The sequence below is a fragment of the Vibrio sp. D431a genome (assembly GCF_030248655.1).
Lineage (GTDB): Bacteria > Pseudomonadota > Gammaproteobacteria > Enterobacterales > Vibrionaceae > Vibrio > Vibrio alginolyticus.
Genome location: NZ_JAHGAP010000002.1, coordinates 1 through 55,467, shown reverse-complemented (window position 1 = coordinate 55,467; position 55,467 = coordinate 1). Strand labels below are relative to the sequence as shown.

57 protein-coding genes, 1 pseudogene and 1 riboswitch are annotated in these 55,467 nt (G+C 46.5%); of the genes and pseudogenes, 23 read left to right on the top strand and 35 right to left on the bottom strand.

Annotated elements, in window-relative coordinates:
- The first annotated feature begins 409 nt into the window (after positions 1-409).
- The gene (locus tag KJB35_RS02535) at positions 410-1,750 is read left to right on the top strand and encodes an MATE family efflux transporter (protein WP_005374400.1); all 1,341 of its coding nucleotides are present in this window, start codon (positions 410-412) and stop codon (positions 1,748-1,750) included.
- A gap of 97 nt (positions 1,751-1,847) precedes the next feature.
- Here the strand turns inward: KJB35_RS02535 and KJB35_RS02530 are convergent, their stop codons facing one another.
- The 3 genes from KJB35_RS02530 to KJB35_RS02520 all read right to left on the bottom strand — a co-directional run bounded on the left by KJB35_RS02530 (position 1,848) and on the right by KJB35_RS02520 (position 5,116).
- Complete coding sequence (locus tag KJB35_RS02530; protein WP_213907512.1) at positions 1,848-3,527, bottom strand: pseudouridine synthase; 1,680 nt, start codon at positions 3,525-3,527, stop codon at positions 1,848-1,850.
- A 117-nt stretch (positions 3,528-3,644) separates the two neighbouring features.
- On the bottom strand, positions 3,645-4,265 hold the full coding sequence (locus tag KJB35_RS02525) for a DsbA family protein (protein ID WP_017633828.1): 621 nt from the start codon (positions 4,263-4,265) through the stop codon (positions 3,645-3,647).
- Positions 4,259-5,116: an MBL fold metallo-hydrolase gene (locus KJB35_RS02520; RefSeq protein WP_169628496.1), complete on the bottom strand. Its 858-nt coding sequence runs from the start codon at positions 5,114-5,116 to the stop codon at positions 4,259-4,261. The genes KJB35_RS02525 and KJB35_RS02520 overlap by 7 nt, the downstream gene beginning before the upstream one ends.
- Positions 5,117-5,242: 126 nt before the next feature.
- Between KJB35_RS02520 and KJB35_RS02515 the strand changes: the two genes are divergently transcribed.
- Both KJB35_RS02515 and KJB35_RS02510 read left to right on the top strand, forming a co-directional pair.
- Positions 5,243-6,130: a LysR family transcriptional regulator gene (locus KJB35_RS02515; protein WP_213907511.1), complete on the top strand. Its 888-nt coding sequence runs from the start codon at positions 5,243-5,245 to the stop codon at positions 6,128-6,130.
- Positions 6,131-6,224: 94 nt separating this feature from the next.
- Positions 6,225-7,028, top strand: a complete 804-nt coding sequence (locus tag KJB35_RS02510; protein ID WP_213907510.1) for an HAD family hydrolase — start codon at positions 6,225-6,227, stop codon at positions 7,026-7,028.
- A 95-nt stretch (positions 7,029-7,123) separates the two neighbouring features.
- Here KJB35_RS02510 and KJB35_RS02505 read toward each other — a convergent pair whose 3' ends face one another.
- The 5 genes from KJB35_RS02505 to KJB35_RS02485 form a co-directional block, all read right to left on the bottom strand.
- A complete protein-coding gene (locus KJB35_RS02505) occupies positions 7,124-7,528 on the bottom strand; it encodes a hypothetical protein (protein WP_044129611.1) in 405 nt (134 codons plus the stop codon).
- Between the two features lie 9 nt (positions 7,529-7,537).
- Entirely contained in the window at positions 7,538-8,635 is a 1,098-nt protein-coding gene (locus tag KJB35_RS02500) for a GGDEF domain-containing protein (RefSeq protein WP_053303994.1), read from the bottom strand.
- A gap of 5 nt (positions 8,636-8,640) precedes the next feature.
- A complete protein-coding gene (locus KJB35_RS02495) occupies positions 8,641-9,096 on the bottom strand; it encodes an oxidoreductase (protein ID WP_158173505.1) in 456 nt (151 codons plus the stop codon).
- A gap of 444 nt (positions 9,097-9,540) precedes the next feature.
- On the bottom strand, positions 9,541-10,380 hold the full coding sequence (gene fghA / locus KJB35_RS02490; RefSeq protein WP_005374382.1) for an S-formylglutathione hydrolase: 840 nt from the start codon (positions 10,378-10,380) through the stop codon (positions 9,541-9,543).
- Positions 10,381-10,442: 62 nt separating this feature from the next.
- Entirely contained in the window at positions 10,443-11,591 is a 1,149-nt protein-coding gene (locus tag KJB35_RS02485) for an S-(hydroxymethyl)glutathione dehydrogenase/class III alcohol dehydrogenase (protein WP_017821027.1), read from the bottom strand.
- A 293-nt stretch (positions 11,592-11,884) separates the two neighbouring features.
- On the opposite strand from KJB35_RS02485, the gene KJB35_RS02480 reads away from it, so the two are divergent.
- On the top strand, positions 11,885-12,691 hold the full coding sequence (locus tag KJB35_RS02480) for an arylamine N-acetyltransferase (RefSeq protein ID WP_053308041.1): 807 nt from the start codon (positions 11,885-11,887) through the stop codon (positions 12,689-12,691).
- Positions 12,692-12,771: 80 nt separating this feature from the next.
- On the top strand, positions 12,772-13,644 hold the full coding sequence (locus KJB35_RS02475; RefSeq protein ID WP_017633836.1) for a LysR family transcriptional regulator: 873 nt from the start codon (positions 12,772-12,774) through the stop codon (positions 13,642-13,644).
- Positions 13,645-13,743: 99 nt separating this feature from the next.
- Here KJB35_RS02475 and KJB35_RS02470 read toward each other — a convergent pair whose 3' ends face one another.
- A complete protein-coding gene (locus KJB35_RS02470) occupies positions 13,744-14,517 on the bottom strand; it encodes a siderophore-interacting protein (RefSeq protein WP_158173327.1) in 774 nt (257 codons plus the stop codon).
- A 177-nt stretch (positions 14,518-14,694) separates the two neighbouring features.
- Positions 14,695-15,279, bottom strand: a complete 585-nt coding sequence (locus tag KJB35_RS02465) for a LysE family translocator (RefSeq protein WP_053303997.1) — start codon at positions 15,277-15,279, stop codon at positions 14,695-14,697.
- Between the two features lie 114 nt (positions 15,280-15,393).
- Between KJB35_RS02465 and KJB35_RS02460 the strand changes: the two genes are divergently transcribed.
- Positions 15,394-15,834, top strand: a complete 441-nt coding sequence (locus KJB35_RS02460; protein ID WP_031780811.1) for an Lrp/AsnC family transcriptional regulator — start codon at positions 15,394-15,396, stop codon at positions 15,832-15,834.
- 214 nt (positions 15,835-16,048) lie between these two features.
- Positions 16,049-17,227, top strand: a complete 1,179-nt coding sequence (locus KJB35_RS02455; protein ID WP_005374361.1) for a lytic polysaccharide monooxygenase — start codon at positions 16,049-16,051, stop codon at positions 17,225-17,227.
- Between the two features lie 117 nt (positions 17,228-17,344).
- Here the strand turns inward: KJB35_RS02455 and KJB35_RS02450 are convergent, their stop codons facing one another.
- Genes KJB35_RS02450 through KJB35_RS02440 form a run of 3 tightly spaced genes read right to left on the bottom strand, consistent with a single transcriptional unit; the run spans position 17,345 to position 18,975 of the window.
- Positions 17,345-17,965, bottom strand: coding sequence for an HAD-IB family hydrolase (locus tag KJB35_RS02450; RefSeq protein WP_171345008.1), 621 nt, complete (start codon positions 17,963-17,965; stop codon positions 17,345-17,347).
- Between the two features lie 38 nt (positions 17,966-18,003).
- Complete coding sequence (locus KJB35_RS02445; RefSeq protein ID WP_025522087.1) at positions 18,004-18,315, bottom strand: cupin domain-containing protein; 312 nt, start codon at positions 18,313-18,315, stop codon at positions 18,004-18,006.
- Positions 18,316-18,324: 9 nt separating this feature from the next.
- Positions 18,325-18,975 carry a Qnr family pentapeptide repeat protein gene (locus KJB35_RS02440; RefSeq protein ID WP_213907508.1) on the bottom strand — a complete coding sequence of 217 codons (651 nt, stop codon included), beginning with the start codon at positions 18,973-18,975 and terminating at the stop codon, positions 18,325-18,327.
- A 496-nt stretch (positions 18,976-19,471) separates the two neighbouring features.
- Between KJB35_RS02440 and ompW the strand changes: the two genes are divergently transcribed.
- The 3 genes from ompW to KJB35_RS02425 all read left to right on the top strand — a co-directional run bounded on the left by ompW (position 19,472) and on the right by KJB35_RS02425 (position 22,840).
- Positions 19,472-20,113, top strand: coding sequence for an outer membrane protein OmpW (gene ompW, locus KJB35_RS02435; RefSeq protein ID WP_213907507.1), 642 nt, complete (start codon positions 19,472-19,474; stop codon positions 20,111-20,113).
- A gap of 214 nt (positions 20,114-20,327) precedes the next feature.
- Complete coding sequence (locus KJB35_RS02430) at positions 20,328-21,353, top strand: HlyD family secretion protein (RefSeq protein ID WP_053303998.1); 1,026 nt, start codon at positions 20,328-20,330, stop codon at positions 21,351-21,353.
- On the top strand, positions 21,350-22,840 hold the full coding sequence (locus tag KJB35_RS02425; RefSeq protein WP_005383288.1) for an MDR family MFS transporter: 1,491 nt from the start codon (positions 21,350-21,352) through the stop codon (positions 22,838-22,840). The genes KJB35_RS02430 and KJB35_RS02425 overlap by 4 nt, the downstream gene beginning before the upstream one ends.
- Positions 22,841-22,936: 96 nt before the next feature.
- Here KJB35_RS02425 and KJB35_RS02420 read toward each other — a convergent pair whose 3' ends face one another.
- Positions 22,937-23,182: a Rho-binding antiterminator gene (locus KJB35_RS02420; protein WP_005460845.1), complete on the bottom strand. Its 246-nt coding sequence runs from the start codon at positions 23,180-23,182 to the stop codon at positions 22,937-22,939.
- Positions 23,183-23,362: 180 nt separating this feature from the next.
- Between KJB35_RS02420 and KJB35_RS02415 the strand changes: the two genes are divergently transcribed.
- Positions 23,363-24,499: an MBL fold metallo-hydrolase gene (locus KJB35_RS02415; RefSeq protein ID WP_158156069.1), complete on the top strand. Its 1,137-nt coding sequence runs from the start codon at positions 23,363-23,365 to the stop codon at positions 24,497-24,499.
- 77 nt (positions 24,500-24,576) lie between these two features.
- On the opposite strand, the gene KJB35_RS02410 is transcribed toward KJB35_RS02415, so the two are convergent.
- The 5 genes from KJB35_RS02410 to KJB35_RS02390 all read right to left on the bottom strand — a co-directional run bounded on the left by KJB35_RS02410 (position 24,577) and on the right by KJB35_RS02390 (position 28,609).
- The gene (locus KJB35_RS02410; protein WP_017821017.1) at positions 24,577-25,002 is read right to left on the bottom strand and encodes a VOC family protein; all 426 of its coding nucleotides are present in this window, start codon (positions 25,000-25,002) and stop codon (positions 24,577-24,579) included.
- A gap of 174 nt (positions 25,003-25,176) precedes the next feature.
- A complete protein-coding gene (locus KJB35_RS02405; protein ID WP_005374344.1) occupies positions 25,177-25,662 on the bottom strand; it encodes a VOC family protein in 486 nt (161 codons plus the stop codon).
- Positions 25,663-25,801: 139 nt separating this feature from the next.
- The gene (locus KJB35_RS02400) at positions 25,802-26,131 is read right to left on the bottom strand and encodes a DUF4144 domain-containing protein (protein ID WP_213907506.1); all 330 of its coding nucleotides are present in this window, start codon (positions 26,129-26,131) and stop codon (positions 25,802-25,804) included.
- 24 nt (positions 26,132-26,155) lie between these two features.
- Positions 26,156-26,692 carry a DUF924 family protein gene (locus tag KJB35_RS02395; RefSeq protein ID WP_213907505.1) on the bottom strand — a complete coding sequence of 179 codons (537 nt, stop codon included), beginning with the start codon at positions 26,690-26,692 and terminating at the stop codon, positions 26,156-26,158.
- 69 nt (positions 26,693-26,761) lie between these two features.
- The gene (locus tag KJB35_RS02390) at positions 26,762-28,609 is read right to left on the bottom strand and encodes a M3 family metallopeptidase (RefSeq protein ID WP_213907504.1); all 1,848 of its coding nucleotides are present in this window, start codon (positions 28,607-28,609) and stop codon (positions 26,762-26,764) included.
- Between the two features lie 276 nt (positions 28,610-28,885).
- On the opposite strand from KJB35_RS02390, the gene KJB35_RS02385 reads away from it, so the two are divergent.
- A complete protein-coding gene (locus KJB35_RS02385) occupies positions 28,886-29,248 on the top strand; it encodes a hypothetical protein (RefSeq protein ID WP_017634365.1) in 363 nt (120 codons plus the stop codon).
- A 70-nt stretch (positions 29,249-29,318) separates the two neighbouring features.
- Here KJB35_RS02385 and KJB35_RS02380 read toward each other — a convergent pair whose 3' ends face one another.
- Positions 29,319-29,492, bottom strand: a complete 174-nt coding sequence (locus KJB35_RS02380; protein WP_005374332.1) for a hypothetical protein — start codon at positions 29,490-29,492, stop codon at positions 29,319-29,321.
- A gap of 234 nt (positions 29,493-29,726) precedes the next feature.
- Between KJB35_RS02380 and KJB35_RS02375 the strand changes: the two genes are divergently transcribed.
- The 3 genes from KJB35_RS02375 to KJB35_RS02365 all read left to right on the top strand — a co-directional run bounded on the left by KJB35_RS02375 (position 29,727) and on the right by KJB35_RS02365 (position 33,533).
- On the top strand, positions 29,727-30,869 hold the full coding sequence (locus tag KJB35_RS02375; protein WP_005374330.1) for a sugar diacid recognition domain-containing protein: 1,143 nt from the start codon (positions 29,727-29,729) through the stop codon (positions 30,867-30,869).
- Positions 30,870-31,027: 158 nt separating this feature from the next.
- Complete coding sequence (locus KJB35_RS02370; protein WP_213907503.1) at positions 31,028-32,380, top strand: GntP family permease; 1,353 nt, start codon at positions 31,028-31,030, stop codon at positions 32,378-32,380.
- Positions 32,381-32,396: 16 nt separating this feature from the next.
- Entirely contained in the window at positions 32,397-33,533 is a 1,137-nt protein-coding gene (locus KJB35_RS02365; protein WP_149191653.1) for a glycerate kinase, read from the top strand.
- A 96-nt stretch (positions 33,534-33,629) separates the two neighbouring features.
- Here KJB35_RS02365 and KJB35_RS02360 read toward each other — a convergent pair whose 3' ends face one another.
- A complete protein-coding gene (locus tag KJB35_RS02360) occupies positions 33,630-35,066 on the bottom strand; it encodes a PLP-dependent aminotransferase family protein (RefSeq protein ID WP_165439048.1) in 1,437 nt (478 codons plus the stop codon).
- Positions 35,067-35,158: 92 nt separating this feature from the next.
- On the opposite strand from KJB35_RS02360, the gene KJB35_RS02355 reads away from it, so the two are divergent.
- The 3 genes from KJB35_RS02355 (at position 35,159) to KJB35_RS02345 (ending at position 37,156) form a co-directional block, all read left to right on the top strand.
- Positions 35,159-36,058, top strand: coding sequence for a DMT family transporter (locus KJB35_RS02355; protein WP_005374320.1), 900 nt, complete (start codon positions 35,159-35,161; stop codon positions 36,056-36,058).
- A gap of 66 nt (positions 36,059-36,124) precedes the next feature.
- Positions 36,125-36,412, top strand: a complete 288-nt coding sequence (locus KJB35_RS02350) for a hypothetical protein (RefSeq protein ID WP_005374318.1) — start codon at positions 36,125-36,127, stop codon at positions 36,410-36,412.
- 216 nt (positions 36,413-36,628) lie between these two features.
- Positions 36,629-37,156 (top strand): hypothetical protein, encoded by a 528-nt coding sequence (locus tag KJB35_RS02345; protein WP_005374316.1) that lies wholly within the window; start codon positions 36,629-36,631, stop codon positions 37,154-37,156.
- Between the two features lie 37 nt (positions 37,157-37,193).
- On the opposite strand, the gene KJB35_RS02340 is transcribed toward KJB35_RS02345, so the two are convergent.
- The 5 genes from KJB35_RS02340 to KJB35_RS02320 form a co-directional block, all read right to left on the bottom strand.
- Complete coding sequence (locus KJB35_RS02340; RefSeq protein ID WP_005374314.1) at positions 37,194-37,721, bottom strand: GNAT family N-acetyltransferase; 528 nt, start codon at positions 37,719-37,721, stop codon at positions 37,194-37,196.
- 33 nt (positions 37,722-37,754) lie between these two features.
- A complete protein-coding gene (locus KJB35_RS02335) occupies positions 37,755-38,222 on the bottom strand; it encodes an HAD family hydrolase (RefSeq protein ID WP_285357584.1) in 468 nt (155 codons plus the stop codon).
- A gap of 119 nt (positions 38,223-38,341) precedes the next feature.
- A complete protein-coding gene (locus KJB35_RS02330) occupies positions 38,342-38,812 on the bottom strand; it encodes a GNAT family N-acetyltransferase (RefSeq protein WP_005374310.1) in 471 nt (156 codons plus the stop codon).
- Between the two features lies 1 nt (position 38,813).
- Positions 38,814-39,545 carry a glucose 1-dehydrogenase gene (locus KJB35_RS02325; RefSeq protein WP_005383319.1) on the bottom strand — a complete coding sequence of 244 codons (732 nt, stop codon included), beginning with the start codon at positions 39,543-39,545 and terminating at the stop codon, positions 38,814-38,816.
- 9 nt (positions 39,546-39,554) lie between these two features.
- Positions 39,555-40,070, bottom strand: a complete 516-nt coding sequence (locus KJB35_RS02320; RefSeq protein ID WP_054575246.1) for a GNAT family N-acetyltransferase — start codon at positions 40,068-40,070, stop codon at positions 39,555-39,557.
- A gap of 270 nt (positions 40,071-40,340) precedes the next feature.
- On the opposite strand from KJB35_RS02320, the gene KJB35_RS02315 reads away from it, so the two are divergent.
- Positions 40,341-41,435 carry a NapC/NirT family cytochrome c gene (locus KJB35_RS02315; RefSeq protein ID WP_053304006.1) on the top strand — a complete coding sequence of 365 codons (1,095 nt, stop codon included), beginning with the start codon at positions 40,341-40,343 and terminating at the stop codon, positions 41,433-41,435.
- A gap of 22 nt (positions 41,436-41,457) precedes the next feature.
- Positions 41,458-43,905: a trimethylamine-N-oxide reductase 2 gene (locus tag KJB35_RS02310; protein ID WP_054575245.1), complete on the top strand. Its 2,448-nt coding sequence runs from the start codon at positions 41,458-41,460 to the stop codon at positions 43,903-43,905.
- A gap of 69 nt (positions 43,906-43,974) precedes the next feature.
- On the opposite strand, the gene KJB35_RS02305 is transcribed toward KJB35_RS02310, so the two are convergent.
- The 8 genes and pseudogenes from KJB35_RS02305 to thiD all read right to left on the bottom strand — a co-directional run bounded on the left by KJB35_RS02305 (position 43,975) and on the right by thiD (position 50,481).
- Positions 43,975-44,700 (bottom strand): phosphatase PAP2 family protein, encoded by a 726-nt coding sequence (locus tag KJB35_RS02305; RefSeq protein ID WP_025768774.1) that lies wholly within the window; start codon positions 44,698-44,700, stop codon positions 43,975-43,977.
- Positions 44,701-44,882: 182 nt separating this feature from the next.
- Entirely contained in the window at positions 44,883-45,497 is a 615-nt protein-coding gene (gene thiE / locus KJB35_RS02300; RefSeq protein ID WP_054575244.1) for a thiamine phosphate synthase, read from the bottom strand.
- A 63-nt stretch (positions 45,498-45,560) separates the two neighbouring features.
- The gene (gene thiM / locus KJB35_RS02295) at positions 45,561-46,352 is read right to left on the bottom strand and encodes a hydroxyethylthiazole kinase (RefSeq protein WP_054575243.1); all 792 of its coding nucleotides are present in this window, start codon (positions 46,350-46,352) and stop codon (positions 45,561-45,563) included.
- Between the two features lie 18 nt (positions 46,353-46,370).
- Positions 46,371-47,033 (bottom strand): thiaminase II, encoded by a 663-nt coding sequence (gene tenA, locus KJB35_RS02290; RefSeq protein WP_045414963.1) that lies wholly within the window; start codon positions 47,031-47,033, stop codon positions 46,371-46,373.
- A 54-nt stretch (positions 47,034-47,087) separates the two neighbouring features.
- Positions 47,088-48,038 (bottom strand): ABC transporter substrate-binding protein, encoded by a 951-nt coding sequence (locus KJB35_RS02285; RefSeq protein ID WP_102778546.1) that lies wholly within the window; start codon positions 48,036-48,038, stop codon positions 47,088-47,090.
- Positions 48,039-48,085: 47 nt separating this feature from the next.
- A pseudogene (locus KJB35_RS02280) lies at positions 48,086-48,811 on the bottom strand (ABC transporter permease); the annotation flags it as partial.
- A 67-nt stretch (positions 48,812-48,878) separates the two neighbouring features.
- Positions 48,879-49,634 carry an ABC transporter ATP-binding protein gene (locus tag KJB35_RS02275; RefSeq protein ID WP_054575239.1) on the bottom strand — a complete coding sequence of 252 codons (756 nt, stop codon included), beginning with the start codon at positions 49,632-49,634 and terminating at the stop codon, positions 48,879-48,881.
- On the bottom strand, positions 49,624-50,481 hold the full coding sequence (thiD, locus tag KJB35_RS02270; RefSeq protein WP_005383329.1) for a bifunctional hydroxymethylpyrimidine kinase/phosphomethylpyrimidine kinase: 858 nt from the start codon (positions 50,479-50,481) through the stop codon (positions 49,624-49,626). Before thiD ends, KJB35_RS02275 begins: the two co-directional genes overlap by 11 nt.
- A 97-nt stretch (positions 50,482-50,578) precedes the next feature.
- A riboswitch (TPP riboswitch) is annotated at positions 50,579-50,686 on the bottom strand.
- 311 nt (positions 50,687-50,997) lie between these two features.
- Here thiD and KJB35_RS02265 point away from each other — a divergent pair.
- A complete protein-coding gene (locus tag KJB35_RS02265) occupies positions 50,998-52,383 on the top strand; it encodes a TldD/PmbA family protein (protein WP_054575238.1) in 1,386 nt (461 codons plus the stop codon).
- Positions 52,383-53,726 carry a TldD/PmbA family protein gene (locus KJB35_RS02260; RefSeq protein WP_285469250.1) on the top strand — a complete coding sequence of 448 codons (1,344 nt, stop codon included), beginning with the start codon at positions 52,383-52,385 and terminating at the stop codon, positions 53,724-53,726. Before KJB35_RS02265 ends, KJB35_RS02260 begins: the two co-directional genes overlap by 1 nt.
- A 78-nt stretch (positions 53,727-53,804) precedes the next feature.
- On the opposite strand, the gene trmY is transcribed toward KJB35_RS02260, so the two are convergent.
- Complete coding sequence (trmY, locus tag KJB35_RS02255) at positions 53,805-54,404, bottom strand: tRNA (pseudouridine(54)-N(1))-methyltransferase TrmY (RefSeq protein ID WP_017634347.1); 600 nt, start codon at positions 54,402-54,404, stop codon at positions 53,805-53,807.
- Positions 54,405-54,562: 158 nt separating this feature from the next.
- Between trmY and KJB35_RS02250 the strand changes: the two genes are divergently transcribed.
- Complete coding sequence (locus KJB35_RS02250) at positions 54,563-55,087, top strand: DUF3087 domain-containing protein (protein ID WP_285358850.1); 525 nt, start codon at positions 54,563-54,565, stop codon at positions 55,085-55,087.
- Positions 55,088-55,467: the final 380 nt, after the last annotated feature.

Genomic DNA, 55,467 nt, shown 5'->3' with positions numbered 1-55,467 from the left:
AGTGCAAAGCCATCAGTGTGATTTGGTGCGAGTGTTCAAAGAGGAATGGTGGCGCATGCAGGTTTTCATGACGGTTCTTCATGGCTCTATATGGTTGGACTGATAAATCAAAGTAATGTATCTAGTTAGACACATTTCTATTGATTATCCTGATTCTGTTCGGTGCTCGTTGATTGAGAGTATTGTTCACCAATCTCTGCTCTACGTATCGTCAAGGCATATGTCGTTTCGAAAATGCATTAGAAATATTTTTCCGAAACAGGGCGAAATATTGTTGTCGTTATGACCAATATGCGACTAGAATCCGCGCTAAATCACAACCTCATATCGAGCTTCGTTCGAGTCACTATTTTTAAACTGCTTCACAAATATTGTGAGGCAGTTTTTAGTTGTAGGAAAGGTTACAAGCATGCCTAAAAGCCAAAACATCAACCAACGAATGTCCATCGTGGCATTAGCTTGGCCAATTCTTGTCGAAATTTTGCTACGGACGGCTTTAGGAACCAGTGACGTGTTCATGCTGAGTGGCTACTCAGACAAAGCCGTATCCGCTGTTGGTGTGATCACGCAGATTACCTTCTTTTTAATCATCGTTTCGACGTTTGTCAGTAGCGGTACGGGGATTTTGATTGCCCAATACAATGGCGCTGGACGCGAGCAAGAGTCAGTGAGCGTTGGTGTTGCGAGTATTGCGTTGTCTGTGCTCGTCGGTGTGCTATTGAGTGTGATTGCCGTGCTTGGTGCGATGTATCTACTCCCGTATTACGGCTTGGAAGCGCAAGTCGAGCAGTACGCTCATGAATATCTGCTGATAAGCGGTGCGATGACGTTTAACGTTACGATTGGCGTTGTTTTTACAACTATTCTGCGTAGTCATGGTTATTCACGTTCCCCAATGGTGGTGAATTTGATCTCGGGTGTGTTCAACATCATTGGTAACTATATTGCGCTTTACCAGCCATTCGGTTTACCTGTGTATGGTGTGCAAGGTGTAGCAATAGCAACCGTCGTCAGCCAAGTCATCGGTACGTTAATGTTATGGTTTATTCTCGCTCGCAGTAGCATTGAACTACCAATGTCGACTATGAAACAAGTACCGGCAGAGATTTACAAAAAGATCTTAAAAATCGGCGGTATGAACGCGGGTGAAGTGCTGTCTTACAACGTGGCGCAAATCTGCATTGTGTACTTTGTGGTGCAAATGGGGACGGCATCGTTGGCGGCTTTCACTTATGCACAAAACATTGCCCGTTTCTCGTTTGCTTTCGCGTTGGCAATTGGTCAGGCAGCGCAAATTCAGACTGGTTACTACATCGGTAAAGGTTGGGTGAGCAGCATTTTAAAACGCGTACAAATCTACTTCTTAGTGGGATTTGTGGCATCAACGGCGGCAACCACACTGATTTACCTGTTTAGAGAAGAGATTCTGCGCGTATTTACCGATCAACCAGAGATACTCGCATTGGCAGGTTCGTTAGTCATGGGCTCAATTTTGCTCGAGGCCGGACGTGTGTTTAACCTGATCTTTATCGCGGGGCTCAAAGGCGCGGGTGACATCAAGTTCCCAGTGCAAATGGGGATTTTGAGTATGTGGGGACTAGGCGTGCTTTTCTCTTACATCTTTGGCATCCACTTGGGTTATGGCGTTTTAGGGGCTTGGATGGCAATCGCACTCGATGAATGGGTGCGTGGTATCATCATGGCAAGGCGTTGGCGTTCTCAGGTGTGGACCAAGTTTAAGGTGAGCTAACGGTTTTCGGTATCGCGCATCACGCTTATTCTGTTGTTAGAAACCAAAAAAGGCACTGATAGTCAGTGCCTTTTTGTTATTTAAAATCTGGAAGACGTTAGAATTCGCACTCAGCTTTGAACACCATACGCTCTTTGCTGTATGGATGATCCAGCTCTAGCATCTCAGCATGCAGGTGTAAGCGATTCGCTTTTTCGCCGTATAAACCATCACCAACCATTGGCATGTTTAACCCCATGTGATGAGCACTGTGTACACGTAGTTGGTGAGTTCGCCCGGTTTTCGGATACATGTATACCTTGCTGCGTCCATCTTTGACTTCAATCAGTTGCCAGTAGGTTTCCGCATGTTTCCCGTGTTCAAAACACACCAGTTGACGTGGGCGGTCGTCGGGGTCACCACGCATTGGCAGTGAAATTTCCCCTTCCGGCTCGTTTAATACGCCTTCGAGCAGTGCCATATAACGTTTTTGTACGCCGCGAGCCATAAACTGTTTTTGCAGACCCTTGTTCGCGCGCTTGGTTAAGGCAAACACCAAAATGCCAGAGGTCGCCATGTCGAGACGATGAATCACAAACGGCCCTTCCACATCAGGGTACATCGCTTGTAGGCGCGTATAAGCAGAGTCCTTGATAGTTTTACCAGGCACTGAAAGTAAGCCCGAGGGCTTGTTGACGACGACCATAGCGTCGTCTTGGTAGATTATCTCTAGTTCTTTGTCTTCTGCCCAATTCTCCGCCAATGGATTAGGTTCGACATCCAGCCCTTGCATCATATGGCCCAAAATCGGCTGACATTTGCTGTTGCACGATGGGTAGAATTTTTTGTGTTGGCGAACTTCAGACTTTGGCGACACACCCCACCAAAATTCTGCCAGCGCCAGCGGTTTGAATTCGTGTTTAAACGCGTATTGAAGCAGTTTTGGCGCAGCACATTCCCCTGCACCTGCTGGTGGGACTGGGTTTGTGGTGTCCGCAAAAATGTCCACCAAGTCGCGTGCTTCGCCATGGTTGTTTAGAAAGCGGTATTGTTTATGCAGTTTGTGCTGCAAAGCGTTGGAGAGTGTCTTGCGCTGCTCTTTCAGATGAGCAAGTTGCTGCTCTAACTCGGCCAATCGCGCTTCTTTGATTGCAAGCTTTTCATCCCACGCTTGCTTTAAGTATTTGAGAACGTTTTTCTCGGCGACACTTTGTTTACCCAACTCATCCAACAAGATTTTGAGGTCATCGGCATTGAGCGTTTGCTCGCCCTGTTGGCGCTGTCGCTTGCGTGCTGCTCGGCCATCAATCATCACTTGGCGCTGTGTTTGCTCCTCTTGCTGATAAGCGGCTCGGTCGGCTTGGATTTGCGCTTTAAGATCCGCTAATTCCGGATTCGCGGCACAGGTTTTGTACTCCGCACTGGCGGCGTTGATGGCATCCGTTTCTGCGCGGAAGAAGCCTTCATCGGTCAGCATGTCGTACACAGGAGGGACAAATCCTGGAATCAAGTTTTGGTCAGCAATTTTGCCAGAAAACGCACTTAAAAAGCCGAGATCGCCTTGAGGGCTTTCTACTAGTAATACGCCAAACATTTTGCCTCGCCCCGTTTCTTCATTAACCAAACCAAAATCGTGTTCGAAGTCGGTTTGCGCTAATAAGTGCTGTTGCAATTGCTTTGCGGCCATAACGCAAAGAGGATGCGGCGTGTAGTAGAACGGAAACGTAAACTGCGTTGGCAATTCATAGCCAGAAATATCAGCAGTAAAACGAGTAAAACAATGTTCAGGCGAGTGCATGGTGGGTATCCGCGAGAGTAAAAAATCGAGCGAGGATTGTACCTGTTTGAGTCAGGATTGCCATGTCGGTGTTGGCACTCGCTCTTGGATTAAGAACAAGAGCGAGTGGGGAAGAGCTTATCGCAGTTTTTGTAATGCAAGCTTCCACTGTGCCGGTTTGTCGTAGTAGGCCGAGTGCGGCAAGGTCAAGTACTCGCCATTTACTTCTGCAATCAGGGTTGGATAACCACCAACGTGTAACTGTCGCATCAATTGTCGGCTAGAGCGAATTCTCTCATCTAGTTCGGCTTCGCTTAACGCCATGTTTTGCTCCCACGCATCACTTGCTAAACCTAGCGATTCTGCAATGGCTTTGAGCGTCGATGCTTCATTCACTTTTAACCCGAGCTGATAATGCGCAGATTGGATGGCCTTTAGCATGTGCCATGGATTCAGCCCCATTTTTTCCGCACTCAAGATCGCTTGTGTTGGTAGATAAGAATCAAGAACAAACGCATCTTCGCTTTTCACGCGTTGCAGATATGCTTCACCAAACGTCGCTCCGGTTTCGGTTGCAATACGAGCGTCACTGTTGATGATGTGCTGACGAAATTCAGGTTCAATCGCGCGTTTCTCAATCATACCGCCGGGATGAAGCTCTACCTTAAATTGAGAGGTGTCCATCAAGGCTTCGATGAGTGGTGATGCCCCGTAGCACCAACCACACATGGGATCGAAGAAGTAATGCACGGTTACCATGACATTTCACCAGTATGCACTTTCGCACCGATTTCTAGCGCGATTGGCAATTGAGCTTCTGGGTATTTCGCAGACATGGTGTCAATGAGTTGAACGCTGTTATTGCTGTGTTTTTTCGCTTGCTGAAAATCCTGCAAGTATTGTTGCGAGTAGCGAATGGTGTCTGCGTTCAGCTTTGTGCCTGCTTTCATGTGACCAGGAATGACCACTTGAGGTTTAAGCGCAAGCATCTCGCTAAGTTGCTGCTCCCAAGCATTGATGGCGGTCTGGTCAGCGGCATCTGCCATCCACAAATGTACGTTTGAGTACACGGCTACGTTACCTAGAATCGCTTTGTTATCTGGAATCCATAGGTAAGGGCGGTGTGCTGATGTGCCATGGTTACCACGAATTTCAATCTTATGACCTTCTAGCTCCAATGATGCTTTATCGTACGCGACAGGGATCACTGGTTTTACCGGTGCGTTTGCGCCAAGCTTTGGTCCCCAGTACGCCAGCTTTCCAGCCAATTTCTCTTTAATAATTTTTTGAACCGCAGGCGTTGTGATGATCTGCGCATCAGGGAACTGTTGGTGTAAGGCCTCTGCGCCAAAGTAGTAGTCTGGGTCCGCTTGGCTGATAAAAATGGTTTTAAGCGTTTTGCCTGAGTCCAGCACTTTAGCGGCAATGCGCATCGCGTCAGCTTTGGTGAAGCCAGTGTCGATAACCATGGCGTCAGTCTCACCGTATACCAAGGTTGAGTTTACGTGGAAGCTGTTACCGTCGGCGTTGTAAACCTCAAGAGTAAGGGGAGAGGCTAGGACAGGGCTTGCCATTAAAATGGATGCAGCAATCAAAGTTAATTTTTTCATAATAAGCTCCTAAAGAATTTGGGGCCAAGCGACCATGGCTTGGGAACGGGAGCTATATTAGGAAATTGATACGCTCGGAAAAATACACAATAATGTGCATCACTATTTCTTATTTCGATCAAATGTATGGATAGAGTAACGGCAGCAAAAGTGTTTGTGGATGTGGTGTATTCTGGCAGTTTTACCGCGACCGCAGAGCGGTTAGACATGTCTCGGCCAATGGTGACTCGTTATGTAGAGGCGATGGAGAACTGGCTGCAAACTCGTTTGTTACACCGCACCACGCGCAAGGTGTCCCTCACCACCGCAGGGGAGCGCAGCTTGCCTCAGATTGAGCGCTGGTTAAAACAGGCCGATACATTAACGTCGAACATTGCCGCTGATGGTGAGCTGTCCGGAAAAATCCGTCTTGCGTCTAGTACTTCATTTGGATTCTCACAGTTGATCCCCGTAGTAAACAGTTTTATGCAAAAGCACCCCAAAGTGCATATCGACATAGATCTGCAAGATTCAGTGAGTGATCTAACCGAACAACGTATCGATCTGGCGATCCGAATTGCGTCAGATCCCGATCCTTCTTTGATTGGTAAGCCGATTGTGGTGTGCGAATCGGTGTTGGTAGCATCACCGCAATATTTACAAACTCACCACGCGATCGCGCATCCGCGAGATTTATCTTCACACGACTGTTTGGGATACAAAAACTTTGAGCGTCACGTGTGGCATTTGTCTCAGGGCGACCAGTTCGAATCGGTGGGAATTGAGTGTCGCCTAACCAGCAATGAGGCCACGGCGTTATTGCATGGCGCTTTACAAGGCATGGGTATTTCGATGTTGCCAACTTACTTGAGCAATATCTATCTCAAATCGGGTCAGCTTGAGTCGGTGTTGCCGGATTGGAAGCCAAATGATCTCAACATTTACGCGCTGTATTCATCACGTAAACACTTGTCTCCTGCGGTGAGAGCTTTCATCGATCACAGTGAAGATTACTTTAAACAGCACCCTTGGTGAATGCGAAAAGCGTCGTCATCCCGACTTGAGATTCATACAAGATCCTGTACCTTACATGGATATATTTTCGCAGCATCATTTAGAGTTTTCGTTAATGTCACAAGTTCGCATCAAATTTATTGCTTCCGATATGGATGGCACATTGCTTGACCAATACGGTCGTTTGGATCCGGAGTTTTTCGATCTGTTTTTGCAACTGGAAGAGCAAGGTATTTTGTTTTCCGCTGCGTCTGGTCGTCAGTATTACAGTCTGCGAGACACGTTCGCGCCAATCAAAGACAGACTGTTGTATGTGGCTGAAAACGGCACCTTAGTGATGTACCAAGACAAAGAGCTCTACAGTTGTACCATTCCTAAAGCGGAAGTGTTGGAGATTGTGAAAGCGGCTCGTGAAATTGACGGGGCGAACATCGTATTGTGTGGCAAGCGCTCGGCGTACATCGAAACGCATGATCAGCAATCGCTGGAAGAATTTCAAAAGTACTACCACCGCTGTGAATATGTGCCGGATTTGCTTGAGGTCGAAGACGAGTTTATTAAGGTAGCAATTTGTCACTTTGACGGTTCGGAAGAGCTCCTGTTCCCGACCATGAACGCAAAGTTGGGCGCAACGCATAAAGTCGTGGTGAGTGCAAAAATCTGGCTGGATGTGATGAATGCCGAGGCCTCTAAAGGTGCGGCCATTCAGCATCTTCAAGAGACGATGAATTTTACTCCGGCAGAAACTATGACGTTTGGTGACTACCTCAATGACCTCGAAATGCTGCAAGTCAGTGAGCATTCGTACGCGGTTGCCAACGCGCACGAAGAGATTAAGAAAATTGCTCGTTATTCTGCGCCAAGCAACCAAGAGGCTGGGGTACTCAAAGTGATTAAAGAGAAAGTGTTAGCGAAGTAACGCTCATTTTTTCGATGTTATTTTCTTCTTCACGTAAAAAGCCCCGCATACACTGCGGGGCTTTGTTTTTTTGGGGGGGAGTAATGTTCCCGTTTTTAGCGTACGTACTTGGCGGTTGCGCTGACTAAAAAGTGTTGCAATTTCCCGTCTGATTTTGGCACCCACAAGTCGTTATGATAATGGTAAATACGGCCATTGACGGTCACAGACAAGGTATTATCACCCGTTTGCTCCATGCGAATAAACTGATCCGAAGTGACCAAAAACGGCTCTTGCTCTTCAATGCTCTGGCCCGTTGCCAATACGAAGTAGCCGAATCGGTTGCCAGCATCCGGATCGGTTGAGTAGATTCGATGCCCAACTAGGCTATAGTCGTCGTTGAGTGCCTGCTCAAGCGTTTTTTGCCCGATGGTTTCGTGCGATGGAATAAATACCCAAGCCAACACACCTGCCGCAATGACTGCCAGTAGAAGCAGTACTTGCATGAACTTTCTCATCATATATACCGTTTAACGTTGAAATTTCATTTTGTACATGCGCTTATCCGCTATGCTGATAAGAAAGTCAACATTGTCACTGTCTTTAGGGTATTGCGCTAAGCCCATGCTCGTTGAAAGTGTTGAGACTTTATCGGAGTTTAATATTTGTGCATCAAAGACGGTATTTATCTGCTCACGTACGTTCTCTTCATTGAGATGTTCACCTTCAAGTATAACCGCGAACTCATCTCCTCCCATGCGATAAACAGTAAAATCATTGAGTGTCATAGAATTAAGCCGCCTAGCGATTTCCCGCAGTACAGTGTCGCCAACTTGGTGTCCGTGTGTGTCGTTGACTTCTTTAAAACCATTTAAATCTAGAATCCAGAGAGAAAAGGGCCTTTTTTCTTGAGTAAATTTGTTTAGGGTAATGAATAGTGCATTGCGGTTCCCTAGGTTCGTCAAAGGGTCGCTTAGCGCCAATTTTCTATGAAAATGGGATTCACGATAAAAGAAATAAGTTAGAGAGATAATCGACAAAACGAACGTCGCAAACAGCATATATTGTGCTTGCATTAAGCGCTGGGTTTGACCTTTTTGTGCTTCATAAGCTTTACTACTTAGACGGAAGTTTTGATTAACGAAGTCTATTAAGCCTAAATATAGTGTTTGAGTTGAACGATAAAATGCAGCAGCAGCTTGGCTATCACCTGTTCTAGCTTCTACTAGTTGTTTTTCTAGCTCTTTGAACTCTTCAAAAAGGTTAATGAAGTAAAGGTGCATGTTGTTCCGAGAAAAGAACTTATTGGCTTTCGTGCTACTGGTCAATAAGTCAAAGCGACTCCACGCTAACTCGTATTGAAGCTCTGCACCGTCAATATTCAATACGTTTTCATCTAACCGTCTGGCCTCGCCGACAAGTTCTGATAGTTCTTTGGAGAGTTGGAATAAAAACCAAGTCGCTTGTTTTTGTTCGTTATTAAAATTTTGTGAGAGTGAACGTGTTTGCTGTAAAAGCACGACATTCGCGAGAAGCAAAGAAACGGCAAACACCACCAGCAGCATTTTGCTGGTGGTAGAATATTGCAATATTCTTTGTTTCTTAGAATAGGGTTCTGATAACTTCATTCTTATTATTTTTCTTTTATTTCATTTACTTGCCATACCATTTGCGCATGATATTTATTGTAGTTTAGCTCTGGATAGAGATTGAGTGGATATATCACCCAGAAAGGGCCTTTATTCCTGACTTTTATGTAATTCTGATCTTGTTGATAAGCCAGTATTGGTTGATATCGAAGAATATCTTGTCGGGACAATGTCGAGTGGTAGTCGTTTAAGCTGCTGATATCAACCTGCTCTGGTACCTTTCCGTAGACGTGTGTAAGAAGCGTGCTGAGTTTAACGCCTAAAAACTCTGACGAGGCAGGAAGCCAAGGCAATGTCATCGTGTAGCTAGTGGCAGGTAAAGCTTGGATCTCTTCCAGTTCCAGTATGACACTAGGCTGCTGGCTACTACTAAATACGATCGTATTTGCAGACAAGAATGGCGCAACAAAAAACAGACCTAGCGCGACTATCTTTTTCATCATATGCCCTTTTGAGTTTTATTCTTTTTTCTTAGCTAGGACAAAGGTGCTAGCGGTAATTTATTTATAATTATAGAGCCAACCGGATGAGATTTTATAATACGTTATGTTTCAAAAATAACTGTCGGTTTACGTCACGTCAAGGTTATTAAGTTGCTTCTTAATTAAAAGCTCAGAGTATTGGGATGATGGTAGAGTTTCGTAATGATTTCGCGGTATTTAATTGGTTTTTAGTGCAGCTTTGTTTCATTTTTAATAAAGATACTGTGTCGGAAATGAGAATTTAATAAGGCGAGAAATGGACGTCGAATTTGTTCTTAAGTTACATTATTTTACATATTTAAATCATCGATATTCAGATATGTATTTGTTAGTACGTAAAGAAAATAAAGTCACCTAGTTTTGGTGACTTTATTTTTTATTTCATGAGCTTACTTAAATTAACTATGCAAACAAATATTTTGCATGGAAGTTGAGGTGCTCTTCAATAAAGCTTGAGATGAAGTAATAGCTATGGTCATAGCCTGGTTGCATTCTCAAGGTTAGGTTTGAATCGTGTATTTTTGCCGCAGCAATCAGCGCTTCCGGTCTAAGCTGCTCATTTAAGAAACCATCAGCATCACCTTGATCAACCAAAATTGGTAATGGTGATTGTTGTTGTTTTAGAAGTTCACTTGCATCGTATTGCTTCCAGCTTTCAAGCTCCTTGCCTAAGTAAGCAGTAAAGGCTTTTTGTCCCCAAGGGCATTGCATTGGGTTACTGATTGGACTGAACGCTGAAATAGAACGGTACTGTTCTGAATTTTTCAGACCAATGGTGAGCGCTCCGTGGCCGCCCATGCTGTGACCCGAAATCGACTTCACGTCAGAGACAGGGAAGTTACTTTCGATGATCGCAGGTAACTCCTCGGTCACATAGTCGTACATGCAGTAATGCAGTGACCAAGGTGCTTGCGTCGCATTAAGGTAAAAGCCAGCTCCTTTTCCTAGGTCATAGCTTTCGTCGTCAGCGATACCTTCGCCTCTCGGACTTGTGTCTGGTGCAATGATCGCAATGCCAAGCTCGGCCGCCATACGAAATGCGCCCGCTTTCTGCATAAAGTTCTCATCGGTACACGTTAAACCAGAGAGCCAGTATAGCGCGGGTACGGGATTTGATTTCGTTGCGTTAGGTGGCAAGAATATCGCGAAGCGCATGGTGCAGTTTAGGGCATTGGATTCGTGTGTATATTGCTTGTGCCAACCGCCAAACACTTTGGCTTGGCTTACATTTTCAATGGTCATGAATAAACTCTCTAATTAGCAGAAGGAATTCAGGCTCCCCAAAAGGAGAGCCTGAGGCAGCATTATTGATCCATATGGATAACTGTTCGGATGCTCTTACCTTCATGCATCAGATCAAACGCTTTGTTGACGTCTGCTAATCCCATTGTGTGGGTAATGAACTCCTGTAAGCCGAATTCTCCAGCCATGTAACGGTTTACGATTTCTGGAAGCTCAGAGCGACCTTTAACGCCACCGAAAGCGCTGCCACGCCATACACGACCAGTTACCAGTTGGAATGGACGAGTTGAGATCTCTTGACCTGCACCAGCAACACCAATGATGACTGACTCACCCCAACCTTTGTGACAGCACTCAAGTGCTTGGCGCATCACGTTTACGTTACCGATACATTCGAATGAGTAGTCAACACCACCGTCTGTCATTTCAACAATCACTTCTTGAATTGGCTTGTCGAATTTTTGTGGGTTGATGCAATCAGTTGCACCAAGTTGTTTCGCTAGGTCGAATTTGCTTTCGTTGATGTCTACACCGATGATGCGGCTGGCACCAGCCATGCGAGCACCGATGATTGCAGAAAGACCGATACCGCCTAGACCAAAGATTGCCACGGTGTCGCCTTTTTCAACTTTAGCTGTGTTTAATACCGCACCCATACCAGTGGTTACGCCACAACCTAGAAGACAAACTTCTTCAAGTGGTGCTTCTTTGTTTACTTTCGCTAGTGAGATTTCTGGAAGAACCGTGTACTCAGAGAAAGTAGAACACCCCATGTAGTGGAAGATAGTTTCGCCGTTGATAGAGAATCGGCTTGTGCCATCTGGCATTAGGCCTTTACCTTGCGTTTCACGAACGGCCTGACATAGGTTCGTTTTGCCAGATTTACAGAACTTACACTCACCACATTCAGCAGTGTAAAGTGGGATAACGTGGTCGCCAACTTCAACGCTTGTTACGCCTTCGCCAACCATTTCAACGATACCGCCACCTTCGTGACCAAGGATTGAAGGGAAGATACCTTCTGGATCGTCACCTGATAGTGTGAATGCGTCAGTGTGACAAACACCAGTTGCTACGATGCGTACTAGCACTTCGCCGGCTTTTGGAAGTTGTACATCCACTTCTTCCATTTTAAGCGGCTCACCTGCAGCCCAAGCGACCATTGCTTTTGATTTTATGTGAGTTTGACCAGGTTTGATTTCAAGCGACATTGGATGTTTCCTTTATATTTTCAGTATATGGAGTGACGTAATAAGCGTAGTTAAGGTTTGCTTACCGCGCTTCGTCGTTTTGTTGGTGCTCATTTTAGGTGTTTCAGTAAAAATGATAATCCGTCCATTTTGAAAATGATTTTTACATATGCGTAATAATGATAAGGTGAGCGTGTAAAAAGAGTGCGATGCCTCCTTAAAGCGGAAGGGAAATGGAAAAGGTGATTGACCTGAAGTTAGATAGAGGGGCTAAAGTAGAAAACTGTCAAACCATCAGCTAAGTAAGAGTGATTATGAATAAGACGGATCTGAGTGCCTATTTAACCAAGCTAGGCTTGCCTAGTGAATTGCCCGCCGATTTGGAGTCATTGCACAGAGTTCACGTGGCGCAGCATCGTTGCCTGCCGTTTGAGAATTTTGACATCGCATTGCAGCGAGGCGTCTCTGTTGAGATTGAAGATATTATTCAAAAAACCGTGTACCACTCTCGCGGTGGTTACTGCTTTGAATTAAATGGTTTAATGCTTGATGTGCTCAACACTCTTGGGTTTGAAGCGCGAAGTTTGCTAGGGCGTGTACATGTGTCTGGTACACCAACAGGTCGTAGTCATCAAATCACGTTAGTGACGTTAGAGGAACAAACATGGATTGTCGATGTGGGTTTTGGCTCCAATACCCCTCGAGCGCCATTGCCATTTATCCTTGACCAAGTGATTCAGACGGATTTACAAACCTTCCGTTTTGTCAAAGATGCTCAGTTTGGTTATTTCCTCCAAGTGCTTTCAACCGATGGAACAGACGTGTGGAACAATCTATACAGCTTTGACCTAGAGTTCGTGTGTGCTGGTGACATTGCATGTAGCAACTTCTTTACCTCGACTTCGCCTAATTCACGTTTTACTAGCGCAAGAGTCGCTGCTAGAGCGACAGAAAGTGGGTTGGTGACGCTGCTTAACTACACACTCAGATGCACCAATCATGAAGCGCTAACAGAAATAGAGCTAGAGCCAGGTCAAACCTACCTGGATGCGTTGAAAGAATATTTTGGCATTGAGCTTGATGCGCAATACGACGATCTTCGTCCGTTACCTGACGCGTAAAGTTTTCCAGTTTTCAAAGCGTAGCGCGACGAGAACAATGTAATCACTATTTGTCTAGAAGAGGTCGACAGGAATACAGCATGGCGAATTGGGAAGGAGTCAGCGAGTTTGTTGCCGTAGCGGAAACTAACAGCTTTACAGCTGCCGCGGCTAAACTGAAAACGTCAGTGGCACAAATCAGTCGCCGCGTATCGGCACTTGAAGAGCGTCTTGCGGTTAAGTTACTGCATCGCACGACGCGAAAAGTTTCTCTGTCTGAAGCTGGACAGCTTTATTATCAGCAGTGCAAACACTTGGTCGAAGGGCTAGAACTAGCTGAGCTTGCTGTAACGCAAATGCAAACCGAACCGCGAGGTTTGCTGCGTGTGACAGCGCCTGTGACCTATGGGGAAATGAACCTCGCACCGCTCTTGCATCAGTTTTTGGAGAAGTACCCGCGTGTGGATCTCGATTTAGTTCTGACCAATCAAAAACTGGATTTGATAGAGCAAGGGGTAGACGTGGCGATTCGTCTTGGCCGCCTGCAAGATTCCAGCATGATCGCAAAGCGTCTTTCGTCGCGTCAAAATTACGTGTGTGCTAGCCCTATGTATTTGGAGCGATTTGGCGAGCCTCACACATTATCCGAACTGGCTCGACATCAGTGCCTAGTTGGTTCGGTCGATTATTGGCATTTTAAGGAAAATAAACGCGATAAGTCTTTGCGCGTATCGGGGAGAATTAAATGCAATAGTGGTTTTGCGCTAATGGGCGCCGCCAAACGTGGTTTGGGTTTAGTGCAGTTGCCGGACTATTACGTTCAAGAAGCTCTAGATAACGGTGAGCTAGTCGAGGTGCTGACCGATTACCGAGACGACCGTGAAGGCATTTGGGCACTGTATCCACAAAGCCGAAATTTATCGCCCAAAGTGAGGTTGTTGATCGACTTTTTAGCGCAGGAACTAGCGGATTAGAGTTTTCATGAACTTTAATACAACTGAAGTTGCTAAAACGCCCGGTGATGCCGGGCGTTTTTATTAGGATGAGAGCTGGAATCGAAAAGACATGAATCACTATTGGTTGGATTCCGCGTCTTCACGTTTAATCACTTTGTGTCCATCTTCAGACACGCCTTTTTTCCAATAGCTGCTGATGTAGATATTCTCGCGATCGACTTCTTTTTCGTTGCGGAAATATTGGCGCAGCGCGCGCATTGAATCGAACTCACACGCACACCATACCGAAGCGTTACCATCTAACCACTCGAGTTCGCGAACGCTATCAGCCAAGGCTTGCCCTTCGGTTAACCAAATCAACTCCACGCCTGCTGGCGCGTGTAGGGGTTGGATGTCGTTTGGAGACATCACGCTGATCACAGCGTAGCCTTTGGCCTCTTCTGGCAACGTGCGAATTTTCGCAGAAAGCGCTGGAAGTGCCGTCATATCGGCAGCCATGAAGAACCAATCCGCCTCAGTATTTAAGTTGGAAATGCTACCCGGCCCCACGATGTTGATCGTGTCGCCTTTTTGCGCGGCCATTGCCCAACGTGCGGCAAATCCGCATTGCAGATCTTGCGTTACGTGTCGGACGAAATCCACTTCGATTGAACTGGTTTCTGGATGAAAGCGTCGAATTGTATAGGTGCGCATGATTGGTCGGTCGTCTTCTGACAGGATGCTCAGATCCGCGCCGCCCATATCGTTAAACAGTAATTTGATGTAACTGCCTTCGCAGTCACGAGGAAAGTGGCTCAGCGCCTCACCTTGCAAGGTAATGCGCTGCATGTTTGGAGTGATGGTTTCTGTGTCTGTGACAACAAGCGTTTTAGGTTGAGGCTTCTTTTTCATTGTTACTTTACTCGATAATTATTCTCTTTCTCATTTAAAGATTATCAAGTTCCCTAACAAGAAGGTAGCGTCTTTAAACAAATTTACACTGTGAATTAACGCCAAAGCCTCAAGCAAAATGCAGTATCTGTCCTTTCCCAATTACGTAAAGTGAGTCGTTTTTAACCATAAATGGACTTATATCATTGGAATCGTAGACAAAAGCAACAGAGCGGCCATGCTGTAGTTGAACCCCTTAACGCGTTTATCGGTGGTCAACCAACGCTGCAATTGCATGCCTGCCGCCGTCCAAAATGTCACCGATGGCAAGTTGGCTAAACAGAAGATACCGGCGATAAAAGTCAGTTCGAGCCAAGAACCGCCACTGGTGTATACCGTAATGGCCGTCAACGCCATCGACCAACCTTTTGGGTTCACCCATTGGAATGCAACAGCCCCTAAAAAAGACATCGGGCGAAAATCGTGTTTTGCTTCGGTTTTGTCGCTGGTGGCGATTTTGTACGTCAAGTACAGCAAATAACTCAAGCTCAATACTTTTAAAATGGAGTGTGTAATTGGATATGCGTGGAACAGGCTCATCAAGCCAATGCCCACCAAAATTAGCATGGCACCAAAGCCAAAGGTAATGCCCAACATATGTGGGATAGTGCGTTTAAAGCCGACATTTGCCCCTGAGGTCATCAACATAATGTTATTGGGACCCGGCGTAAAAGTGGAGACAAAAGCGAACAACGCCAAAGCGCCCAGTTGATGATATTCCATAGATTGTTCCTTGAATCAGTTCTCGATAAGTTGAGAACAACTATAAGTAGAACTGAGGTCAATATTGTGCTTTTATTTGATGATTAGAAACTAAATAAGCAATGAAACATCATCATGGATAGATTTGACGAAAGAATATTGCAAGTGCTCAAACGAGACGGAAGAATCTCCAATGTGGAGCTGTCGGAACGCGTTGGTTTATCTCCGTCTGCAACCTTACGCCGAGTGCAAGATTTAGAGCGTAAAGGCGTGATCAAAGGCTACCGAGCAGTACTGGATAATCAGCAACTTGGCGTGGGTTTTGTCGCTTATGTGTCGATTGGTTTGGCCTCGCACTCTAAGCAGGCACAGCTGGGTTTCGAAGAGCATGTGCGTTTTGTAAACGAGGTGGTGGAATGTCACAACATTACGGGATCTAACGAATATCTCATACGCGTAGAGACGCAAAATCTCGCCGCTTATAAAGCGTTCCATGCTGATGTGTTGGGTGAGTGCGAACACGTCAAGTCGATCACAACCATGGTGGTGATGGACACACCAAAAGACGAGCGATAGCCAAACGAGAGTGACAGTTTTTGTGGCACATGAATTTGAAGTGACTCGAAAGAGTCAGTCGAGTATGAGAATGGTTCACAACAAATGCTGGAAAGCAGATGGCACTCTTACAATTTCCATATTTATTCTCACCTTCTAAATAATCCCATCCTGCTAGTTTTGCTTAAACCGCTTGTGTTTCAGAGCGGCGAGTCAGCAAAATTAAGGATGAACGATGAAATCACATGTAACACTTCCTCTTTTGAGCTTAAGCGCTGTTGCCGCATTGAGCTCATTTAACGTCAACGCCCACGGCTGGGTAGAATTTCCAAGTGCTCGTCAGAATACGTGTTATTTAGACGGTGGTTTTTGGACCAACGAGATCCCTAACCAAGCGTGTAAAGCGGCTTTTGAAGAATCTGGCGCGTATCCGTTTGTGCAGCGTAGCGAAATTGCAGCAAACGTACCAAATTACCGAGATATGGAGCATGTGAAAGCCGTGGTTCGCGACGGTGAGCTATGTTCTGCTGGCGATGCAGCTAAGAAAGGCTTGAACATTCCTTCTCCAAACTGGCAGCGCACCAATGTTACGCCAGATGCAAATAACCAGATTGAATTGGTGTTTTACGGCAAAGCGCCGCACAACCCATCGTACTGGGAATTCTATCTCACCAAGCCAACTTATGATGATTCAAAACCTCTTACTTGGAGTGATTTAGAGCTGATCGACACCGCAGGTGATGTGTATGTTGATGCGGAAAAACGCTACCGTATTCAGGTGACTTTCCCTGCTGATCGTTCGGGCGATGCGGTGCTTTATACTCGTTGGCAGCGTATTGATGTTGCCGGTGAAGGTTTCTACAACTGTAGTGACATTACGTTAAACGGAACGGGCACGACGCCACCGACTGACCCTGTTGATCCAACCGAACCGGGCAATAATCTGACATCTCTGGGCTACTTTGTTCAGCAAGGTTTCGGACCAATAGAAGCGGGTGACACCATCCGTTTTCGTACGTTTAATGCGACAGGCAATGAAATTGTCGATATTTCACTACCAATCAGTGCAAACAATACGGCGACTTGGGCGGCAGAAATTGCGGATCAATTTAACGCGCAGCAAACGGGCGATTGGTATGTGGGCATTTGGCATCAAGAGATGAACCACTACATGTTCGATAATAAGAACGTGAATGCGAACCAAGTATTAGCGCCAAGCGCAGACTTCAGTTATGCGTTGTCACTGATCAAAGCGGATGTCACGCCACCAGTTGAACCAACCAACTTGTGGGACAAGACGGCCGTTTACAACCAAGGTGATGTGGTGACGCACAACGGTAAAGAATGGACTGCCCAGTGGTGGACGTCTGGTGAGGAACCAGGCACAACGGGTCAGTGGGGTGTATGGCGTTAAGCCATTTATTTGGGCCCTGAACAATAAAACCCTTCTCACATGAGAAGGGTTTGTTTTTTTCAGTCTAAAACGACCACTTTGGTTGAGTGGCTGTCTTGAAAATCAGAGCACATATCGTTATTCGCTTGCTCTCCACTCGCTCCAGTTGAGCATCGCGTAGTCTGCCAGTTTGAGCATCGGAATGTCTTCGTGTGTATCACCGTAGGCATAAACAGACGCAAATTCGTCGAGCGAAAACGTGGCCCTAACGCGCGAGACTTTTCTTTCTAAACTGCAATCACCTTGCTGGTAAAAGCCACTCAGTTTTGGCTGTTCTGAGATCAGTTCACTGCACAGCAAGTGGTAACCGTTCGCCTCACACCAAGGCTTGAGATACGCATTGAGTGATGCCGACACCACTACGATGGTATCGCCTCGGTGTTGATGCCAAGCAAGCCTTTCCATCGCTTCTGGCCGTAAGTACAGCGGGATCACTTCATGGGCAAACTGAGTGCCAATCGCTTCAATTTTCTGCGTTTCTTTCCCTGAAAATGCAATAAAACTGCTGAGAGGGCGCATAACACGAGCGGGTAACACTCCGAGTTTGTACAGCGCATAAAATGGCATGATAGCGACCTTTCCTACTCGTTTGCGCAGGCCATAAGCAGAATAGTGGAGGAAAAGGCTAAACATATCCTCTCGGGTGATGGTGCCATCAAAATCAAACAGTGCCAGTGACGGCTTAGTAGTATCGAGCAAACTCAGCGCCTATTTTTGGGTTTAAGATCATTTTGTGTTTATTGATAAAACACCGCCAACCAGATGGTTTCTTGCGTTGGGTCAGTCCAGCTCACTTTGTGTTTGGTATGAGCTGGAATCGTAACGTGATCGCCTGCCTCAAGTCGTTGCACGACACCTGATTCAAAAGTCAGCTCACCTGCTCCTTTAAGAACCAAGACCCATTCATGTTCTTCTTGATCGTACCAGCCACTTTTGGGCGAGGTTTGCCCCGTTGAGACAATGCGTTCTATACGCAGGTTTTTGTGGGTCAGCAGGTCTTCGAACACTTCCTCGTCGAGGTTATTCGGTAAGTCTTTAAAAAGATTCATGGCCTTTCCTTAGAGAATGATCAGTCCAAAAGGCGCAAGCAATTGCTCTTGTTGCCAATCACAAATTTTAACACCAAACAGAGAAACGCGGCGAACATCTAGCCCGTCTAGTTCGACATGAGTCAGATCACACTGCTCAACGTTAAAGGTTCCCCATTGTTCTGGCGAGAATTCGCAGCGAGATAAATCCGAGCCTTTGAGAGTTGCCCCTGCGAGGTTCGCACCGTTCCAACGGTTTTCAAAGAGGTCACATTTTTCTAGTAACACTCGTTCGAAGTTACAGTAGGTGAGGTTGCAGCCAGTAATAAAAGCAGAACAGAAAAACATGGTATTGCTGACGCGATTAGCAAAGTTCGCACCTTGGAAGTTTGCCCCTTTGAGATCGCACTTACGCAGCTCCAAGCCCATACAATTTGCGCCGTTAAACAGGCTCATCGCCAACATGCAGTTCGTAAAGCTAGCGTCTTTTAAGTTCGCGAAGCGAAAACTACACCCTTCTAGCGCTTTGGATTCGATAAAGCGACAGTCGATGAACTTAGCATCGCGCAGATCGGCATGGTCGAAACAGCACATATAAAAGTGGCAGTTTTTAAAGGCAGCATTCTGAAAATCGTGATGAGAAAAGTTTTCTCGTTCAAAAATGAGATCGGTTTTTAACATGTCTTCTCCTTAGCTGCGAGCAGACTAGCACTCCAAGTGACTGATTTTCCAGAAAAATAACTTCTTGTATTTCAGTGTTTTACAAACCCCTCAAATCGCGATTTTAAGGGGTCAAACGAGCGTTTTAAGTGGGTTGTTTTTTGAAAATAGAAGACGTAGAGGAAGAAAAAAAGTTTTTGCTGGCTACGGACCTTAGCGAGAGGATTCGTGTTTTTGAGCATGCATAGCTTCTCACACGCACAGTTTGCATTACAGAATTGTATCCGATTTGCATAATTTGTTGATCGGTATGGCGTTTCTCTATACAAAAAACCTATATTTTTCACAAATTGATTTCCATCAAAATAGTAGGGTTTCTATGTGCTAGATTGCGCACAGCTCAAAAAGATATAGATACCCGTGTGCTTCAAGGCGCTGAGTTTACTTGAAATCTCAGATCAGTTAGTAGGCACCCCTTTGGGTACGACATAACGAAGCCCTACGAAAGGAAATAAAAATGAAAAAAACAATCTGCAGTCTAGCAGTGGTTGCTGCACTCGTGTCACCAAGTGTTTTCGCTCATAAACAAGGTGACTTCGTTCTTCGTGTTGGTGCGGCGTCTGTCGTTCCAAATGACAGCAGTGATAAGATTCTTGGTTCTCAAGAAGAGTTAGAAGTTGACTCAAATACGCAGCTTGGTTTGACGTTTGGCTACATGTTCACAGACAACATCAGTTTAGAGCTTCTAGCAGCAACACCATTCAGCCACGACATTTCGACAGATTTGGTTGGTAGTGATATCGCGAAAACCAAACATTTACCACCAACGCTAGTGGTGCAGTACTATTTTGGCGAGTCTCAAAGTAAGTTCCGTCCATACGTTGGTGCAGGTCTGAACTACACCATATTCTTTGATGAAGATTTCAATAGTACGGGTAAAGGCGCTGACCTGTCAGATTTGAAATTAGATGATTCATTCGGTCTAGCAGCGAATATTGGTGTGGATTATATGATCAACGATCAATGGTTCCTCAACGCCGCTGCGTGGTACGCAAACATTGAGACAGAAGCAACTTATAAAGCAAGTGGAGTGAAGCAAAAAACCGACGTCAAAATTAACCCTTGGGTATTTATGATCAGCGGCGGTTACAAGTTCTAAGAAAAACCAGTAGTTACACGCACATTACTATTATTGGCATGACTTTGGGGGTGGTTACGGGGACTGCCCCTCTTTTTTATCCTCGTTTTGATTGCACATCATTTACTCCACTTAGCAACATGCAAAATTGGATCTTTACCTTGCAGATCATTTTATTGTCGGAAGATCGAAAAGTCCTACACTGATCACATAATTGAACAAGTGGACAATATAAATGAGCGACGACATCGCAAAGCATTCTTCCTCCAGATCTAAGCTGGTAAAAACTCTTTTCTTTACTCTCTGTGTTATCGCATTTGGTGCGATGTATTGGTCTTGGCAGTATTCAGACAGTCACCCAAGCACGGAAGATGCCTACGTTAGGGCAAAAATTTTGTCGGTAGCGCCTCAGGTAAAAGGCCAAGTGGTTTCTGTGGATGTCAAAGACTTCCAATCTATTAACAAAGGTGACCTACTGCTGAAGATAGATTCACGCCCATATTTGTTGGCAGTGAAGCAAGCAAAAGCGGCATACCAATTGGCGGTCCAGCAACATGACGTTGCCGATAAGCAGGTAACTGAAGCCGTTGCGGGCTTAGATGCGGCGCGCTCTAACCTGACAGAAGCGCAAGTAGAGTACAAACGTACGGATTCCTTGGTGAAACGCAAACTGGCGTCGGACCAAGATTTAGATACGGCAAAAAACAAACTCGCCAATGCCCAAGCGAGCCTGGAGCAAGCGCGCGCGACGGTAGAAAAAGCCATTGCGAACCGTGGTGAAGAAGGCGCAGAGGCTGCGGTTGTTCAACAAGCGGCAGCACAGTTAGCGCAAGCAGAGCTGAACTTGAGCTACACCGACATTACGTCACCAGTGGATGGCATTGCCGGTGAGATCAATACGCACGTAGGCTCGGTCGTTAGCGTGGGTCAAACGTTGTTCCCTGTGATTTTAAAAGACAGCTATTGGGTACGCGCGAACTTTAAAGAAACCGATCTTACTCACATCAAACCTGGTATGCATGCGGATGTGGTGATTGATATGTACCCAGACGTGGTGTGGAAAGCAACGGTAGAACAGCTGTCGCCTGCGAGTGGTACATCGTTCTCCTTGATGCCACCAGAAAACGCAACGGGTAACTGGGTTAAAATCAAACAGCGTTTCCCTGTACGTTTGGCATTAGAAGTACCTGCCGATGCGCCGCAACTTCGCGTGGGTGCGAGCTCAGAAGTCACCATAGATTTGCAAAGTAGCGTGCAATGAGCCATCAAATTACGGCAGACAAACGGGGGATTGCCACCGTCGCCGTGATGCTTTCTGCCATCATGGTGTTAATCGATATGACCGTTGCGAACGTGTCGCTATCGCACATGATGGGCGCGTTGGGCGCAACGGCAGACCAAATTACTTGGGTGCTGACGGGTTACAGCATGGCGGAAGCGATCTTCATTCCGATGACCAGTTTCTGGGTGTCGCGTTTTGGTGAACGCAAAGTCATGTTGGTTGCTGTGATCGGTTTTGTGATTGCCAGTGCGCTTTGTGGGCAAGCACAGTCTCTTGAAGAGATGGTGCTATTTCGCATTATCCAAGGCGCTTTCGGCGCGTCGGTGATTCCATTGGCGCAGTCGACGTTAGTGCAGATCTATCCGTATGAGCAAAAAGGCAAAGCGATGGCGATTTTCTCCATCGGCATTTTGCTTGGTCCTATTTTGGGCCCAGTTGTAGGTGGTGTGATCACCGACAACATTAACTGGCGCTGGATTTTTTACATCAACTTGCCATTCGGTTTGATCTGTACCTCTTTGATTTATCGCTATATCCATATCGACAACAAATCCAAACCTAACTTTGACTGGTGGATCATCGGTTACATGGCGTTAGGTGTGGGCGCGTTGCAGTTTGTGTTGGATAAAGGGAATGAAGACGACTGGCTCGACTCACGTATGATTCAGACCGCGATATTGCTCGCAGTCATGGGATTGGTGATGTGGATCTATCGCAGTTGGAAAACCAAAAGTCCAATAGCGCCATTGTGGCTACTGAAAGACCGAAACCTTATGGTCTCGTCATTGATGATTGCCGTGGTGTCGATGGCGATGTTTGGTCTGACGACTCAACAACCAATGCTGTTGGAAAGCTTGCTGGATTATCCGGTCTCAACCACTGGTTTATTAATGGCACCGCGTGGGTTGGCGTCAGCGGCGATGTTGATTTTGGTGATTAAGCTCAATCCGCAATTCGATCCCAGAATCAAAATAGTCTTTGGCTTAAGCTGCATCGGGATTGGTAGTTATTTGATGACGCAATACTCACTGCAGATCGATACATTTTGGATTGTGATGCCGAGTATGATTCAGGGGATGGGGCTTGGTTTAACCTTCTCGACGCTATCCACCTTGGCGTATTTAACGATTCCGAAAGAGCAATCTGTTGCGGCGGCGAGTATTTACAATCTGTTCCGTACCATTGGTAGCTCGTTTGGTATTTCTATCGCCACCACGTTCCAATATCGTGATAGTCAGCAGCAATGGCATGCACTGGGAGAGGGTATTAATCCTTATAATCCTAACTTGCATGACTGGGCGGCCAATCAGGGGCTTTCTATTACCGACCCGGTTGCGTTAGACCAATACCAACAGATGTTGCAGCAGCAATCGCAAATGGTCGCGTTTGTGCACACCTTCCAGCTTGTGGGAGTGATGTTCGTGATCATGATGCCGATGTTGGTTTTCATCCGGTCGCGTGAATAACAACAAGTTCAGGTGAACCGTGTAAGAGAACGCCTCTCAAGTTGTGACAGCTTGAGAGGCGTTTTTTATTGGACGGCGTCAGTGAAAGAAGGACGTTTACTCAAACGTCACTTCGTCAAAATGCGGATTGGCTTTGAGCGCGCGCATTGCGACTAATTGTTCAGTCGGGAAGGCGGTGTGCTCACCATCCATATCTAAAAACAAGCACTCTTGTCGCTGCATGTCGTAGCCTGTGTCGAACGCGTTGCCCTGATGAGTTTCACCATTTTTTAGTGTGATCTCGATAGGGAGCTTAAACATACAGGCGATTTCAATAAAATCGTATTGGCTGCAAGTCACCATAGTTTTCTCCTTTCAAACCGACGCAGTATTCAGAAGGTTTGAGAACCGTATCCTTAAATAGAAGACGTTTGATTGAAACTGAATCTTCATCTTACACCTCATTTTGGTCACGAAATAGACATACACGCACGTTTTAATAAACCTACTGTTGAGCGTTCACAAGCGAGACAAAATAACGATATGTCTGAGACGATACTTAAGCGCACATACCTAACGAGTGAACAAAAGACACAAAAGCCAAGTTCACTGATTCCGCCTCAAACCTACCATGCGCAGTTGGCGCACCGTGTTCACCACTCGCCTCAATTTGAAAACGGCCGCGTTAAAAACGAGATGCCAAATGTCCCTAGTCCGCAATCATTCTGGCAGGTGTGTTGGAGTTATCTTGGTGGTAGAACGCCGTTGAGCCCTAACGAACATCTGCCACATTCCCCAATTCAACCTACGCAGTTTGCGCAGCGAAGTGAATCGATGCGCCTTACTTGGCTGGGCCATTCCACCATGCTGGTGGAGGTCGATGGCATTCGAATTCTGACTGATCCGGTATTTGATTACGCTTCTCCGTTCATCGCAAAAGCGTGGTTTGAACGCAATATTCCCAATACCCATGCCAGAGATTGTTTGCCGATTCCTGAAATTATCGTGATTTCGCACGATCATTACGACCATTTAGAAGCATCGACCATACGTTTCTACGCCGATAAACCCGTGACGTTTTATGTACCCTTAGGGGTTGGCAAGCATCTGATAAAGTGGGGCGTTTGTGCAGACAACATCGTGGAATTCGATTGGTGGGATAGCGTACACTATGCTGGAATCGAACTGATTTGTACGCCTGCTAACCATAATTCGGGTCGTACTTATTTCGATAAAAACGCGACCCTGTGGGCTTCTTGGGTCATCAAAGGCAAAGAAGAGACGCTCTATTTTAGTGGCGATTCAGCTTACGATTCGCACTTTTCCGAGATCGCACAGCGATGTGGACCAATCGACATTGCCTGTTTGGAAGTGGCTGCCGATGTGAAAGGCCAAGGTTATCCGGTCGAAAACTGGGGGCACATGCAGGCTCATCATACCGTGCAAGCGTTTCGCGATTTAAATGCGAAAAAACTGCTGCCAGTACATTGGGCTACATACGAGCTGTTTACTCACCGCTGGGACGAACCGATTTTAGATTTGCTTGCCCATTGTCAAAAAGAACATATAACGCTGCTGACGCCAATGCCGGGGGAGAGTTTTTACGTTCATAAAAAACAGATAAATAAACAATGGTGGCGAGAAAAAGAAACAGGTGAGCCAGCTAGAATTTTGACTTAATAATATGTTCTTACTTCAATAATTATTTTAGAAGTTAACCTTGTTACTTTCAGAATATAACAAGGTTTTTTACTCGCTTACTCATCAATCACTTGAGGTTTTAACTCGACGACATTTCCTTCCGGATCATGAATATAGAGTGAGCGACCGAATCCTTGTGCTCCGTAGCGTTTCGCAAACTCTTCGGTTTCAATGCCGTTCGAACGCAGATATTCCAGTAATTCATCCTCGGAAAAAGGCGCCAATTGCAGGCAAAAATGGTCAATGTTACGACCATTTTGAACTGGTGGCTTACCGCCGAGTTGGCCTAATTCGCTGTCTACCGTCACAACATCAATCAATGCGTTACCTGCCCTAAGTTGAGTTAAACCAAGTTCCGTTACTTCGCGTTCGACAGGGCAGCCCAAAATGTCTCGATAGAAATGCAACATAGCATCGAGGTTACAGGTCCTTAAAACAACATGATCAAGCGCTTTGATGGCGATTGGATTTTTGGTGGGCATACTTCACTCCTTTTTGCATTGTGTTGAGGTAAGTATAAAGTGACCTTAAAAGTGGTGAGAGAAATGATCAAATTCCAGATGTTTTTTTGCTAGAGCGAGTGCAGAAACACTGCAACTCAAAGCAAACAAAAAAGGCTAGCGTATTGCTAGCCTTTTGGAATATGGATGGGGCTATTACTCGTAATCAGAAGCGTAAGTTTCTTCGTAAGTGTGTGAGTAAAGCTCGAATAGGTTGCCGAATGGGTCTTCTAGGTAAACCATTTTCGCAGGCTTATTATCGTCTTCTGGGTGGTAACGCATGATGTCCATGCGAACTTTGCCACCTAGTGCTTCGGTGCGTTTGATAGCACCTTCAAAATCGTCTGTCTGCAAACAGAAATGGAAGATACCGATGCGAGAAAAATCCACTTCATGGCGCTCTTGACGCTCTTTCATTTCGAATAACTCAAGGCCGATGCCATCACTTGTCACAAGGTGCGCAATGTTGAAGCCTTTAAAGCCTTCCCCAAAGACCGCAATACACATTCTGCCAATTGCCGTTTCGCGTTCTTCAATCACTTTCGTGTTGCCCATAACGACTTTTAGACCTAGCGCTTGCGTGTAAAACTCAACCGCTTTGTCCATATCTCCGACCATAATACCGACATGATTCATTTTCATTTGTTTGCTCCCAACATGTGTGTTTGAACGTTGTCTTGTTTCGATGTGGGAGAGTATATGGTGTGATGTTGATTACATAAAATTATCATAAATTATAAAAATGATAATTTTATTTAATGATTTGCATGTTGGGATTGAGTTAGTGAGCTAAGGCCTCAACAGCTTGCCTCACCGAGGTGAAATGAATCTTGATAATGCACCGTTGCGCGAGGCTGAATTCATGCGATTGGATTAATGACGTAACCTCTTCTACGGAAAGCGTTCGTTCTTTTCGATGTAAAAGAGTGGTGTTCGAACCATTGTTTTTCAATTCAAACGTGTTGCCATTTGAGTCGATAACGTAATCATCTTGCCCAAAAATGAGGGCTTCGCATTCAGAGTCTAAGTCGGACTGGGAATGCGTGTAGATCAGCTCATCGTCGCCGTCTAGTTTTAGCAAGCATGGCCAACATACTGCGTGGTCTCTCATGGTTAACTCATTATTCATTGTTATTTAGAAACTTGACCCAGGTTGTTGCAAAAACGCTAACTCTTCGGGAGTGCTCTTTCTTCCCAGTATCGCATTGCGATGAGGATAGCGCCCAAACTGGTCGATGATGGCTTTGTGTTTTAGCTCAAAATCGTAGTTATTTTCAAGCCCTGATGCGCGGAACAATTTTTCAGCTTCGACATGAATGAGGCGAGATTCGCTGTGCATAAACGGCATGTACAAAAAACTTAGCTGCTCAGGCGCTAATTCTTTGTCGTGACCTAACCGAATTGCCTCTTGAGCCAATGCTAATGCGAGTTGGTCTTGTGCAAACGCTTTTGGGGTGTTGCGATACACATTACGTGAAAACTGGTCGAGGACGATGATTTCGGCCAATCGTCCTTGTGTGCTGTCACGCCAATTAAACAGTTCACAACGAGCCGCTTGTTCTAATACCGAGGCAAATCGCGATGTAATACGCTTGTCCAGTTCTGGGTTGTTTTCAAACCAATTTTGGGGCGATAGCTCCTCGAACCAAAATTTGATGACTTCTTGGTACATGGTTCTTCCTTCCTATTGCATTAGCTAAAGAATAAAAAGCCAGAAGGCGAGCTCCTGGCTTTCTGCGTGTTATCGACCGTAAGTCTCTACGATGTAATGTTCAAAATCGTCACACATTTGTTCGTCAGAGATGGTGTTGCTTGCCAGCTCTTTACTGCCGTCGACGACTTTAATCGCGGCGTTCAGTGAAGCGACTGGTACTCGCTCTCGCGTCGCAAGTGAGTCGATTTTCTTCTGCTGCACTTCCCATGCCTGTTCTGGCGACAGGTTACACACGTCTGCAAGGTATTTGGCATTGAAGCCTTCGCCAGTCAGGCTGACAATGGTTTCGTTGTGCGACAAGTGATTGCCTGCGTGCCAGTAGTGTTTTGCCAGCAGTGGGCCAATTTCTGGGTTATCCGTCAGGTAACCAAACTTCTCAAGGAAGTATGCACGGGTCTGATACACCGCCATGTGCGCGAGTAGATAACCTTGATACGCACACGCCGCTTCGTCGGATAGCAAATGTGGAATCGCCATCAGTGGGCGAGGGCTGCATTCCAAACCAAGGATCTGTTTTTCACAATCGCGAGCCAGCTTAGTGATGCGTTCTGGCATTAACTCGTCATCGCTCAGTTGATATAACGCGCGTTCAAAGTACGGCACAACCAAGATGCTACGTTCTTCATAAGCTTTGAATGGCTGACGACTGTTGATCATCGCTTGAATGATCTCATCAGGAACAGAATTCCCTTCATCATCCAGTGCGTACTGTTTTAGCCAATCGGCATCGGTTAACAGGCTATCACAGAACATCGACTGAGTTTCTGCATAAGCCATTGACGTCGGCGAAAACTCCTGCGAGAAACAAGGCGCGTTCATTTTTACGTTCGCAAAGTGTGCTGCGTGGCCGCCTTCGTGGAACAGCGTGTTAATGCCATCGTAGCCACTGCCCACTTGGTCTGGTTTGGCATTACTGGTGAAGTTCACCTGCGCTGCGACCCATTCGCCTTGATTATAGAAAGAAGGGATAGGGCCGTGGCAGAACCCGTTCGGGTACTTACCTTTGCGATCTAGTAAATCCAGCGTTAGCGTCGCGCCAGAGTAATCAATATTTAGGCGACCAAATGATTCTACCCAGCGTCTCAGAGATTTTGAGAACGGCACGTATGGGTCAAGGTCACGCATAACGTTACCCGCGAATGAGTAAACAAAGTTGTAGCCTGCTAGTGCGCTTGCGCCTTTCTCTTTCGCCAAGTTTTCTAAGCTGTTTAGGTGCGCATCTCGCGTGCGTTGTTCGAAATCTTCCAAAATCTCGAATAGCTGCTCAGTGCTCATCTTTTCCGTTTTTTGCACGGAGTAATCAAAGAAAGTCGCATAACCCAGTGAGCGAGCGAACTGGTTGCGCAGTTTGATCAGTTCAATAAAGCCGTTTTGCAGTAGCCATTGTTCAAGGTTCAGCAACGCTTGATGAGCCGATTGGCGAACTTCTTCATGATTGCTGGTGCGAATGGTTGAGCTTAATACTGGAAGTGAACCTTCTACTTGCTCGCCGTTCTCATCGGTAAATGTTTGTACGTGGTTCTGTTTTTTCTCGAAGAACTCAGCTTCAAAGGCAATGAGCTGATTTTTCAACGCTTGTGCTTTTTCGCCCTCGATAGCGTGAGATTCAAACATCGCCAGCCAACCAGATAGACCCGTAATGGTTTGTTGTTTCTCTTGTGGGTCGGTAATTGAGTCCGCGGCTTCAAGCTGTTGTTTGATGGCAGTAATTTGCTCGGCGTTGCTTAAAAAGCTTGTCCATGCCGTTTGTGCTTGCGTCGAGCCATCATGGTCATCGCTGATCCCCATGTAAGTTTCCCAAAAGAAATCTTCTTTGGTGCGGTGAATCGCAAGGTAACGTTGATTGAGGTCGTTGAGATAATCCGTTGCGGTCATTTTGATCCTTCAAATGGTTTCGTTATGTAGACAGTTGATTATTGCACGCTTGGCCGCGAGAAAGGAACGCTAATCTCATTTGTCGATTTTGCATCGCGTAAAGGTGATTTTACTATTTGTTTACATTTGGGTGGGTTAATAGGAGTTCTGAGCTTGCAGTGTTAAGACTGGTATGGAGTTTACAGTTTATTAAGTAATTAATCTGCGGTGCGCTATCGATGATCCTTATCAGGTGTAATAAGATTTCCATATCGTGGCGATACATTTGGAAACGATATGATAAATAAGACAAAAGTTACGTTATTGGCGGTAGGTACGATTTTAGTTGGATGTTCCACAGTCGCGCCACCAAGAAATGATGCGGTTGAAAGCATTCAACAAAAATGTTCTGTGATTTTAAGCAATGATGTTGCGGGCGACCAGCGCTGGCAGACTTATAACGGCTTGCTTGTAGAATATGCCGTGCATGGCGTTAAGAGTCAGGCGCAACTGGAACGTTTTGAAGCGTTTGTGCAGAGAGTGCAAGATGATGAGTCTGGACAGTTAGTTACTGAGTTGATTGAGGTCACCGACTGGGGATGCTCAAACGGCAACTATCTTGAAGAGATGAGCTTGTTTATTCAAGAAGTTCAGAAGTAAAAAACCGAGCGTTAAGTCGCTCGGCTTTTCTGTTTGTGGAGCGCTTTTTTGCGCTGGTTCGTCAGGACGTTTACTCCTCTGGATACTCGCCCATACCTTGCGTTTTACCTTCCGCTTTCCAATGCTCTCCAGGAGCAAATGCTTCATCGCATAAATCTACGGTGTAGCCCATTTCTGTGATTTCCTTCAAAGTGAGGTTATCAGCAATATTTGCAACTTCCCCCGATTTATTCCGTAACTCCATGTTGATCTCTCCTCTGTAGGTAGACGAGTGGCATCAATGCACAGTGAAGAATGCATTGGTAACCTTTGTTCTAAGTATATAACCCTCTGCTAAAAATGAAGGTTTAATCCTCTTTTTAAGTGTGGTTAATTGGATAATGCTTTGAGCTGCTTCCGTTATTTAGAACCGCAGCATCGCGATAGTTTGCCATTTGTGATTTATTGAGTGATTAAACGGTCAATTTGGAAACTCGAAATGGTGATTCTCGACCACGCTTTAGCACAACAAATTGTTGATCGAACCATGTCCATCATTGGTCACAATGTGAATGTGATGAACTCAGCAGGCATCATTATTGGCAGTGGCGACCCCAAACGCGTTGGGCAAGTGCATGATGGCGCGGTACTGGCGCTGAATCATGGCGATTCGCTAGAGCTTAATGAGCAGCAATGTTTGACGTTGCAGGGTGTCAAACCCGGTATCAATATGTTGTTGAAATTACATGGCGACGTGGTCGGTATTGTTGGCGTCACAGGCGAGCCGGAGAAAATCCGAGATTTTGCAAAACTGGTTAAAATGACCGCTGAACTGACAATCGAGCAAGCCGCGCTGGTGGAAAAATTTCAGTGGGACAGACGTCATCGCGAAGAGTTTATTCTGGCTTGGATCAATGGGAAATTGACCGATGAAGAGCTGAAAGATTGGGCGATGCGTCTTTCTATCGATGTTACTCAACCACGGGTGGCAACGGTGATTGAAGTCTCGACGCCGTCCGCCTCGAAAAGCATGAAGAGTGTGCGCAATATTGTTGAGCTGCTTGAATACCCAGAGCGTAACAACCTAGTTGCGATTGTCTCAGTGAATGAAATTGTGGTGTTGAAACCGTGTCATTCCGCCAAGCAGTGGGATAGCCAAGTTGAAAGTGAGCGCATTGATAAGTTGATGTCGCGTTTAAGCGATCACGATTCGCATACGTTTCACATTGCGCTAGGGCAGCTGTTTAATGAGCCTAAAGATGTCGCGTTGTCATACCAAAGTGCGAAGCAGGTATTAGCTATTGGCAAGCAGTTCTACCCAGAGAAACGTAAGTACCTGTTCGATGAACTTCGTTTGCCTGTTTTGTTAGCGCCGTTGGCGGATATTTGGCAAGGTGAACAAATTATTGATGGTGTGAAACGGTTGAAAGAGAAAGACAAATCTGGGCAATTATTGAAAACCCTAGATGCACTGTTTGAATGCAATGGCAATGTAACAGAATGCTCTAAAATGCTGTTTATTCACCGGAACACTCTGCGCTATCGGTTAGAGAAAATCACCGAGATAACAGGGCTACCAACTACCAATTTTGTGGGGTTAGCGGAGCTTTATATTGCGACTCGGCTCTCAAAAATGTCGTGATATTGTGCATCTGCACAATACGCGTCATTTTTTGACCACATCATTTGTCACTCCGCCTAAAGGAATTCTAAAGCAAACGATTAATAATTCATGCGTCCCTACATGTTGAGTGAGCCAACACGGACTCGCTCAGCAAAATAAGAATAAATGGAGTTATCATGAACCTTATATTAATCCTGCTCGGGGTGATCGCATTTATTGTGCTCACGACCACCAAATTCAAATTACATCCCTTTTTAGCGCTGATCATCGCGGCGTTCCTTGCGGCATTTGCTTACGGCTTACCGGCAGATAGCATTGCCAAAACCATTGCTTCTGGCTTTGGCGGCATCCTTGGTTACATTGGTTTGGTTATCGTTTTAGGTACTATCATTGGTGTTATTTTGGAAAAAAGTGGTGCGGCGATCACCATGGCCGATACGGTCATCAAAGTGTTGGGTGAGCGTTTCCCAACATTGACCATGAGTATCATAGGTTACATCGTTTCTGTTCCGGTATTTTGTGATTCAGGCTTTGTCATTCTGAACTCGCTCAAAGAATCACTCGCGAAGCGTTTAAAAACCTCAAGCGTTGCGATGAGTGTGGCGTTGGCAACTGGCCTATACGCAACGCACACGTTTGTGCCGCCAACTCCTGGCCCGATTGCCGCTGCGGGTAACTTAGGCCTGGAATCTAACCTTGGTTTAGTGATTGGTGTGGGTGTGTTTGTTGCAGCGGTTGCGGCGTTAGCGGGGATGTTGTGGGCGAACCGATTCCAACATGTTGAACCAGATGGCATTGAAGCCGCAGAAGAAATTCAGCAAGATTGGCAAGCACTCAAAGCGTCTTACGGCAAATTGCCAACGGCGAGCCAAGCATTCGCTCCTATTTTTGTTCCAATCTTATTGATCTGTTTTGGCTCTATCGCGAAATTCCCAAGCCTACCGCTGGGCGAAGGTTTTGTGTTTGATGTTCTGACTTTCTTAGGACAGCCACTAACGGCATTGGTGATTGGCCTGTTCCTTTCTGTTCGCCTACTCAAGTCAGACAACAAGATTGAAGAATTTGGCGAGCGAATCAGCCAAGGTATTACGGCTGCTGCGCCTATTCTTTTGATTACCGGTGCGGGTGGTGCTTTTGGCGCGGTATTAAAAGCAACGCCGCTAGGTGAATACTTAGGTACGACGCTATCGGCGCTGGGCGTGGGTATTTTCATGCCATTTATCGTTGCGGCTGCGCTAAAGTCGGCGCAAGGTTCATCAACGGTTGCATTGGTGACCACATCGGCTTTGGTTGCGCCTATGCTCACGCAATTGGGGCTCGATTCAGAAATGGGCCGCGTATTAACGGTGATGGCGATCGGTGCAGGTGCGATGACGGTTTCTCATGCAAACGACAGTTTCTTCTGGGTAGTTTCGCAGTTTAGTCGCATGTCGGTGGGCCTAGCGTACCGCGCGCAAACCATGGCTACGCTCGCTCAAGGTGTCACGGCAATGGCATTAGTGTACATTTTGAGCCTCGTTCTCTTATAAGTCTCTGGAAATACGTATGAAAGTGGTAATTGCACCTGATTCATTTAAAGAAAGCTTAACCGCCAAACAAGTGAGCGAGGCGATCAAAACGGGTCTTGCTCGCGTATGGCATGATGCTGAGTTTGTTACGGTTCCGGTCGCAGACGGTGGCGAAGGCACGGTTCAATCTTTGATAGATGCAACTCAAGGCGAACAAGTCTTCACAACAGTGACCGCGCCATTAGGGAATGATGTTGAAGCGTTTTATGGCATCCTCGGCGACGGCGAAACTGCGGTTATTGAAATGGCGGAGGCCAGTGGGCTACACCTTGTGCCGAGTGACGCTCGCGACCCAAAACTGACCAGTAGCATTGGTACCGGACAGCTGATCAAACACGCGCTAGACAGAGGCATTCAACGTTTAATCATTGGTTTGGGCGGCAGCGCTACCAATGATGGTGGCGTGGGCATGTTGACCGCGTTGGGGGTGGCGTTTCTTGATGAATCTGGCCATGCAATTACCCCAAATGGAGGCGGGTTAGCGGCGCTTGCGTCCATCGATATTTCTGGTCTTGACCCGCGCTTAGCTGCTTGCGAAGTGTTGGTAGCGTGCGATGTTGATAACCCACTCTGTGGCGACAAAGGCGCGTCGGCTATCTTTGGCCCGCAAAAGGGAGCGACAGCGTCAGACGTCACTCTGCTCGATAACGCATTGCGCAAGTTTGGCGAGTTGACGGAACAAGCGACGGGTAAGCACGTACTGACTCGTGAAGGGGCGGGTGCTGCTGGTGGTATGGGAGCGGCCTTGCTCGGGTACACGCCAGCACGTTTGCAACCGGGAATTCAGATTGTGCTAGAAACGGTTAAGCTTGCTCAGCATGTTGCGGATGCGGATATCGTATTCACAGGTGAGGGTCGAATCGATCATCAAACCGCACATGGTAAAACGCCGATGGGCGTTGCTAAGGTGGCAAAGCAGTTTGATTTACCAGTCATTGCATTAGCAGGCTGCGTGGGTGACAACTATCAGGCGGTTTATGAGTGCGGTATTGATGCGGTGTTTGCTTGTGTACCAAGGGCGATGAGCTTACCTGAGGCCATGAAAGAGGCCGACGTCAACGTTGCCAATTTAGCCGAAAACGTCGCGAGAATGTGGCAAATTAAGTCGCACTGAGGGCGATAACGATACGAAAAAACTCCACCTTTGCGTGGAGTTTCTTGTTGTTACCTGTTTGCGTTTGTGGGCATAAGTTCATTTATTAAGAGCGAGTTAACAGACATGCTTTGCTATCAATTTTGCCAGTGTTTGCATCGCGTGACTCCAATCGGTTTCATGACCAAAGTTTGCCACGCTGAGGCGTACGCAATGCCGATATTGCCCTTGAGTGCCAAATACGGTGCCGGGAAGTAGGCTGATTCTGTGCTTATTGCATGCTTGATACAACGCATAGCTGTCCGTGTCTTCGGGCAGTCGCAACCAAAGCAAGAACGAACCTTGCACGGCGTTGATCTGGTATCGATTTTTTAGAGATTCGTATTCATCCAAGTATTGATGAAGCATCTGGATAAATCGGCGCATGTTGTTTTGATACACCCGTCCCATTCGCGCAGTATGCGTTCGATACTTGCCTGACGTTAGAAACGTTGCCACGGCGGATTGCATCAGGTTCAAACTGCCCATGTTCTCACACAGTAGATATTGCTCAATTTGATCTCGATATCGCCCCGCCAACATCCAACCAATTCTCAAACGCGAATCGAGCGTTTTGGATAACGAATTCACGTAAATTACGCGTTGCTTGTCATCGAGCAATCTCAAGCTTGGTAACGGCTTGTCATAGCTTAACCCGCCAAACACATCGTCTTCGATAATAGGAATATTGCCAGATGCCAAGAGCAATCGCTGGCGCTTTTCTAGCGGCATCATGGCACCAGTAGGGTTGGTGAAGTTTGGCGTTACGATTATCGCTTTTATGTCCCATGTCGCCATTGCTTTTGCTAAGGCTTCGGGGCACATACCGTCGCGTGGGCAACTCGGAATTTCCACCACTTTGAGGCCGAGTGATTCTAGCATCAATAAGTTGCCAAAATAGCAAGGGGACTCCACCGCGACGATATCGCCTTTTTGTGTCGTTGCGCGCAGCGCTAGGCTAATGGCTTGTTGCGCGCCGTGCGTCACCATGATCTCATCCAACTTGGCTGGCGTGCCCAAATCTTGTGTGATTTTCGCTAGTTGTTTGATTAAGAGGTGATCACCGGGTGGTAATTGGTAATGGCTCGGTACATGCGTTTGCTGGCGGCTGTGGCGGCCGATCTCGGCGTACAAGCTTTTGATCGCGGGAGAGTCAATGTTTGGGTGGGCAGAACCGGTAGGCAAACGCTCTTGGTATTCAGGATAAGTAAGGATTTCTTTGCAGATCGAGAGCAAATCCACGCGAGTCGGATCCGGAATTGAGCGAGAGGTCGGCAAAGCGACTTTAACTCGATAACCCGATTTGGGAACCGAGTACACCAAGTTTTGTGCTTCCAGCTCTTGATACGCACGAATCACGGTATTTTTACTGACGTTTAATTCTTGGCTCAACGAGCGAATGGAGGGCAGTCGATCATCCGCCTGATAAACGCCACCACTGATGGCTTGTTTGAGGTGTTTTTCCACCACGAGGTACTTATTCCCTTCACCGCTTCCCAATAAATCTGTACCCATAAAAACACTTCCATCTGTCACTTTTTGAAAACACTGTACCTAATTACATTAGCAGTATCTCAAAACATAAAACAAGCGTGAGTGAGGCGATCATGTTAATCCGAGCCATCCCTTTTGTATTTGTCATCCTTTGGGCTTCTGGATTCGTTGGTGCGCGTTTTGGTTTGCAATATGCCGAGCCAGCGACACTACTTTCTATCCGTATGGCATTCAATGTCTTATTGTTTTTGGTTCTTGTGGCGGTATTGCGTAGAAGGTTGCCGACAGGAAAAGATTTATGGCACAGCTGTGTGGTTGGTGCATTGATCCACGGTTTCTATCTGGGCGGTACTTATTTCGCTATCGCCTTAGGTATGCCTGCGGGGTTGAGTTCGTTGCTGGTGGGTATTCAACCGATTTTAACCGCGGCTTTGCTGGTGGTGTTTGTTCGTGAGGAATTTAAACCCTCGCAATGGTTGGGTTTGGCTCTTGGTTTTGTCGGTATCGCTATGGTGTTGATGGGCAAAATGGAGTGGCAATCCGAGCAGCATAAAGTGTTGGCCATTGGTTTGTGTTTGTTGGCTTTGGTTGGTATCACGCTAGGGACGCTTTATCAGAAAAAACATTGCCAACAAGTGGATATGGTGGGTGGTGCGACGGTGCAATATTTGGCCGCGCTCGTCATGTTTCTGCCCGTTGCGATGCAGTTTGAAACCATGCAAGTGCAGTGGGAACTGGAGTTTATTTTGACTGTGTTGTGGTTGGTCGTCGTGCTCTCTTGTGTAGCTATTCTACTGCTGCTGTACATGGTTAAGAACGGTGCTGCATCGAGCGTAGCTTCTGTATTCTACCTGGTGCCGCCAACGACGGCGATTCAGGCTTGGCTCGCGTTTGGAGAGTCATTTGATTGGATGGGGATTTCTGGTTTCGTACTGGCAGCTACGGCGGTGTATTTGGTGGTTAAAAAGCCGGATCTGACGATAAAGAAATCGATTCAAACAGAATATACCTAAATTGGGTAGGGACATTTGCGTATCAGTGGGTACAATCTGCTTCATCTTAATCCGTGGAGCAGAATGATGAAGGTAAAGCCAGATCGAATGACCGCCATGCGTAGCATCATCGAGCAAGTAAAAGCGGAACTACCAATTTATGAACCAGAAACGTTTGTATGTGGACCAGAAGGGCAGTGCATTGGCTGTCCGAAGAAATTGTTGGAAATGGTCGATTCAGAAGTCACTTATTGGGAGTCAGCCATGGAGCGCGGCATTGTTCCGCAGTTCGATGAGATTCGTCGTTTTGGCAAAATGTGCACGAATGTTCGTCGTGGTCTGGTGCGAAATAATGTGCCTTTACTCAGTAACTAGAGAGTAAAAACCGTCTAATATCTGACACATAGCGTCGTTTTGTTACACTGCTCTTTGGCTGCTGTTCTCAAGTTTGAGTGGTGTTTGTCTCTTCTTACCCCTTAAGCCTTTAATCGTAAGAAATTGGCGATACATTGGCTCGGTCTCACATGGATGTGGGGCTATTGTCTTGGGCTAGTTGAGATAAGAAACGTGAAATCAAATGGATTTACGCTGATGGAAATCACCATAGTGCTTACCACTTTGGCTTTCATCGCATTAGCTGCTTTACCAGTACTACTCGATATTCATCGCCAAGCATACGCTGCGATGCTGCACAGTTCTCAGTCTTCTTTGGGTACGGCTCTCAAATTCTTTCATGCTCAATCAGTGATTGATAACGCTTACGGCCAAGAGCACGTTCACTACATTGACCGACATGTCAAAACACGCAAAGGCATGCCAGAAGCGAGTGCCGATAGTATTCGAGCTTTGTTAGAAATCGATCTACCAGCCAGAGGTTATTCGAAAATTGACGTGCCGTGCAAAGGCAGTGATTTTTGCATCATCGGTCAGCAGCACCCAAACAGTGCTCATTTTGTCGCTATTCCTGATTATCAGTTCTTAGATAAATCGGGTGTTGATCGCGTGGTGTACATTTGGCCGCAAGGTTACACACTGGCAGAAGAAGCATGCTATTTCTACTACGTGAATCAAGCCTCTAACGATTCAATTGTTCGAGGGTATGTGACTCAAGGGTGTTAATCCCGAATAAGTGTTGCGAACAACGGTTATCGTGAGTCTACAAATCGGGGTTTTTCGAAGGGCTTTGCGCTTTATACAATACCATTTTTTGACTCATCAAGACTTTACCATTTGGCAAGGTCACTTCCCCAAGTTCCCCCTGATGTTCAAATCCAAACCGTTCATATAAAGCAATCGCTGGTGTGTTGGTTGTGTATACGTAGAGTGCGATTTGGTCGTAACCAAATTCCCAACCACGTGCGATCGCGACTGCCAATAGTTTCCGCCCCAATCCTTTGCCTCGGTAGTTTTTGTCGATGTGAATACCAAGAATACCGACGCGAAGGCGTTGCCCTCTTTCGTAACCGCACATCTCAGCTGGGTAGATTTCAACACTACCGATAAGTTTTTGGCGGTCAAACGCGACAAACTGAGGGATGGACTCGTTTTCCACACGTTGCAGGATTCTGCGAAGCGTTGCGTTATCGGGTGCAGGAGAAATCAAAAATTCCCCTTCGGAGTACACTCGATTCCACAGCGCGGTGAAGCGCGCGATATCGCTCACCTTGATGGATCTGATTTGCATTCATCTTCCTTGATTAGTGCAGGTTAGTAACGGTTAGGGGATAAGCTCAGATAAACAACGAATTTGGTTAGGAATGGCTTCGGCTGGTGCATCAGCGCCCGTTGGGTTAAACCAAATTGTGTTTACGCCCGCTTTCATCGCAGGGTAAATATCTTTGTGAGGTAAATCGCCAACCATGGTTATTCCACTCGCGTTAACCCCTAACTGTTTTGCGATGGCGAGATAAAACTCAGGTTGGTGTTTAGCGATACCGAGGTTGGCAAAACAAAAATAGCCATTTAAGTATTGGTCTAAGTCGACGCGAACAAATGCACGCTGAACCTCTTCCATGTTGGAATCAGATGCACTGGTCGCAATGTAGATGGGATGATTTTGGGAAAGTATTGCCAGTGTTTTTCTGGCTTGAGGAACTGCTTCTACGTGTTCCCAATCGCACATTTTTCCTTGTGCGTGAGGGAAATCTACCATCAAGGTGTTCCCCCAATCGAAAAGATAAATCATGTTCGAATCTCCTTATCCGCACATCATATCGTCTTTTTCTAAAATCAGGGGGGTAAATTGCATCGATAAATGCGATTTAGGTGGGTTTAGTCGTGAAAAGCGCTTAATTGTCTTTATCGTTACAAATGTTTCAGCATAATGCGTGAGTTAGTTTTAAAACCTTGATTATCGTAAAAGCGCTGTGCTGGCTGATTGAATTCCATCACTTCCAATCGAACTTGTGTGGCATTGGCATCGCGCGCCCATTGCTCACAGGCTTGGAGCAGTTGGCGGCCGATTCCTTGCTGCTTTTGCGCTTCATCGACAACAATTGTTCCCACGCGACAAATTGGGTCTTTGATCAGAAAACTGACGGTGTCGTTTTGGGTGATCATCGCGGTTAAGAAGCCGAGAATTTGCTGTTCGCGTTCGGCAATCAAAAAGAGTCGCTCTTTGTTCTCTAGTGCTTGTGCAAGAAATTCACGGTCAGCTTCTGAAGGCGCAACAAAGGCTTCTGGCGCATTCGCAAAATGCAGTGAATTAATTTGAAAATTAAGCTGAAAAATTCCGTCTAAATCATCGGGAATCGCTTGTCGGATATGGACTTGCATTCTATCTGCCCCCTGCAATATCGATAAATGATCCTGTGACATAAGAGGCTTCGTCACTTAATAGCCAAGCGATCGCATTTGCCACTTCTTCTACCGTGCCACCGCGTTTAAGAGGAATTTGAGGGCTGAGTCTATCTACTCGGTTTGGTTCTCCGCCGTCGGCATGCATATCAGTGTAAATGAAACCAGGTCGAACGCCATTGACGCGAATATTGCGCTCTGCCAACTCTAGCGAGAGCCCTTTAGTTAAGGTATCCATCGCGCCTTTTGATGTGGCGTAATCGACATACTCAAATGGCGCGCCTGAGCGCGACGCTCCAGAGGAGACATTCACAATTGCACCGCCTGCACTGAATCGCTTCGCCGCTTCTCGACAGCAGAGAAAACAGCTATTCACATTGGTGTTCATTACTTTCTGAAAGCGTTCCAAGCTGATTTCTGACAAAGGCGATTGAGTAAATAGGATGCCAACGTTGTTGACCAAGTGCGTCACTGCACCAAATTCACGTTCTGTTTCATCAAACAAGGAGAGCACTTGCTTCTCATCGGCTACGTCTGCGGCGATGGCAATCGCTTTGCCACCGTTTGCTTGTATTTCTGCCACAACTTGGTCGGCGGCCTCTTGCTGAGTGCGGTAATTAACGCAAACGCGATAGCCTTGCTCGGCCAGCTTTTTCGCCGCTGCGGCTCCAATGCCTCGGCTTGCGCCGGTAATGATGACTACTTTATTCAAAATACGTCCTTATTTTTGTAGTGAGTAGATTTTATCGGCGTAGGGTTTGCCACCAATTTGGTATGCGTCTGGAATGACCTCAATGAGTTCGAAACCACATTTTATCAGGACACGTTCTGACGCAATATTGCCTTCAGTGACCGTCGCGGAAAAGTGGTTGATGTTATGTGTCGAGGTTGCCCAGTATAGAAGCGCTTGAAGAGTTTCTGTTCCAAACTGTTGGTCATGAAATTCCGGCAAAAGTAAGTAACCTACCTCTGCCTTACCGTTTTCAATAGCAAAGCCAGTGATGCCGATGGGTTGTTCAGATTGCTTATCGAGTATTACAAGGCAAAGCCAATGCTGGCAATTTGGGGTCCATGGTAATAATCGCGAAGCAAATTTTTCTCTTATTTCTGTTTCGCTGGGACGATCGAAACAGAGCGCAATAACCTCTTGTTCGGAGAGTAATCGTTGAAAGAGTTCCCAGTCACTGGCTTTGATGGGTCTTAATTGGCTTCTGTGCGTCTCGATATAAACTGACATGCGTGTCCTTACTGCATCAATGTGGAGATTCAGTCTCTCATCCTCTTATCTGTTTAATCAAATAGTTGCATTCATAAAAGTGATTTATGTGGTGAATAGTTGGCTGGGTAATGGATTATTGCCATATATTCATCTTTGAGATGCAAATAACAAAATTTCATACTTGAGGCATACAGAGCAACACGGAAATGATGTGGATCAAGAGAGGACTACCCATAAAGTAGTAACTTGCGACCTATAATTACATTTTATTTGGAAGTGTTGCTAATTATGTCAATAAAAAAACGATATGTTGCCCTGCTGGTTGCTGCCGGCATTGGTGTGGGCTGGTTAACTTTGGGGGGGAGTGCGGTAGTAATGCATTACACCTCAGATACTGAATTTTGTCTCTCGTGCCACTCTATGGAAACCCCTTACAAAGAGTACCAAGGCTCAGTGCACTTCAGTAATGCGAAAGGCATTCGCGCGGAATGTTCTGACTGTCATATTCCTCAAGAACCAATGGATTACCTGATCACCAAAATTCGCGCGTCGAAAGATATCTACCATGAATTTGTGACAGGTAAGATCGACACGCCAGAGAAATATGAAGCACATCGTAAAGATATGGCTGAAACGGTATGGGCTCAGTTCCGTGAAAATGATTCAGCGACGTGTCGTTCGTGTCATGATTTCGATGCAATGGAAGAGTTTGAGCAATCACGTGATGCGGCGAAGATGCACGCTTACGCGAAAGCAAACGATCAAACGTGTATCGATTGTCATAAAGGTGTGGCGCACTTTGCACCAGAAGCAGAGCTAGACAGCAAGGCATTTGAAACGTTGATGAGCTTCACCACAAAAACATCACCTGGTGCCAAAGTCGTTTACCCTGTGACTGAAATCGCAATGGGTGAGATGGGTAAAATTAACCCAACGACGAAGTTGGAAGTAATCAGCTCTGAAGGCGACAACCGCACTGTTAAGTTGAACGCATTCCAAATGAAAGGCGCAGAGCAAGTGCTTTACATGGGAGAAGGTCAACGTGCCATCGTAGCAACGCTAACAGAGCAAGGCCAACAAGCGCTTGAAACTGGTGAATTTGAGGCAGATGTTTACGGCAACGAATGGCGCGCGGTTTCTCTAACTGGCGCTATTGATTCTCCAGTTGTTGACACGCTTGAACCAGTATGGTCATACGCAGAAGAGTTGGACAACGTTTACTGTGCAACTTGTCACGCGAAAATTCCTTCAAATCACTTCACAGTGAATGCATGGGGACCGGTAGCGAAAAGTATGGGTGATCGAACTGATATTTCAGCCGAGAACCTAGAAATTCTAACCAAGTTCTTCCAGCACCACGCGAAAGATGTGGTTGGTCACTAACGATAAATAGAAGGATAAGATTATGACTAATATGACCCGTCGCGGATTTCTAAAAGGCACTGGTATGGCGGCTGGTGCAATGGCATTCACTTCATTTGCACCTATGTCTGTTGCGTCTTCAAACCAGCGTGGCAAGGGCATTTTGACAGCGGGCCGCATGGGCCCAATGCTGTGTGAAGTGCAAGACGGTAAGCTGGTTTCAACCACGAACGCATTGCCACAAACGGTACCAAACAGCCTACAAAGCACCGGTCCTGACCAAGTGCACACTAAAGCGCGTGTTAAGTACCCAATGGTTCGCAAAGGTTACTTGGCAAACCCATCAGCTCCCGAAGGAGTTCGTGGCAGCGATGAATTTGTACGGGTGTCTTGGGATGAAGCTTACAAGCTGATACACGAGCAGCACATGCGCATTCGTAAAGAATATGGCCCGGCTTCTGTGTTTGCTGGTTCTTACGGCTGGCGTTCAAGTGGCGTGCTGCACAAAGCACAAACCTTACTGCAACGTTACATGAGCATGGCGGGTGGCTATTCAGGCCACTTGGGTGACTACTCAACGGGTGCTGCGCAGGTCATCATGCCGCACGTTGTGGGCTCTATCGAAGTATACGAGCAGCAAACCACGTACCCAGTGGTACTAGAGTACAGCGATGTGGTTGTGCTTTGGGGCTTAAACCCGATCAACACTCTAAAAATCGCGTGGAGCTCAACAGACTGTGCTGGTCTTGAATTCTTCCATCAATTGAAAAAATCAGGCAAGACGGTTATTGCGATTGACCCTATTCGTTCTGAAACCATTGAATTCTTTGGCGAGAATGCGGAGTGGATTGCTCCTCACCCAATGACCGACGTGGCAATGATGATGGGTATCGCACACACCTTGGTGAAACAAGGTAAGCACGATAAAGCCTTCCTCGATAAATACACCGCAGGTTACGACAAGTTTGAAGCGTACCTGATGGGCGAAGAAGACGGCGTAGAAAAATCAGCAGAATGGGCATCACAAATCTGTGGCGTACCTGCGAAGCAACTTGAGCTACTGGCTGACATCTTCAGTAAAAACCGCACCATGCTGATGGCGGGTTGGGGCATGCAGCGCCAACAATACGGTGAGCAGCGTCACTGGATGCTGGTTACACTGGCAACGATGTTGGGTCAAATCGGTTTACCGGGCGGTGGTTTTGGTTTCTCTTATCACTACTCAAACGGTGGTAACCCTGCTCGTGATGCTGGCGTACTTCCTGCGATTTCGGCATCGCTGGGTGGCGGCTCTTCTGCGGGGAACGACTGGGCGGTGTCTGGCGCGGTGCAAAGCTTCCCTGTGGCGCGTATTGTCGAGGCGTTGGAAAACCCAGGTCAATCCTACCATCATAACGGTCATGAACTGACGTTCCCGGACATCAAGATGATTTGGTGGGCAGGTGGTGCGAACTTTACTCACCACCAAGACACCAACCGTCTGATCAAAGCGTGGCAAAAGCCTGAGCTGATCGTGATTTCAGAGCCTTACTGGACGGCGGCTGCGAAGCACGCGGACATTGTTCTGCCAATCACCACATCGTTCGAGCGTAACGACTTAACGATGACGGGTGACTACAGTAACCAACACTTGGTGCCAATGAAGCAAGTGGTTGAGCCGCAAGGTGAAGCGCGTAATGACTTCGATGTATTCGCGGACATGGCAGAGATGCTAGCTCCGGGTGGCCGTGACGTATACACCGAAGGCAAAACCGAAATGGAATGGCTGTACGGCTTCTACAAGGCGGCGCAACAAGGTGGCCGTGGCTCTCGCGTAGCAATGCCGAACTTCAGCAAGTTCTGGGAAGATAACCAACTGATCGAGATGAAGTGGAACGAGAAGAACGCACAGTTTGTTCGTTACGCAGATTTCCGTGAAGACCCGATCATGAATCCACTCGGTACACCAAGTGGTAAGATCGAAATCTTCTCGAAAACCATTGAAGGCTATCAGTTGGAAGACTGTCCTCCACATCCAACGTGGATGGCACCAACCGAGTACACGGGTACTGCGAAAGATGGCGAGTTGCAGCTAATGACCGCGCACGCAGCGCATCGTCTACACAGCCAATTCAACTACGCGAAGATTCGCGAAGAGTACGCAATTGCAAACCGTGAACCTATTTGGATTCACCCTGAAGATGCGAAAGCGCGTGGTATTAAAACGGGCGATCTAGTTCGTGCGTTTAACAACCGTGGCCAAGTATTGGTTGGTGCAGAAGTGACTGACCGAATCAAGCAAGGTTCAGTGTGTATTCATGAAGGCGGTTGGCCGGATTTGGATCCTAAAACCGGCATTTGTAAGAACGGCGGTTGTAACGTGTTAACGTTGGATATTCCGACCTCTCGACTTGCAAACGGCTGTGCGGCGAACTCGGCACTGGTTCGTATTGAAAAATACACTGGCCCAGAATTAGAACTAACAGCGTTTGAACCACCAAGAAATGGCTAGAAAAAAGTAGCGATTGAAAGCAAGAAGCCAGCGAATCGCTGGCTTCTTTTTATCTAGTCATCGTTCACATTAGCGCGAAGCGAGAGAAACAAACGGCATCTGTTTCTTAATCTGAAATGTCGGGAGTAAAGTAAATACAATCGCGACAAACAAGACCGAGCCTATTAAATCTTCAGGGCGATGCATGCCCAGCCATAAGCGGCTATATGCGACGCTCATTCCCCACATCCACAATGACAGTGCAGAGATATAGCACTTGTTCTGTAAGAACAAACCACCAAAGAAAGCCAAACAAATCGAAACGAAAATCGTATGGCCGGATGGGAAAGAATAGTCTTTCTCGCCTTGCCAATGGCGCGTTCGCCAATCACTGACGTGTTCAGAAATCTGGTTAATTACGTTGGCTTGCTGCTTTGTATCCAACTGATAAAACGCTTCTGGGTGCTCAATCAATTGCTCTGCAGCAAGCAGTTCGGCGTAGGGACGCGGGCTTTCTGTCATCAGTTTTAGCCCCGTTTTGCTGGCAAAACCAATCACCAGTAACAACCCTAACATTGAGAGTTTTTGTATCCACTCAATGCGACTTGGTTTAAAGCGAAATAAAGAAAGCAGTAGCAGTGTTAACGTAATTAAAAAACCTTTGCTACCAGCAGAATCTGTGAGCAAAGTAAAAGTAATACCCAGACTTTCAGGCACCTGTGAAGTGAGATTGTGATAAGAGCCAAACAGCGACATTGGGATGATGCCAAGAACAAACAAGGCGAGCATCATCAATCCATATTTTTTGGTTTTCATTGAGAGCGTTTTGTTTTTATTGAGGGTTATTCAACCACGTGAAAATAAGGGGCTTATCTTACGTTATCTGGCGTGAAAAACTTATCAACGCTCTGTCAATTTGACGAGAGAATGAAGGTTGAGTGATGAATTGATGACATTTATCCGGAGGGTAAAGGCGCTCATCCTTAAGCGTTGGGGCCTTAATCCATCAGAGAAAGTAAGTACTCTGCTGCTTTGGTTGGGTTTTCTGCATGACAAATGGCAGAAACCAAAGCCAAACCATGCACACCTGTCGCACTCAGGGCAGGAATGTTGGTTTCGTTGATGCCACCAATCGCGACGATTGGTAAGGGCGTGGTGTTCAGCGCCATCTTCAAACCATCAATACCCCAATGTTTTTTGGTGTTGGTTTTGGTTGGCGTCGCGAAGATCGCGCTCAAACCGATGTAATCAATCGGCAGAGAGTCCGCTTCTGCAAGCTGCTCTTCATTTTCGATGGATAAGCCGAGGATTTTGTTTGGTCCAATCAACTCACGAGCGATAGTTGCGGGCATGTCTGATTGCCCGAGGTGAACCCCATCAGCATCGACAGCCAGTGCGACATCTACGCGGTCATTGATGATCAAAGGAACATCGGTATCTTTAAGGATGTCTTTGACGGCTTGAGCACGTTCGATAAACGCACGCACATCGCCGTGTTTTTCGCGGACTTGTACCATGGTCACGCCACCTTCCACGGCTTTTCTCACGACACGTTTTAGTGTGGCTAAATCTTGTTGGTCGTCGGTGACCAAATACAAACGATAGGCGTTCATTGTGTTTCCTTTCGCCTCCCACTTTCGTTGGAGTGAGAGGCGTTTAAAGCATTGAGAAGCGATTTATCTCACTTGTAATTTAAGGCGTGTTGCCAGTGTTTCTTCATCCAGTTGGTAAAGCTCATCCAAAAGATGCATTTGCAAGCTACCTGGCCCTCGCGCTTGCTCAGCCGCAATTTCACCCACAACGCCAAGCACCGCTGCCGCAGCAAGGCCCGTTTCGTCGCCGATTGCTGCGAAAGCGCCAGTCAGTGCCGTTAGTGTGCAGCCCATGCCCGTTACGTAAGGCATCATCTCGTGACCATTATTCAGCTGGACGGTTTGCTCTTTTGTCACGATGTAATCAGTTTCGCCGGAGATCACCACGCTCGCTCCGTATTCTTCAACTAAGAAGTGAGCCGCCCCAAGGGCTGCATCACTACTGTCGAGTGCATCTACACCTTTGCTTTGTGCTTGCTCACCAGCGAGAGCAATGCTTTCGGACGCATTACCACGAATGATTAACTTGTTTGCAAGGCGTGCGATTTCACGTGATGTCTCTGTACGTAGTGAGCTTGCTCCGCAACCGACTGGGTCGAGTATAACGATTTTACCATTGGCATTGGCTTGCTCTACGGCATAGCTCATACGAGGTGTCCAAACGCTGTCTAAGGTACCAATGTTGATAACCAGTGAGCCCGCGAACGACATCATCTCTGCCATTTCCTGCTTGGAGTGCGCCATGATTGGAGAAGCGCCGATAGCCAATAGTGCGTTTGCTGTGTTATTCATCACCACGTAGTTAGTGATGTTGACGACTAACGGCTTTTGCTGGCGTACTGCGGTTAATGCTTGGGTGATTTGTTCAATTAACATGAGACTCTCCGATTAATCTTACTGAGCGTTCAGACCTTGTTGCCAGAATGCCACTTCCATACGCGTTGCGGTTTTGAATACCTGAATCAGGTTTTGACCGCGTTGGCTGTTTATATCGATTTCCGCCAATAACTGGTTAAAGTGTTCAGCACCTTTTGCGACACCAGATTGGAACTCTTCACCACCGTAGAGGTTGATCCAACTTGCGTATGGGTTGCCTTCGATTACTGTCTTTTCATCTTCAATCAGCATCTTACCGATAACGGCATAACCGATAGAGCATGGCGCCAGTGCCGCGTATAGATCAACAAGATCGCCCGTCATGCCAGCATCCAACACGTAACGGGTATAAGCTACCGTACCGAAATCTTCTGGCTCGTTTTCTAAGTCGGATTCTGTCAGTCCCCATTGCTCACAGTAAGTCACGTGGTGGGCGATTTCAGAATCTAGCAATGCATGTACGCTTGGTAGGGCACGGCGCATGTCATCCAAAGTACGTGCTTTGTAGATCGCTAATGCGTAAGCTCGTGCGTACTGCTTTAGGAAAAGAAAATCCTGCTTTAGGTAGTGCAGAAAACAAGGCTGAGCCAGAGTGCCTTGCGCCAATTGCTGCACGAAAGCATGCTCAGTGTATTCTTGCCAATCTTGGTGGCAAGCGTCGATCAAATCTTGGTATTTCATTATGGGTATCTCGTTATCAGAAGACCCTAGGCTTAGAGCCTAAGGTCAGTAGAATTAGTCAAAGCTCGGTACGTAATCTTTCGCTTTTGGCAGTGTTTCGATGATTTTTTGTGAATACATGAACTGCGCATAATCATCGTAGCGTTTTAGATCTACTGCAGATGGACGAAGAGCGAAACGAGTTAGCGTGTCGTTCCAAGCGCGTTGGTTAAGCTCGTTGTTGAGGGTGTCCGGTGAATAAGCCACAAACTCTTTCCAAGATTCTTTTGGATGGTTAACGATGTAAGTGGTCGCTTGCTCTAGTGCTTTGTTGAATGCTTTGATGGCTTCTTTGTCGTAGGTTTTTGCATTGGCTACGAAGACTAACTCGTCATACGCTGGCACGCCGTGTTCTTCAGGGAAGAAGGCCTTAGCTTTATAACCTTCTAGTGCCAGTTGGTTGGTTTCGAAGTTACGTAGACCGCCCCAAATCGCATCCACCTTGCCAGACGCAAGAGACGAAGACAGCGCCCAACCTACGTTGATGATTTGTACGTCAGAAAACTTCACGTTCTCTTGAGCTAGCATGGTGCCGATTGTTGCTTCTTCGTTGCCTGCGATCGCAATACCGATCTTCTTTCCTTTCAAGTCGCCAAGGTTTTCATTCTTACCGTTGTCCAACACCATCAGTGTGTTGAGTGGCGTAGCAATCAAAGTCGCAGAGCGGATTAATGGCAAACCCGCCGCGACATCGATAGTTAGGCTCGGTTGGTAAGAAATCGCCATGTCGACCTTGCCAGCAGCGACCAACTTAGGTGGCGTACTTGGATCTGCAGGCTCTTGAATGTTGACCTTCAAACCTTGTTCTTTGAAGTAACCGCGCTCTTTGGCAATCACGATAGGACCATGGTTTGGATTGACGAACCAATCCAACATCAGTGTCATCTCTTTTTCAGCGGCAAGCACGTTGGTTGATACCACTGAAGCGAGTAGAGCAGCAGCGCTCATAAGTTTGTTTTTATTCACGGGGTTCTTCCTTTTCTTTCCCAATTTTCTTTGGTTATTTTCTGTAATTATTTGCTTTCCCAAGGGATGGCTTTTTTCAATAATTTATCGGTGATGAAGTAGAGTGAGATAGACAGCACGGCGAGGATAAACAGCGCCGCAAACATCTCATCAATGATCATGCGAGCGTTAGCTTGGAGCATCAGATAACCCAAGCCTTCACTTGAACCTACCCACTCACCGACCACTGCTCCAATTGGCGCGATAACGACGGCAACACGAATACCTGAAGCTAAAGTTGGTAGTGCGGCTGGCAATTGAATATGACGAAGTAACTGCCATTTAGACGCGCCCATGGTCTTGGCAAGATCGAGGTAACCTGTTGGTGTATTGCGTAAGCCGTCATAGCAACATGTCGTGACGGGGAAAAAGATGATGATCGCTGCCATGACGACTTTCGATGCAATACCGTAACCCAGCCAAAGCATGAGCACTGGCGCGATGGCGAACACAGGGATCGCTTGGCTAGCAATCAGAATAGGCAGTAACCAACGCTTCAGCGGCTCAAACATCAGCATTTGCAATGCGAACAGCAAACCCATCGATAATCCAAGCGCCAAGCCAAGTAAGATCTCTTGCGCAGTAACCCAAGTATGTTTGAGCAGGATATCGTAACGAGTGACCAATCTATCCAGCACTTCAATTGGTGAAGGTAAGATGAAGCCTGGCATGTCGAATACCACCACAACCAACTGCCACAATCCCAAGATCACCGCAGTGCTGATTACCAAGCGCAGAGCTTGATGGGTCACGCGTTCTTTTTTACCAATACGTGCCGAAACGGAGTTGTACTGAGTCATATCACTCATAGTCTTTCTCCAATTGATCCAAAATCGCTTGTTGAAGCGCGGCGCACTCTCCATCGAGAACTCGTGGTGGCTTGGAATCCGGAACAACCAAGTGCTGAGCTTGCGCAGGCGTACCTTGCAGTACATAGAGTTGGTGAGCTAATCGCACCGCTTCTTGTGGGTCGTGGGTAATAAGAACAACGGTCTTATCTTTCAGTAATTCGGCAGACAAGGTCTGCAACTTATGGCGAGTAACCGCGTCCAACGCAGAGAAAGGCTCATCCATCAGAACCAGAGGCTTGTCTTGCATCAGAGTGCGAGCAAGGGCAACACGTTGTCTCATGCCGCCAGAGAGCTGAGTTGGCTTAGCATCCGCGTAATCGGCGAGTTTTACTTGGTTTAGTAAAGCCAGTGCACGTTGTCTATTTTGCTCTGGTGCTTGCTCTTGAGAAAATCGAGAACTGAGGCAGACGTTGTCTAACACATTCAACCACGGTAGCAATAAATCCTGCTGAGCCATGTAAGCGATACGGTCATGCAGTGCAGCGCCATCCGTTGTGATGAGTTCGCCATGCCAGTCAACTTGGTCATCCAGTAGGCCAGCTAAGTAACGCAATATTGTGGTTTTCCCGCAGCCACTTCGTCCGAGTAATACCGTCCATTTACCGACGGGAATGGTCATGTTCATTCCTGCTAAAGTCGGTGTTTGGCTATCTTTGTATCGCAGGCTAGCATCGGAAAGCTGAATGCCAATCGCGTTAGCGAACATAAGTATGACCCGCAAAAAAGTGGTTCACAGGGCCGTGACCTTTACCGACATCCAGTTCATCAGCGTGCGCGATAGCTTGGCTGATGTACTGCTTACCAAGGTGCACCGCTTTGTGCAGATTGTTGCCTTGGCCAAGATAAGACGCAATGGCGGAAGAAAGTGTACAGCCTGTGCCATGAGTGTTTTTGGTTGGAAATCGCTTGGCGCTAATTAACTCGGCACTGTCTTGCATGATAAGCAGATCGTTGCTGTTTTCATTTTCTTCAAGGTGACCGCCTTTGAGCAGAATAGCTTTGGCGCCAAGCGCACGAAGGTCGGTAATCATATCGTTCATTTCAGATTCTGATTGAGGCATTGGCTTACCCGTCAATGCTGCGCCTTCGGGTAGGTTAGGGGTAATGATGTCTGCGAGCGGAATCAATTCTTCTTTTAAAGTGCTGATTGCCGACTGTTCCAGTAATAGATCGCCGCTGGTGGCCACCATCACAGGGTCAATCACGAGGTGTTTTGGCTGGTATTGTTTAATTTTGTCTGCAACGACTTTGATGATGTTGGAATCTGCCAGCATGCCCACTTTGACTGCAACGATGTTGAGGTCGGTAAATACTGCATCAAGTTGGCTCTCTACATGGTCGAGAGGAATGGGGAAAATCGCAGAAACGCCTTGGGTATTTTGCGAAGTAATCGCCGTGATTACCGAGCAAGCAAAACTGCCGGTTGCGGACATCGCTTTGATGTCGGCTTGAATACCTGCACCGCCACCACTGTCTGAGCCCGCGATGGTCAATACGATAGGGGTAGGCAAGGCTGGCGTGTGATGTGAATGAGGTTGTGATTGCTGCGTCATGGTCGCTCCTACTACAAGACGTATAGGAACTGACTTTGACCGTTGCAGATAGATCGATTTTTCGATCGCTATCGCTTACCTAAGAGGGGCGACGAAAGGCAAAGTGTGCATAGTTCCCTACGTCAGTGCTAACTGAATCAGGTTCAACGGGTCTCGAATTTCGATCTCAGCCAACACTTGTCGTGTGGCCCCCCGACTATTTCGTTCGGATGATAGCAGGACCATTGCGGAAGGGATACGTTTTTTGAGCGTAATTATAATGAGTATTCAATTATGCGAGGTGAGTGATAAAGTAAGCACCTAAATGGTTTGCTGGGTGGAATTTACTAGTGCAACGCTCTGGTGAATGAGCAGAACCTGGAATATTTAATAAATAATCGTGGTCTCGTTAAGCAAGGATTAGCACAAAACAAGGTTAAAAAACTGTTAAAATTTAACGTGTTGCCAATTTAACTTTGTTGAACTTTTTCACAGTTAATTAGGAAGGCTAAGACGATCATCGAGCAAGGAGACTTCATGCTTAATTCTGTAACAGCGAAGTCAGTGATCGATCATGCACTCTTTTTGGGGGCTGATTTCGCTGAACTATTCGTTGAACATCACCAAACCAACACTGTCCAGATCGCATCTGGTGAAGTGGATAAGGTTAACTCGGGTATCGATTTTGGTATCGGTATTCGTCTTTTTTTCGGTCATAAGGTGCTTTACGGTTACACCAACAGCACAGATGAAGCCGAACTAAAGCGCGTAACCTCGCTGCTTGCTGCAAAAGACAAGCGTGAGCAAATCGCGTCAGCGGGTTCTTTGAATTTGAACCGCTACCCAATCCAACATGGTTGCCGCATGTCGCTAAGTAAGGATGCTAACCTAGATTCAAAAATCGCGTTTCTATTGAAAGTTGACCAAGCCGCACGTGCTGAGAGTGAGCATATCAGCCAGTTTATTGGCAGCGTTCTTCAGCGCGAGCAACAAGTGTCTATCTTCAACTCAGAAGGTCTACACGTTGACGATACTCGCCACTACATTCGTGTTGCTGGTAACACTGTCGCGCAAAAAGGTAATGAGCAGTCTTCTGGTATGGAAGGTCCTGGCGCTCTTGCTGGTTGGGAATTCAGTGAACAGCTTGATGCCAAAGAGCTAGGTCAAACTATCGCGCAGCAAGCGTTAGTAAAACTTGGCGCGGATGCTTGTCCATCGGGTGAAATGCCGGTGGTGATTGGTAACGGCTTTGGCGGCGTTATCTTCCATGAAGCATGTGGTCACTTGCTAGAAACCACTTCAGTTGCGAAGAAAGCATCAGTCTTCCACGACAAGATGGGCGAAATGGTTGCTCACACCGCAGTGAATGCAGTCGATGATGGCACCATGACCAACGAATGGGGCTCGATTCACATTGATGATGAAGGTATGAAGACTCAGCGCACTCAACTGATCAAAGACGGTAAGCTAACCAGCTTCATGGTCGATAAAATGGGTGGCATGAAGACAGGTTATGAGCCTACGGGTTCTGGTCGTCGTCAAAACTACAAGTTCGCACCAACCTCGCGCATGCGTAACACCTTTATCGAAGAGGGCGAGCATTCACTTAATGACATGCTGGCAGGCATCGAACGTGGTATCTATGCGAAGAAGATGGGCGGTGGCTCTGTTCAACCGGGTACGGGGGAGTTTAACTTTGCTGTTCGTGAAGCCTACCTCATTGAAAATGGCAAAATCACCAAGCCTCTGAAAACAGCAACGCTGATCAGCACGGGTCCAAAAGTGTTGAAAGAAATCAGCATGGTCGGCAAAGACATGGCGCTTGCGCCGGGCATGTGTGGTTCCGTGAGTGGTTCAGTACCAACAACTGTCGGTCAGCCAACGCTGAAAGTAGATAACATTCTGGTAGGAGGCGGTAACTAATGAGCCAAGAACAACAACTTCTTAATGCGGTTGATTACGTCCTATCAGAAGCAAAACGCCAAGGTGCAGAAGCGGACGTCATTGTAAACCGTAACAGTAGCTTTTCTTTGAAAGCGAACCAAGGAAAGCTGGATGAGTACAAAGTAAGCTCAAGCCAAGTTCTGGGTGTTCGTGTTGTGAAAGATGCGCGTGTTGCAACAAGCTATTCTGAGTCGTTAGAGCAACCAAGCTTGGATTTGATGCTGACCAACGCACTGCAAAGCGCTCGCTTTTCCAAGCAAGATGAACATCAGACGATTAGTTGCGTGAACAGTCAAATCGCGACTGATGTTGCTGAGATTGCGCAAGAAGATACAACTTCTGTTGACGAAAAAATCGAACTGTCTCTCGCTCTTGAGCAAGGCGTAGTGGCTCTGCCTCACGCCTCTAGCGCACCTTACAATGGTTACAGCGATGGCGAAACACAACTGATCATTGCCAATACTCAAGGCACATTGTGTCAACACTTCGAGCGCTCGTTCACTTGTTACGCGTATACCTTGTTTGAAAAAGACGGCAAACAGTCAATGGCGGGTAGAATGTCACTGGGTCGCCGTTTTGATGAGTTGAATCCAGCTTACTGTATCGAGGGTGGCTACAACCTTGCTCGCGATCTTCTTGAAGGCGCACCGGTTGCGACGGGTAACTACCCTGCTATCTTCCACATCAATGCGCTAGCAAGTTTATTCGGTGCTTTCGGCAGTGCTTTCTCTGGCGTAAGCGCGATGAAAGGCATTACGCCACTGGGTGACAAGCTTGGTCAACGTGTTGCGAGTGATTTAATTACCTTTACTGATACGGCTTACATGCCAAATGGTATGGCAATCGCGAGTTTTGATAGTGAAGGCTTCGCTACTCAAGATAATGTCATGATTGCTAATGGTGAGTTGAAAACCTTGCTACACAACAGCCAGACCGCAAGTTACTTGGGCGCAGTCTCGACAGCAAGTGCCGCTCGCGGTGCAAAATCGAGCCTAGACGTATCAGCGAATCACAAAGTGATTGCGACAGGCAACAGCAGTGCGTCAGAAGTAAAAGCGGGTGAGTACCTAGAGTTAGTCGAGCTTCAAGGTGTCCATTCTGGTGCGGATGCAGTGAGTGGTGATTTCTCATTTGGTGCGAGTGGCTTCTTGTGCTGTGATGGAGAGCGCGTTCAACCAGTTCGTGGGATCACGGTAGCGGGTAACTTCTACAAGATGCTGCAAGAAGTTGAGGCAGTGGGTGATACTCAGTTAATTAACGATAGCCGAATTTTCTTCTCGCCAGACGTTCGTTTTGCTCGTTTGAGCATTGGTGGTAAGTAAACTTAGCATCCCTATAGAAACAAAAAAGAGGACTCAATGGAGTCCTCTTTCATTACCTAGCAACGTGTGCGCGAATAACTAGAATTCGCGTATGTCCAACTCATTGTGGATCAATACCACACACTGAGAAGCGAAAAGCATCTTAGGACCTAAGCTGATCTTCTCTGTGCCAAGGCGCTTTAAGCTGTTAAAAGACTTTTTCGGCATCGGTATATGGTCAGTTAGCAAGAAACATGGATTTTCACCAATTTCTGCATCACGAACAAATTCGCCTTTCTTATCCAACATATATAGTTGGTGATCTTCTGCCAGCTCTTGTACTAGGCGTTCAAAGCTCACTGTACGAACGGTAATACCAGGTTCGACTTCACGAAGTTGCTCTTTACCCATACCAACCGAAGCATCCAAAGCGCGAGCCACTGCTGCAATCAAGGTTGACTCATGGAAGCCGCCAATGTTGGTGATGTCGTTGGAGCGAATAGTAATGGTGCGTGAGAAGTCTTTTGTGCTTTCCAAAACCAAGTGAACAACCACATCTTCACGGTGTGATTGAGCAACGAACATAGTGTTCATCATGGTATGAGCAAGAATCTCTGTATGCGCTTCATTACCAACACCTTCTAACAGTGCTTTGCTGGTGGTTGGCGCCGCGCGAGCTCGTAAAACAAAAGAGCGCATGAATTTAGCCTCTATATAGGAAGAGTGAATGCGCGGAAGTATATACCCAAGCAGGGAAGGGATGCGAGTTTAATAGCAAATGTGAACTTACTTACAAAGCTTCGATTGTCGTGCGGAGTGCGCTGGTTAAAATAGAGGTAACCTGTTAGGAGCGGTATATGGAAATCAAACAGATAAATAAAGACATTTATAAAAAGAAAGTAAACCTTGTGATTGGCGGTTTTGTTGCGTTGCTCGCCATCTCCTCTCTTGCCTTTAGTACCTTGTTGATTGTTTTGTTTGGCAACACTGAAGTCGTACCAGAACAATCAACGGGCAATTTCCATTTGAATTTGATTGGTGTCGTTCTCGCAGTTGCAACTTCCCTCTCTTTATTGAATCACATTAAAACTCGACCATACATGGAAGAAGTGCTGTACGTTTGGAAACTCAAGCAACTGCACAACAAAATCTCTCGTAAACTAAAAAGCATTAAAGCAGCCGCGAGCAATGACGATGTAAAAGCGCTCACTACGCTTAAGTTCTATTACACCACGCAACGCCAAGTGTTTGAGCTAGACAACAACACATTAACGATGAGCAGTGTAAATAAAGAACTAGAGGCTATCGAGCAAATCGAAGCGGCGCAATCACTGAGTCTCGATATCACAGGCTTTGAAGAGTCTTGGATAGACACATATTGATTGCCTATTTGCTACTTGAAGTTAACAACTGAGTGCTAAAAATAAGCGTTTGAGTGAGATTTAATCATTCGACGCTTTTTTTGAATTTTTTTCTGAAAAGGGGTTGCTAAGAAAAATCATCTCCCTATAATGCGCCTCCGTTGTCAGGGCAAAGCGGAAACGCAAAAGCGGTTGGCAAGAAGGCGAAAGAAAACTTATAAAAATTAATTTGAAAAAGTGTTTGACACTGAAAATTAATTCCTTAGAATACGCCTCCGCTTCGATAGCAAAGCTTACAAAGCAAGCTCTTTAACAATATAGACCTATCAATCTGTGTGGGCACTCGTTGATGATAATCCAAATAGTTTCTTCGGAAACAATTTAGGTTTCAATGAAACGAA

What these genes read in the sequence shown, in the direction of transcription:
- KJB35_RS02365 (WP_149191653.1), top strand. Translation starts at nt 32,397, where the DNA reads ATGAAAGTGGTAATTGCACCTGATTCATTTAAAGAAAGCTTAACCGCC.
- KJB35_RS02345 (WP_005374316.1), top strand. Translation starts at nt 36,629, where the DNA reads ATGGAAATCACCATAGTGCTTACCACTTTGGCTTTCATCGCATTAGCT.
- KJB35_RS02405 (WP_005374344.1), bottom strand. Translation starts at nt 25,662, where the DNA reads ATGAAAATGAATCATGTCGGTATTATGGTCGGAGATATGGACAAAGCG.
- KJB35_RS02385 (WP_017634365.1), top strand. Translation starts at nt 28,886, where the DNA reads ATGATAAATAAGACAAAAGTTACGTTATTGGCGGTAGGTACGATTTTA.
- KJB35_RS02455 (WP_005374361.1), top strand. Translation starts at nt 16,049, where the DNA reads ATGAAATCACATGTAACACTTCCTCTTTTGAGCTTAAGCGCTGTTGCC.
- KJB35_RS02510 (WP_213907510.1), top strand. Translation starts at nt 6,225, where the DNA reads ATGTCACAAGTTCGCATCAAATTTATTGCTTCCGATATGGATGGCACA.
- KJB35_RS02425 (WP_005383288.1), top strand. Translation starts at nt 21,350, where the DNA reads ATGAGCCATCAAATTACGGCAGACAAACGGGGGATTGCCACCGTCGCC.
- KJB35_RS02470 (WP_158173327.1), bottom strand. Translation starts at nt 14,517, where the DNA reads ATGAAAAAGAAGCCTCAACCTAAAACGCTTGTTGTCACAGACACAGAA.
- KJB35_RS02330 (WP_005374310.1), bottom strand. Translation starts at nt 38,812, where the DNA reads ATGCAAGTCCATATCCGACAAGCGATTCCCGATGATTTAGACGGAATT.
- KJB35_RS02350 (WP_005374318.1), top strand. Translation starts at nt 36,125, where the DNA reads ATGAAGGTAAAGCCAGATCGAATGACCGCCATGCGTAGCATCATCGAG.
- KJB35_RS02500 (WP_053303994.1), bottom strand. Translation starts at nt 8,635, where the DNA reads ATGAAGTTATCAGAACCCTATTCTAAGAAACAAAGAATATTGCAATAT.
- KJB35_RS02275 (WP_054575239.1), bottom strand. Translation starts at nt 49,634, where the DNA reads ATGTTCGCTAACGCGATTGGCATTCAGCTTTCCGATGCTAGCCTGCGA.
- KJB35_RS02495 (WP_158173505.1), bottom strand. Translation starts at nt 9,096, where the DNA reads ATGAAAAAGATAGTCGCGCTAGGTCTGTTTTTTGTTGCGCCATTCTTG.
- KJB35_RS02525 (WP_017633828.1), bottom strand. Translation starts at nt 4,265, where the DNA reads ATGGTAACCGTGCATTACTTCTTCGATCCCATGTGTGGTTGGTGCTAC.
- KJB35_RS02315 (WP_053304006.1), top strand. Translation starts at nt 40,341, where the DNA reads ATGTCAATAAAAAAACGATATGTTGCCCTGCTGGTTGCTGCCGGCATT.
- KJB35_RS02380 (WP_005374332.1), bottom strand. Translation starts at nt 29,492, where the DNA reads ATGGAGTTACGGAATAAATCGGGGGAAGTTGCAAATATTGCTGATAAC.
- KJB35_RS02265 (WP_054575238.1), top strand. Translation starts at nt 50,998, where the DNA reads ATGCTTAATTCTGTAACAGCGAAGTCAGTGATCGATCATGCACTCTTT.
- KJB35_RS02355 (WP_005374320.1), top strand. Translation starts at nt 35,159, where the DNA reads ATGTTAATCCGAGCCATCCCTTTTGTATTTGTCATCCTTTGGGCTTCT.
- fghA (WP_005374382.1), bottom strand. Translation starts at nt 10,380, where the DNA reads ATGACCATTGAAAATGTAAGCCAAGCCAAAGTGTTTGGCGGTTGGCAC.
- KJB35_RS02260 (WP_285469250.1), top strand. Translation starts at nt 52,383, where the DNA reads ATGAGCCAAGAACAACAACTTCTTAATGCGGTTGATTACGTCCTATCA.
- KJB35_RS02515 (WP_213907511.1), top strand. Translation starts at nt 5,243, where the DNA reads ATGGATAGAGTAACGGCAGCAAAAGTGTTTGTGGATGTGGTGTATTCT.
- KJB35_RS02410 (WP_017821017.1), bottom strand. Translation starts at nt 25,002, where the DNA reads ATGCCCACCAAAAATCCAATCGCCATCAAAGCGCTTGATCATGTTGTT.
- KJB35_RS02505 (WP_044129611.1), bottom strand. Translation starts at nt 7,528, where the DNA reads ATGATGAGAAAGTTCATGCAAGTACTGCTTCTACTGGCAGTCATTGCG.
- KJB35_RS02445 (WP_025522087.1), bottom strand. Translation starts at nt 18,315, where the DNA reads ATGAATCTTTTTAAAGACTTACCGAATAACCTCGACGAGGAAGTGTTC.
- KJB35_RS02370 (WP_213907503.1), top strand. Translation starts at nt 31,028, where the DNA reads ATGAACCTTATATTAATCCTGCTCGGGGTGATCGCATTTATTGTGCTC.
- KJB35_RS02520 (WP_169628496.1), bottom strand. Translation starts at nt 5,116, where the DNA reads ATGAAAAAATTAACTTTGATTGCTGCATCCATTTTAATGGCAAGCCCT.
- thiM (WP_054575243.1), bottom strand. Translation starts at nt 46,352, where the DNA reads ATGTTAATTGAACAAATCACCCAAGCATTAACCGCAGTACGCCAGCAA.
- KJB35_RS02535 (WP_005374400.1), top strand. Translation starts at nt 410, where the DNA reads ATGCCTAAAAGCCAAAACATCAACCAACGAATGTCCATCGTGGCATTA.
- KJB35_RS02460 (WP_031780811.1), top strand. Translation starts at nt 15,394, where the DNA reads ATGGATAGATTTGACGAAAGAATATTGCAAGTGCTCAAACGAGACGGA.
- KJB35_RS02395 (WP_213907505.1), bottom strand. Translation starts at nt 26,692, where the DNA reads ATGTACCAAGAAGTCATCAAATTTTGGTTCGAGGAGCTATCGCCCCAA.
- KJB35_RS02440 (WP_213907508.1), bottom strand. Translation starts at nt 18,975, where the DNA reads ATGTTAAAAACCGATCTCATTTTTGAACGAGAAAACTTTTCTCATCAC.
- KJB35_RS02305 (WP_025768774.1), bottom strand. Translation starts at nt 44,700, where the DNA reads ATGAAAACCAAAAAATATGGATTGATGATGCTCGCCTTGTTTGTTCTT.
- KJB35_RS02480 (WP_053308041.1), top strand. Translation starts at nt 11,885, where the DNA reads ATGAATAAGACGGATCTGAGTGCCTATTTAACCAAGCTAGGCTTGCCT.
- KJB35_RS02375 (WP_005374330.1), top strand. Translation starts at nt 29,727, where the DNA reads ATGGTGATTCTCGACCACGCTTTAGCACAACAAATTGTTGATCGAACC.
- KJB35_RS02390 (WP_213907504.1), bottom strand. Translation starts at nt 28,609, where the DNA reads ATGACCGCAACGGATTATCTCAACGACCTCAATCAACGTTACCTTGCG.
- KJB35_RS02485 (WP_017821027.1), bottom strand. Translation starts at nt 11,591, where the DNA reads ATGTCGCTTGAAATCAAACCTGGTCAAACTCACATAAAATCAAAAGCA.
- thiD (WP_005383329.1), bottom strand. Translation starts at nt 50,481, where the DNA reads ATGACGCAGCAATCACAACCTCATTCACATCACACGCCAGCCTTGCCT.
- tenA (WP_045414963.1), bottom strand. Translation starts at nt 47,033, where the DNA reads ATGAAATACCAAGATTTGATCGACGCTTGCCACCAAGATTGGCAAGAA.
- KJB35_RS02465 (WP_053303997.1), bottom strand. Translation starts at nt 15,279, where the DNA reads ATGGAATATCATCAACTGGGCGCTTTGGCGTTGTTCGCTTTTGTCTCC.
- KJB35_RS02400 (WP_213907506.1), bottom strand. Translation starts at nt 26,131, where the DNA reads ATGAGAGACCACGCAGTATGTTGGCCATGCTTGCTAAAACTAGACGGC.
- KJB35_RS02340 (WP_005374314.1), bottom strand. Translation starts at nt 37,721, where the DNA reads ATGCAAATCAGATCCATCAAGGTGAGCGATATCGCGCGCTTCACCGCG.
- KJB35_RS02475 (WP_017633836.1), top strand. Translation starts at nt 12,772, where the DNA reads ATGGCGAATTGGGAAGGAGTCAGCGAGTTTGTTGCCGTAGCGGAAACT.
- KJB35_RS02250 (WP_285358850.1), top strand. Translation starts at nt 54,563, where the DNA reads ATGGAAATCAAACAGATAAATAAAGACATTTATAAAAAGAAAGTAAAC.
- thiE (WP_054575244.1), bottom strand. Translation starts at nt 45,497, where the DNA reads ATGAACGCCTATCGTTTGTATTTGGTCACCGACGACCAACAAGATTTA.
- KJB35_RS02415 (WP_158156069.1), top strand. Translation starts at nt 23,363, where the DNA reads ATGTCTGAGACGATACTTAAGCGCACATACCTAACGAGTGAACAAAAG.
- KJB35_RS02335 (WP_285357584.1), bottom strand. Translation starts at nt 38,222, where the DNA reads ATGATTTATCTTTTCGATTGGGGGAACACCTTGATGGTAGATTTCCCT.
- KJB35_RS02320 (WP_054575246.1), bottom strand. Translation starts at nt 40,070, where the DNA reads ATGTCAGTTTATATCGAGACGCACAGAAGCCAATTAAGACCCATCAAA.
- KJB35_RS02420 (WP_005460845.1), bottom strand. Translation starts at nt 23,182, where the DNA reads ATGGTGACTTGCAGCCAATACGATTTTATTGAAATCGCCTGTATGTTT.
- ompW (WP_213907507.1), top strand. Translation starts at nt 19,472, where the DNA reads ATGAAAAAAACAATCTGCAGTCTAGCAGTGGTTGCTGCACTCGTGTCA.
- KJB35_RS02530 (WP_213907512.1), bottom strand. Translation starts at nt 3,527, where the DNA reads ATGCACTCGCCTGAACATTGTTTTACTCGTTTTACTGCTGATATTTCT.
- KJB35_RS02360 (WP_165439048.1), bottom strand. Translation starts at nt 35,066, where the DNA reads ATGGGTACAGATTTATTGGGAAGCGGTGAAGGGAATAAGTACCTCGTG.
- KJB35_RS02430 (WP_053303998.1), top strand. Translation starts at nt 20,328, where the DNA reads ATGAGCGACGACATCGCAAAGCATTCTTCCTCCAGATCTAAGCTGGTA.
- trmY (WP_017634347.1), bottom strand. Translation starts at nt 54,404, where the DNA reads ATGCGCTCTTTTGTTTTACGAGCTCGCGCGGCGCCAACCACCAGCAAA.
- KJB35_RS02310 (WP_054575245.1), top strand. Translation starts at nt 41,458, where the DNA reads ATGACTAATATGACCCGTCGCGGATTTCTAAAAGGCACTGGTATGGCG.